Annotated in this window: 43 protein-coding genes, 1 tRNA gene and 2 pseudogenes; 37 read left to right on the forward strand and 9 right to left on the reverse strand. The window is 68.5% G+C overall.

Features of this window, described 5'->3' with window-relative positions; translation table 11 throughout:
* Positions 1–426: 426 nt before the first annotated feature.
* The 6 genes and pseudogenes from ftsZ to ACRDPN_RS03965 form a co-directional block, all read left to right on the forward strand.
* Positions 427–1402: pseudogene (gene ftsZ / locus ACRDPN_RS03940) on the forward strand (cell division protein FtsZ); the annotation flags it as partial.
* A gap of 177 nt (positions 1403–1579) precedes the next feature.
* Positions 1580–2257 (forward strand): polyphenol oxidase family protein, encoded by a 678-nt coding sequence (locus ACRDPN_RS03945; protein WP_431446035.1) that lies wholly within the window; start codon positions 1580–1582, stop codon positions 2255–2257.
* Positions 2250–2957, forward strand: coding sequence for a YggS family pyridoxal phosphate-dependent enzyme (locus tag ACRDPN_RS03950; protein ID WP_431446036.1), 708 nt, complete (start codon positions 2250–2252; stop codon positions 2955–2957). The genes ACRDPN_RS03945 and ACRDPN_RS03950 overlap by 8 nt, the downstream gene beginning before the upstream one ends.
* Before the next feature lie 57 nt (positions 2958–3014).
* Positions 3015–3539: a cell division protein SepF gene (locus ACRDPN_RS03955; protein ID WP_431446037.1), complete on the forward strand. Its 525-nt coding sequence runs from the start codon at positions 3015–3017 to the stop codon at positions 3537–3539.
* A gap of 3 nt (positions 3540–3542) precedes the next feature.
* Positions 3543–3833 (forward strand): YggT family protein, encoded by a 291-nt coding sequence (locus ACRDPN_RS03960; protein ID WP_431446038.1) that lies wholly within the window; start codon positions 3543–3545, stop codon positions 3831–3833.
* A gap of 128 nt (positions 3834–3961) precedes the next feature.
* Positions 3962–4744: a DivIVA domain-containing protein gene (locus ACRDPN_RS03965; protein ID WP_431446040.1), complete on the forward strand. Its 783-nt coding sequence runs from the start codon at positions 3962–3964 to the stop codon at positions 4742–4744.
* 54 nt (positions 4745–4798) lie between these two features.
* Here the strand turns inward: ACRDPN_RS03965 and ileS are convergent, their stop codons facing one another.
* Positions 4799–7957 carry an isoleucine--tRNA ligase gene (gene ileS, locus ACRDPN_RS03970; protein WP_431446041.1) on the reverse strand — a complete coding sequence of 1053 codons (3159 nt, stop codon included), beginning with the start codon at positions 7955–7957 and terminating at the stop codon, positions 4799–4801.
* Between the two features lie 84 nt (positions 7958–8041).
* Here ileS and ACRDPN_RS03975 point away from each other — a divergent pair, with 84 nt between their 5' ends.
* The 11 genes from ACRDPN_RS03975 (at position 8042) to hisH (ending at position 19419) form a co-directional block, all read left to right on the forward strand.
* Complete coding sequence (locus ACRDPN_RS03975) at positions 8042–8443, forward strand: TraR/DksA family transcriptional regulator (RefSeq protein WP_431446042.1); 402 nt, start codon at positions 8042–8044, stop codon at positions 8441–8443.
* A gap of 38 nt (positions 8444–8481) precedes the next feature.
* Entirely contained in the window at positions 8482–8946 is a 465-nt protein-coding gene (gene lspA / locus ACRDPN_RS03980; protein ID WP_431446079.1) for a signal peptidase II, read from the forward strand.
* Entirely contained in the window at positions 8943–9875 is a 933-nt protein-coding gene (locus tag ACRDPN_RS03985) for an RluA family pseudouridine synthase (RefSeq protein ID WP_431446043.1), read from the forward strand. The genes lspA and ACRDPN_RS03985 overlap by 4 nt, the downstream gene beginning before the upstream one ends.
* Positions 9875–10417 (forward strand): YbaK/EbsC family protein, encoded by a 543-nt coding sequence (locus ACRDPN_RS03990; RefSeq protein ID WP_431446044.1) that lies wholly within the window; start codon positions 9875–9877, stop codon positions 10415–10417. Before ACRDPN_RS03985 ends, ACRDPN_RS03990 begins: the two co-directional genes overlap by 1 nt.
* 23 nt (positions 10418–10440) lie before the next feature.
* Positions 10441–11676 carry a pyridoxal phosphate-dependent aminotransferase gene (locus ACRDPN_RS03995; RefSeq protein WP_431446045.1) on the forward strand — a complete coding sequence of 412 codons (1236 nt, stop codon included), beginning with the start codon at positions 10441–10443 and terminating at the stop codon, positions 11674–11676.
* Between the two features lie 96 nt (positions 11677–11772).
* Positions 11773–15300 carry a DNA polymerase III subunit alpha gene (gene dnaE / locus ACRDPN_RS04000; RefSeq protein ID WP_431446047.1) on the forward strand — a complete coding sequence of 1176 codons (3528 nt, stop codon included), beginning with the start codon at positions 11773–11775 and terminating at the stop codon, positions 15298–15300.
* Positions 15301–15313: 13 nt separating this feature from the next.
* On the forward strand, positions 15314–15796 hold the full coding sequence (locus ACRDPN_RS04005; RefSeq protein WP_431446048.1) for a hypothetical protein: 483 nt from the start codon (positions 15314–15316) through the stop codon (positions 15794–15796).
* Positions 15797–15805: 9 nt separating this feature from the next.
* Entirely contained in the window at positions 15806–17107 is a 1302-nt protein-coding gene (hisD, locus tag ACRDPN_RS04010) for a histidinol dehydrogenase (protein WP_431446049.1), read from the forward strand.
* A gap of 1 nt (position 17108) precedes the next feature.
* Complete coding sequence (locus tag ACRDPN_RS04015) at positions 17109–18188, forward strand: histidinol-phosphate transaminase (protein WP_431446050.1); 1080 nt, start codon at positions 17109–17111, stop codon at positions 18186–18188.
* Positions 18185–18784, forward strand: coding sequence for an imidazoleglycerol-phosphate dehydratase HisB (hisB, locus tag ACRDPN_RS04020; protein WP_431446051.1), 600 nt, complete (start codon positions 18185–18187; stop codon positions 18782–18784). The genes ACRDPN_RS04015 and hisB overlap by 4 nt, the downstream gene beginning before the upstream one ends.
* Positions 18784–19419: an imidazole glycerol phosphate synthase subunit HisH gene (gene hisH / locus ACRDPN_RS04025; RefSeq protein WP_431446052.1), complete on the forward strand. Its 636-nt coding sequence runs from the start codon at positions 18784–18786 to the stop codon at positions 19417–19419. The genes hisB and hisH overlap by 1 nt, the downstream gene beginning before the upstream one ends.
* Before the next feature lie 3 nt (positions 19420–19422).
* On the opposite strand, the gene ACRDPN_RS04030 is transcribed toward hisH, so the two are convergent.
* The 3 genes from ACRDPN_RS04030 to ACRDPN_RS04040 all read right to left on the reverse strand — a co-directional run bounded on the left by ACRDPN_RS04030 (position 19423) and on the right by ACRDPN_RS04040 (position 21574).
* Entirely contained in the window at positions 19423–20820 is a 1398-nt protein-coding gene (locus ACRDPN_RS04030) for a M1 family metallopeptidase (RefSeq protein WP_431446053.1), read from the reverse strand.
* Between the two features lie 67 nt (positions 20821–20887).
* Positions 20888–21076 carry a hypothetical protein gene (locus ACRDPN_RS04035; protein ID WP_431446054.1) on the reverse strand — a complete coding sequence of 63 codons (189 nt, stop codon included), beginning with the start codon at positions 21074–21076 and terminating at the stop codon, positions 20888–20890.
* Positions 21077–21103: 27 nt separating this feature from the next.
* Complete coding sequence (locus ACRDPN_RS04040) at positions 21104–21574, reverse strand: alpha/beta fold hydrolase (protein WP_431446055.1); 471 nt, start codon at positions 21572–21574, stop codon at positions 21104–21106.
* Positions 21575–21757: 183 nt separating this feature from the next.
* Between ACRDPN_RS04040 and priA the strand changes: the two genes are divergently transcribed.
* Positions 21758–22483, forward strand: a complete 726-nt coding sequence (priA, locus tag ACRDPN_RS04045; protein ID WP_431446056.1) for a bifunctional 1-(5-phosphoribosyl)-5-((5-phosphoribosylamino)methylideneamino)imidazole-4-carboxamide isomerase/phosphoribosylanthranilate isomerase PriA — start codon at positions 21758–21760, stop codon at positions 22481–22483.
* Here priA and ACRDPN_RS04050 read toward each other — a convergent pair whose 3' ends face one another.
* Positions 22484–23095, reverse strand: a complete 612-nt coding sequence (locus tag ACRDPN_RS04050; RefSeq protein WP_431446057.1) for a hypothetical protein — start codon at positions 23093–23095, stop codon at positions 22484–22486. It lies immediately after the preceding gene.
* An 89-nt stretch (positions 23096–23184) separates the two neighbouring features.
* Here ACRDPN_RS04050 and ACRDPN_RS04055 point away from each other — a divergent pair, with 89 nt between their 5' ends.
* The 10 genes and pseudogenes from ACRDPN_RS04055 to ACRDPN_RS04100 all read left to right on the forward strand — a co-directional run bounded on the left by ACRDPN_RS04055 (position 23185) and on the right by ACRDPN_RS04100 (position 30217).
* Positions 23185–23697: an OsmC family protein gene (locus ACRDPN_RS04055; RefSeq protein WP_431446058.1), complete on the forward strand. Its 513-nt coding sequence runs from the start codon at positions 23185–23187 to the stop codon at positions 23695–23697.
* A 36-nt stretch (positions 23698–23733) separates the two neighbouring features.
* A complete protein-coding gene (gene hisF / locus ACRDPN_RS04060) occupies positions 23734–24495 on the forward strand; it encodes an imidazole glycerol phosphate synthase subunit HisF (protein ID WP_431446059.1) in 762 nt (253 codons plus the stop codon).
* Positions 24496–24541: 46 nt separating this feature from the next.
* Positions 24542–25363, forward strand: a pseudogene (locus ACRDPN_RS04065) (ABC transporter transmembrane domain-containing protein); the annotation flags it as partial.
* A 150-nt stretch (positions 25364–25513) separates the two neighbouring features.
* The gene (locus tag ACRDPN_RS04070) at positions 25514–26302 is read left to right on the forward strand and encodes an ABC transporter ATP-binding protein (protein ID WP_431446080.1); all 789 of its coding nucleotides are present in this window, start codon (positions 25514–25516) and stop codon (positions 26300–26302) included.
* Positions 26299–28140, forward strand: a complete 1842-nt coding sequence (locus tag ACRDPN_RS04075; RefSeq protein WP_431446060.1) for an ABC transporter ATP-binding protein — start codon at positions 26299–26301, stop codon at positions 28138–28140. Before ACRDPN_RS04070 ends, ACRDPN_RS04075 begins: the two co-directional genes overlap by 4 nt.
* A 4-nt stretch (positions 28141–28144) precedes the next feature.
* The gene (hisI, locus tag ACRDPN_RS04080) at positions 28145–28492 is read left to right on the forward strand and encodes a phosphoribosyl-AMP cyclohydrolase (RefSeq protein WP_431446061.1); all 348 of its coding nucleotides are present in this window, start codon (positions 28145–28147) and stop codon (positions 28490–28492) included.
* A 26-nt stretch (positions 28493–28518) separates the two neighbouring features.
* On the forward strand, positions 28519–29055 hold the full coding sequence (locus ACRDPN_RS04085) for a Trp biosynthesis-associated membrane protein (RefSeq protein WP_431446063.1): 537 nt from the start codon (positions 28519–28521) through the stop codon (positions 29053–29055).
* Positions 29056–29098: 43 nt separating this feature from the next.
* Positions 29099–29296, forward strand: coding sequence for an HGxxPAAW family protein (locus ACRDPN_RS04090; protein ID WP_431446064.1), 198 nt, complete (start codon positions 29099–29101; stop codon positions 29294–29296).
* 7 nt (positions 29297–29303) lie between these two features.
* On the forward strand, positions 29304–29798 hold the full coding sequence (locus ACRDPN_RS04095) for a DUF4190 domain-containing protein (RefSeq protein WP_431446065.1): 495 nt from the start codon (positions 29304–29306) through the stop codon (positions 29796–29798).
* A complete protein-coding gene (locus ACRDPN_RS04100) occupies positions 29795–30217 on the forward strand; it encodes a DUF2752 domain-containing protein (protein WP_431446066.1) in 423 nt (140 codons plus the stop codon). Before ACRDPN_RS04095 ends, ACRDPN_RS04100 begins: the two co-directional genes overlap by 4 nt.
* Positions 30218–30226: 9 nt before the next feature.
* On the opposite strand, the gene ACRDPN_RS04105 is transcribed toward ACRDPN_RS04100, so the two are convergent.
* Positions 30227–30694: a DUF4190 domain-containing protein gene (locus ACRDPN_RS04105; RefSeq protein WP_431446067.1), complete on the reverse strand. Its 468-nt coding sequence runs from the start codon at positions 30692–30694 to the stop codon at positions 30227–30229.
* 49 nt (positions 30695–30743) lie between these two features.
* Positions 30744–31517 (reverse strand): hypothetical protein, encoded by a 774-nt coding sequence (locus ACRDPN_RS04110; protein ID WP_431446068.1) that lies wholly within the window; start codon positions 31515–31517, stop codon positions 30744–30746.
* Positions 31518–31713: 196 nt separating this feature from the next.
* On the opposite strand from ACRDPN_RS04110, the gene trpC reads away from it, so the two are divergent.
* The 8 genes from trpC to pyk all read left to right on the forward strand — a co-directional run bounded on the left by trpC (position 31714) and on the right by pyk (position 44002).
* On the forward strand, positions 31714–32520 hold the full coding sequence (gene trpC, locus ACRDPN_RS04115; RefSeq protein ID WP_431446069.1) for an indole-3-glycerol phosphate synthase TrpC: 807 nt from the start codon (positions 31714–31716) through the stop codon (positions 32518–32520).
* A gap of 54 nt (positions 32521–32574) precedes the next feature.
* The gene (trpB, locus tag ACRDPN_RS04120) at positions 32575–33798 is read left to right on the forward strand and encodes a tryptophan synthase subunit beta (protein WP_431446070.1); all 1224 of its coding nucleotides are present in this window, start codon (positions 32575–32577) and stop codon (positions 33796–33798) included.
* On the forward strand, positions 33795–34589 hold the full coding sequence (trpA, locus tag ACRDPN_RS04125) for a tryptophan synthase subunit alpha (RefSeq protein ID WP_431446071.1): 795 nt from the start codon (positions 33795–33797) through the stop codon (positions 34587–34589). Before trpB ends, trpA begins: the two co-directional genes overlap by 4 nt.
* The gene (gene lgt / locus ACRDPN_RS04130) at positions 34586–35437 is read left to right on the forward strand and encodes a prolipoprotein diacylglyceryl transferase (RefSeq protein WP_431446072.1); all 852 of its coding nucleotides are present in this window, start codon (positions 34586–34588) and stop codon (positions 35435–35437) included. The genes trpA and lgt overlap by 4 nt, the downstream gene beginning before the upstream one ends.
* A 10-nt stretch (positions 35438–35447) precedes the next feature.
* Positions 35448–36182, forward strand: a complete 735-nt coding sequence (locus ACRDPN_RS04135) for a VIT1/CCC1 transporter family protein (protein ID WP_431446073.1) — start codon at positions 35448–35450, stop codon at positions 36180–36182.
* A 129-nt stretch (positions 36183–36311) separates the two neighbouring features.
* Positions 36312–40859, forward strand: a complete 4548-nt coding sequence (gene gltB / locus ACRDPN_RS04140; RefSeq protein ID WP_431446074.1) for a glutamate synthase large subunit — start codon at positions 36312–36314, stop codon at positions 40857–40859.
* Positions 40852–42315, forward strand: coding sequence for a glutamate synthase subunit beta (locus ACRDPN_RS04145; protein WP_431446075.1), 1464 nt, complete (start codon positions 40852–40854; stop codon positions 42313–42315). The genes gltB and ACRDPN_RS04145 overlap by 8 nt, the downstream gene beginning before the upstream one ends.
* A gap of 196 nt (positions 42316–42511) precedes the next feature.
* On the forward strand, positions 42512–44002 hold the full coding sequence (pyk, locus tag ACRDPN_RS04150) for a pyruvate kinase (protein WP_431446076.1): 1491 nt from the start codon (positions 42512–42514) through the stop codon (positions 44000–44002).
* A gap of 168 nt (positions 44003–44170) precedes the next feature.
* On the opposite strand, the gene ACRDPN_RS04155 is transcribed toward pyk, so the two are convergent.
* Together ACRDPN_RS04155 and ACRDPN_RS04160 are read right to left on the reverse strand one after the other, a co-directional pair.
* Entirely contained in the window at positions 44171–44950 is a 780-nt protein-coding gene (locus tag ACRDPN_RS04155) for a thioesterase family protein (RefSeq protein ID WP_431446077.1), read from the reverse strand.
* A 156-nt stretch (positions 44951–45106) separates the two neighbouring features.
* Positions 45107–45191, reverse strand: a tRNA-Leu gene (locus ACRDPN_RS04160).
* Between the two features lie 28 nt (positions 45192–45219).
* On the opposite strand from ACRDPN_RS04160, the gene ACRDPN_RS04165 reads away from it, so the two are divergent.
* The gene (locus tag ACRDPN_RS04165) at positions 45220–45840 is read left to right on the forward strand and encodes an ANTAR domain-containing response regulator (protein WP_431446078.1); all 621 of its coding nucleotides are present in this window, start codon (positions 45220–45222) and stop codon (positions 45838–45840) included.
* Positions 45841–46014: the final 174 nt, after the last annotated feature.

Below are 46014 nucleotides of genomic sequence, written 5' to 3' on the forward strand. Positions count from 1 at the left end.
ACCACGACCGAGGACACCGGAGAACCGGCGAACACAGCGCCGGGAGACACCCACGTCCAGCACACCCAGTCACACAACGGCCGACCGAGGTCACCGCTCAGCACGGCTCACGAAACATCGAGGCTAGGGGGTGTCTCTCTACTCCGGTTCGAGGGGCGCGTGGTGTCGCGCTCGGCTGGCAAGGCAGAGGAGGGAGGCGCACTGGGTTTGTGCGGCGACCGACGATAACGCTGCCAGGCGAGATGCGACGCCGCGCGAACCCGGATCGGAACAGGGAGACGCCCCCTGAGTCCGGCGTGTCGCCGCCGGAGCCGGGACGCGCGACCGTAACGTCATCTCCAACAACTACTTGACATAACTATAACCCTCCACCTCAGGGTTAGAGTTCGGGCCCAATCAGGATGCAACACAGCGAAGGGACGCACCATGGCGGTTCAGAACTACCTCGCCGTGATCAAGGTCGTCGGCATCGGCGGGGGCGGCGTCAACGCCGTCAACCGGATGATCGAGGTCGGGCTGAAGGGCGTCGAGTTCATCGCGATCAACACCGACGCGCAGGCACTCCTCATGAGCGACGCCGACGTCAAGCTCGACGTCGGTCGCGACTCCACCCGCGGCCTCGGAGCCGGGGCCAATCCCGAGATCGGCAAGCGCGCGGCCGAGGACCACGCCGAGGAGATCGAAGCGGCCATCAAGGGCGCCGACATGGTCTTCGTCACCGCTGGCGAGGGTGGCGGCACCGGAACCGGCGGCGCCCCCGTCGTGGCCCGTATCGCCCGCTCGCTGGGCGCCCTCACCATCGGCGTCGTCACCCGCCCGTTCACGTTCGAGGGGCGCAACCGCTCGAACCAGGCCGACACCGGCATCCAGGGACTGCGTGAGGAGGTCGACACACTCATCGTCATCCCCAACGACCGGCTGCTCTCGATCAGCGATCCGAACGTCAGCCTCCTCGACTCGTTCCGCCAGGCCGACCAGGTGCTGCACCAGGGCGTGTCGGGCATCACCGACCTCATCACCACCCCCGGCCTGATCAACCTCGACTTCGCGGACGTCAAGTCGGTCATGTCCGACGCCGGCTCGGCCCTCATGGGCATCGGGTCCGCACGCGGCGAGCAACGTGCCGCGGTGGCTGCCGAGATGGCGGTCTCCAGCCCGCTGCTCGAAGCCTCCATCGAGGGCGCCCGCGGGGTGCTGCTGTCGATCGCCGGCGGCTCCGACCTCGGCCTGTTCGAGATCAACGAGGCTGCCGGGCTGGTCGCGGACGCCGTGCACGAGGAAGCCAACATCATCTTCGGCGCCGTCATCGACGACGCCCTGGGCGATGAGGTGCGGGTCACCGTCATCGCCGCCGGTTTCGACGGCGGCGAACCCAAGGTGCGTGACGCCTCGCAGCCGGCCCTGCTCAAGGACACCCCGGTTGCGACACCGCCCACCGCCGAGTCGTTCCTCTCGCCCGACCCGCTGATCGACGGACCGCAACCGGTCACCGTCCCAGCCGATCCGCCGACCACCGAGTACGGCGACGACCTCGACATCCCCGACTTCCTGCGCTGAGCGGGTGGGCTAGCGTCGCGGTGTGTTCCTCCTGCGTGACGCGTGCGGCTCGATCGAGCTGGCCTTCACCGATCGCTCGATCGACCTGAGCACGGCCGCGGTCGACGACACACTCGGCGAGGTGGCTCGCGCAGCCGGGGTCGACGCCTTGGCCACCATGCACCAGGTGCATGGCAACGACGTCGTCTGGGTCGACATCGCCGGCACCCAGCCGAAGGCCGACGCCTTGCTCACCGACGTCGTCGGGCTCGGCCTGCTGGTGCGGGTCGCCGACTGCGTCCCGGTTGTCCTGGCGGTCCCTGACGAGCAGCTCGTCGGCGTCGTCCACAGCGGTCGTCAGGGACTCGTGTCCGGTGTCGTCCCGGGCGCGGTCGACGCGTTGCGCGAGCGTGGTGCCACCCGTATCGAGGCATGGGTGGGTCCGCGTGTCTGCGGCCATTGCTACGAGCTTCCCGCCGCCATGGCAGCGGCGGTGGCGGACGCGGTGCCCGAAGCCAGGTCGACCACGTCCTGGGGCACCCCGGCCGCTGACATCGGTGCCGGCGTGGTGGCCCAGCTGTCCGCTCGCGAGGTCGTGGTGCACGACGTGGGTGCCGACCTCTGCACCGTGGAGGACGAGCGCCTCTTCTCCTATCGCCGAGAGGGCGACGCCAGTGGACGCTTCGCTGCCTTCGCCGTGCTGCGGGTCGCCGATGAATGACACCGCGAGCCGTCGCCGCGACGAGCTGGCCGCCAACCTTGAGGCGATCGAGGAACGCATCGGCGCCGCGTGCGCGGACGCCGGACGCTCCCGCGCCGAGATCACCCTCATCGTCGTCGCCAAGACGTACCCCGCGTCGGATGTCGACCTGCTGGCCGAGCTCGGCATCGCAGACTTCGGCGAGAACCGCCATCCCGAGGCCCAGGACAAGTGGGCCGAGGTGACGCACCAGATCCGCCGCCACTTCGTCGGCGGGTTGCAGACGAACAAAGCCGGCGCGGTGGCGCGCTACGCCGACGTCGTGCAGAGCGTCGACCGGCTCAAGCTCGCTCGGTCCCTCTCCCGCGGGGCAGAGGCGGCCGGGCGTGAGCTCGGGTGTCTCGTGCAGGTCGGCTACGAGCAGGACGCATCACATCGATCCGGTGCCGATCCGTCAGCCGTCGTCGAGCTCTCGGACATGCTCGCTGATGATTCCCACCTGCGTCTCGACGGGGTCATGACTGTGGCGCCGCTCGGCGTCGATCCGCGTCCGGTGTTCGACGACCTCGTCGCCCTCGCCGGCCGGCTTCAGTCGGACCATCCGGGCGCCCGGGTCATCTCGGCGGGCATGAGTGAGGACTTCGAGGATGCCGTGCGGGCCGGCGCGACACACCTGCGCGTCGGCCGTTCGATCCTCGGGGAGCGGCCTGCGCTCCGGTAATGTCACAGGTGTCATTTCTGGCACGGATCGACGACGGAGACCCTCATGGCTGGCGCAATGCGAAAAGTAGGCGAGTACCTCGGCCTGGTCGAGCAGGCCGACTTCGACGACGACTACGACGACGAGCCCTCGAAGCCCGTGCCGGTCAAGCGCGAGCCCGAACGGCGCCCTGCGGTCGTCCGGCCCACAACCGTGTCGAACATCGAGGAGCACCGTCGCGGCGAGCGCCCAGACGAGCGTCGCGACTCGCGAGGCGATCCGTACAGCCGGTCGCCGCGAGCCACTGACACACCGCGCTCCGACCTCTCCCGCATCGAGAAGGTCACCCCTCGCACCTACAACGACGCGCGCACGATCGGTGAGCACTACCGCGCCGGTGTGCCGGTCATCATGAACCTCTCCGAGATCGATGACAACGACGCCAAGCGCCTGGTCGACTTCGCCGCCGGCCTAGTCTTCGCCGTGCACGGTTCGATCAACCGTGTCACCGCCAAGGTGTTCCTCCTCTCGCCGGCCGACGTGGAGGTTTCCGACGAAGATCGGCAGCGAATTGCCGCGGGCGGCTTCTACGACCAGAGTTGACGCATGCAGGTAGTCGGCAGTGTCATCCTCTTCGTCCTGTGGGTGGCCATCGTCCTCCTGCTCGCGCGCTTCGTTCTCGACTGGGTTCAGCTGCTCGCGCGCTCGTGGCGGCCCCAGGGGGCGGTAGCCGCACTGTGCGAGGCCATCTACTCGATCACGGACCCGCCGCTGCGCGCGGTCCGCGGCGTCATCCCGCCGATCCGCCTCGGTGGGGCGGCCCTCGATCTTTCCCCGATGATCTTGCTGATCGGCATCTATGTGATCCAGATCATCGTCGAACGGACGATGTTCTAGCCGTGCCGGAACGAGGGAGTGCGCCTCATCACATCAGGGACGGGGGCTAGCGTGGGCGATATGAAGAGCCACGGAGTACCGTGGGCCACTACAGAGTTTTCGACCAACCGAAATCACGAGGTGTACTCATGCCGCTGACGCCCGAGGACGTGCGCAACAAGCGCTTCACTCCGGTTCGTCTCCGCGAGGGTTACGACATGGGCGAGGTCGACCAGTTCCTCGACGAGGTCGAGGCCGAGCTCGAACGACTGACCGTCGAGAACGACGAGCTTCGCGCCAAGGTCGCCGCCGCATCGTCAGGTGAGCCGACCGGTCTGATCCCCACGCCCGTTCAAGAGCCAGCCCCACAGCCCGCCATCCAGGCGAAGCCCGAGCCGGAGCCGGAGCCCGAGCCGACGCCGGTCCCGACACCTGCGCTGTCGTCCGTGCCCCCGGCTGTCGCCACGTCGCCGACCATGGGCGACGCGTCCGTAGCCGCGGCCCGTCTGCTCGAGATCGCCTCCTCCAACGCCGACCAGCTCATGGAGCAGGCGAAGGACGAAGCCGACCGCATCGTCGGCGAGGCCCGCGCGAAGGCCGAGCGCATCTCCAACGAGTCGCGTGGCAAGGCCGATCGTCTCGAGACCGATGCCCGCATCCGCGCGCAGAAGCTCGACGACGAGACCAACGAGCGTCGTCAGCAGGCGGTGGCCACGATCGAGCGCGAGCGTTACGAGCTCCAGCGCGAGGTCGAGCACCTGCGTGCCTACGAGCGTGAGTACCGGGCGCGGCTCAAGAACTACTTCCAGAGCCAGCTCGACCAGCTCGCGGCCAACGAGAAGACGAGCTCCGAGCCGGTGCACACGCCGGCCGACGCCTCACCGCGTCGTCTCCGGTCGCTGCTCGGCGACGACGACGCCAGCTCCATCTGAGCCACGCTCTCCGGGAGAGCCGTCACCGATGGGTGGCGGCTCTTTCGTGTGCTCTCACGCCTTGGTGAGCGAGAATCGCAGCCCGAGGTCGTCGTCGCCGTGGTCGGCTGCGGACTCATCCTCAGTGAGGTCGACCGCGAGCACCTCGTCGGCGATCTCGTCGGCATGCTCGCGCAGCGCCGCGGCCACGTTCTCGACTCCGGTCCAGCGCAGGCTGATGCGGTCGGTGATCTCCAGGCCGGACGCCTTGCGCGCCTCCTGCACGGCGCGGACGATCTCGCGGGCGAGGCCGGCGCGACGCAGCTCGTCGTCGAGCTCGAGATCGAGCGCGACCGTCTCGCCCTGGTCGTTGACGACCGACCAGCCTTCACGCGGTCGTTCCGCGACGATGACGTCGTCGGGACCGAGCTCGACGGATTGACCGTCGACCTGCACGACCGCCGAGCCGGTCGAGCCCAGGGACTCGGCGAGTGCGTGGGCGTCCGCGCTGGCGATGGCGGCAGCGACCTTCGGGGTGTCCTGGGCGAACCGCTTGCCGAGGGCGCGGAAGTTTCCCTTGGCAGAGTGGTCGACGAGGTCGCCACCGGCGTTCGCCAGCGACTCCAACGATCCGATGTTGAGCTCCTCGCAGACCTGGGCGCGCAGCTCGTCACCGAGTCGTGACCAGGCCGAGGAGCCGACGAGCGCCCGGCGCAGCGGCTGGCGGGTGCGGACCTTGGCCTCGGCGCGGGCCGCCCTGCCGAGCTCGGTGACGCGACGGGCAAGGTCGACCTGCTCGGCGAGTCCGTCGACCACCAGATCGGCATCGACGTCGGGCCAGCTCGCGAGGTGCACCGATGACGGGGCGCCTGGGGTGACGGGCGCGATGACGTCCTGCCAGACGCGCTCGGCGATGAACGGCGTGAGCGGCGCCAGCAGCCGGGTCAGGACGTCGATCGTCTCGTGCAGCGTGGCGAACGCCGCGACGTCGCCGCGCCAGAACCGGCGTCGGCTTCGCCGGACATACCAGTTGGAGAGGTCGTCGACGAACCGGGCGATGCGGGCGCCGGCGTCCTGGGTGTCGAACCGCTCGAGCGCCGCCGTGACGCCGCCGACGAGCGTGTTCAGCTCCGAGAGGAGCCAGCGGTCGAGCACCTCGCGCTCGGCGACCGGGGGCACGCTTGCCTCGTCGATCGGCGACCACCCCTCCGAGCGGGCATAGAGGACGTGGAACGCGACGGTGTTCCAGTACGTGAGGAGCACCTTGCGGACGATCTCCGAGAGCGCGTTGTGGCCGATGCGGCGGGCCGACAACGGTGATCCGGAGCAGGCCATGAACCAGCGCAGAGCATCGGCGCCGTGCTCGTCCATGAGGGGCATCGGCAGCAGGATGTTGCCGAGGTGCTTGCTCATCTTGCGGCCGTCCTCGGCCAGGATGTGGCCGAGGCACACCACCGACTCGTACGAGCTGCGGTCGAACACCAGGGTTCCGACCGCCATGAGCGAGTAGAACCACCCGCGGGTCTGGTCGATGGCCTCGCAGATGTACTGCGCCGGGTAGGCGCGCTCGAACTTTTCGACCGAGCCGGGTGCGTGCGGGTAGCCCCACTGCGCGAATGGCATGGCGCCGGAGTCGAACCAGGCGTCGATGACCTCCGGCACCCGACGGTAGGTGCCGGGCTCACCGTCGACCTCGAACGTGACCTCGTCGATGAACGGGCGGTGCGGATCGAGGTCTGAGAGGTCGCGACCGGTGAGCTCGGCGAGCCTCGCGAGGGAGTCGACGCAGATCATCCGTGACGGATCTTCGTCGTTGCGCCAGATGGGGAGCGGCGTTCCCCAGTAACGGTTGCGCGACAGCGCCCAGTCGATGTTGTTGTTCAGCCAGTCGCCGTAGCGTCCGTGCTTGATGGTGCCGGGATACCAGTCGGTCGCCTCGTTCTGCGCCAGCAGCTCGTCCTTGACGAGGGTCGTTCGGATGTACCAGGCCGGCAACGCGTAGTACATGAGTGGCGTGTGGCATCGCCAGCAGTGCGGGTAGGAGTGCTCGAATGGCTCCTGGTGGAACAGCAGTTCGCGCTGGGTGAGGTCGGTGAGCAGTGCGTCGTTGGCATCGCGGAAGAACGCGCCGCCGACGAGATCGAGTCCCTCCTCGAAATGACCCGCCTCGTCGATCGGGTTGACCATCGCGATGCCGTTGCGCCGCACCGACGCGAAGTCGTCCTCACCGAATGCAGGCGACTGGTGCACGAGGCCGGTGCCATCGGTCGTGGTGACGTAGTCCTCGGTGACCACGAAGTGCGCCTCCGGTGCCGGCCACTCGACGATCTCGAAGGGCCGCTCGTACGTCCAGCCGACCATGTCGGCCCCGGTGAAGGTGTCCCCGATCGTCCAGCCGTCTCCGAGTGCGGACTCGACGAGTGCCTCGGCGACCACGAGCGTCTCGGTGCCGTTGGTGGCGGTGACGTAGCTGACGTCCTCCTTGGCGGCCACGAGGGCGTTGGAGACCAGCGTCCAGGGTGTGGTGGTCCAGATGAGCAATGACACACCCCCCGCGTACGGGCCGGAGGTGAGGGGGAGCCGGACGTAGATGGACGGGTCGGTGATGGTCTCGTAGCCCTGCGCGAGCTCGTGGTCGGACAGCGTGGTGCCGCAGCGCGGGCAGTAGGGGGCGACCCGGAAGTCCTCGACCAGCAGGCCCTTGTCGAAGATCTGCGACAGCCCCCACCAGACGCTCTCGACGTAGGCCGGGTCCATCGTGCGATAGGGATCGGACATGTCGGTCCAATAGCCCATGCGGTCGGTCATGCCCTCCCAGGCATCGACGTGGCGCATGACCGACTCGCGGCACTTGTCGTTGAACTCGGCGATGCCGAAGACCTCGATGTCGGGCTTGCCGTTGAAACCGAGCTCCTTCTCGACCGCGATCTCGACCGGGAGCCCGTGGCAGTCCCACCCGGCCTTTCGCTCGACGTGGAATCCCTGCATCGTCTTGAAGCGCGGGAAGACGTCCTTGAAGGTCCGCGCCTCGACGTGGTGGGTCCCGGGCATGCCGTTGGCGGTCGGTGGACCCTCGTAGAACGTCCAGCGTGGTGCGTCCTCGGTGGCCTTCAGCGTCGCCTCGAACGTGCCTTGCTCGGCCCACATCTGCATGACCTCCCGCTCGAGCTGGGGGAGGTCCACATGAGCCGGGACGGGTCGGTATTCAGGCCGCGAGGCATCGGTCGAGGTCACACGCGGAAGTCTACGGCGGTACCAGTTTGTGCCTTCGGCGCGGGAGAGTTGCCAATCGTCTATCCGCGGGTCTACTGTCCCGGCATGCCAAAGACCACCCTGGCCGTGCGCGCGGACGAGAAACCCTGGACCGCCGCAGAGAAGAAGGCCGTTCGTGCGGAGCTGGAGGAGGACCTCGTCCGGCTGCGCAAAGAACTCGATCTATCCGCGAAGGAGCTGCAGGATCTCCTGCGTGACGGCGTCGACGGAGCGGGTAACGACCAGGCCGACGTCGGCTCCACCAGCCTCGAGCGCGACGCTGAGATGTCGCTCGCCGCGAACCAGCGCGAGCTCCTGCTGCAGACCGAGAAGGCGCTCGCACGCCTCGACAACGGCACCTACGGGCACTGCGAGTCGTGCGGCGAACCCATCGGCAAGGGACGCCTCATGGCCTTCCCCCGCGCGACGCTGTGCATGACGTGCAAGCAGCGCGAGGAGCGTCGCTGAGTTCCGAATCCGGCCAGGTCCGCGCCTCCGGCGCAGCGGTGGGTCTGTTCGGGTTGGTCGCCGTGTCGGTCTGGGCCCTCGACCAGGTCACCAAGGTCGCGGCCGTCGCCTGGCTCGATCCCGGCGAGTCGGTCGTCCTCGTCCCGAACGTCCTCTGGCTGACGCTCACCCGCAACGCCGGCGCCGCGTTCAGCACCGGAACCGGCTTCACGTTGCTGCTCAGCCTCGTGGCCCTCGTCGTCTGTGTCGTCGTCGTCAGGCTCGCCTCGAAGCTGCGCGACCGCGTCTGGGCACTCGGCCTCGGCCTGCTGCTCGGTGGGGCCCTCGGCAACCTCACCGACCGCATTCTGCGTGAACCCGGGCCGTTGCGTGGCCACGTCGTCGACTTCCTGCACCTGACCCACTGGCCGGTCTTCAACGTGGCCGACATCGCCCTGACGTTCGCTGCGATCACCATCATCCTGCGAACCTGGCGCGGGGTCGCCCTGGACGGTTCGCGATGAGCGGGCTCGACCACAAGGTGTTGTCCGTCCCGGAGGGGCTGGCCGGGGAGCGGGTCGACATCGCCCTGGCCCGGCTGCTCGGCCTGTCGCGCACGCGGGCGAGCGAGCTCGTGGCCGACGGACTGGTCATGCTCGACGGCCACCCGCCGCAGAAGTCGGAACGAGTCCACCCCGGCTCGATCATCGAGGCGTCCATTCCCGCGCCACGCGCCGTCGCGGTCGTGGCCGAGCGGGTCGAGGGAATGGACATCGTGTTCCAGGACGACGACATCGTGGTCGTCGACAAGCCGGTCGGGATCGCCGCTCATCCGAGCGTGGGGTGGACCGGCCCGACGGTCCTGGGTGGCCTGGCGGCCAGCGGGATCCGGATCTCGACGTCGGGAGCGGGCGAACGCCAGGGTGTCGTCCAACGACTCGACGTCGGCACCAGCGGCCTGATGACCATCGCGAAGTCCGAGCACGCATACACGGTTCTCAAGCAGGCGTTCCGCACCCGGTCGGTCGACAAGACGTACCACGCGCTCGTGCAGGGCCATCCCGATCCGCACACCGGAACCATTGATGCGCCGATCGCCCGTCACCCCAAGCACGACTTCAAGTTCACAGTGCGCGCCGACGGTCGGTCGAGCATCACCCACTACGACACGCTCGAGGCGCACCACTACGCGAGCCTGCTCGTCATCAAGCTCGAGACCGGCCGCACCCACCAGATCCGCGTGCACATGAGCGCGCTCAAGCACCCGTGCGTCGGCGACCTGCAGTACGGCGCCGACCCCACGTTGGCCGACCGGCTCGGCCTGGAGCGTCAGTGGCTGCACGCGGTCCACCTGGGCTTCGAGCACCCGAGAACGGGGGAGTGGGTGGAGTTCGAGTCGCCATACCCCGACGACCTCCAGCACGCGCTCGACGCGGTGCGCGGCCTCGACTGATGGGGACCTTCACCGTCGGACGGCTCACCTCGGTGCCGGTCGGCTCGGCTCCCGAGCTTGTCGGTGCGCCCACGCTGGCCGCGCTCGAGCGGCTGAGCCTGCTCGACGCAGTCGGCGTGGTGGAGATCGATCCCGAGCTCTCCGACACCGCGCTCAACCAGGAGGCCTACGGGCTGCCGCCGGAGACTCTCGCCAACTGCGTGGTCGTCGCCGGGAAGCGGGAGGGCGTCGAACGGGTCGCGGCCTGCATGGTGCTCGCCACGACGCGCGCCGACGTCAACAACGTCGTGCGTCGCCGGCTCGACGTCCGCAAGGCGACGTTCCTCGCGCGTGATGACGCGGTCGAGCGCACCGGCATGGAGTACGGCGGCATCACCCCGATCGGGCTCCCGGACGACTGGCGCGTCCTCGTCGACGCCGCCGTCGCGGGCGCGTCGGTGCTGGTCATCGGCTCGGGCGTCCGCCGCTCCAAGCTCCTGCTCCCGGGCTCCGTGCTCGCCGCCCTCCCGATCGCCGAGACCGTGGAGTCGCTCGGCCGCTGAGGACGGTCTGGGAGAATGCGGGCATGTCCTCGACCGAGCGCCAGGCAGTTCGACAGTCTGGGAAGCTGCGCGATGTCCTGTACGACATCCGCGGACCAGTCAGCGCGCGAGCCGCCGCCCTGGAGGCCGAAGGCCACCGGATCCTCAAGCTGAACATCGGCAACCCCGCGCCGTTCGGGTTCGACGCACCTGCCGAGATCCTGCAGGACGTCATCGCCGGACTGCCCACCGCGCAGGGCTACTCCGACTCGCGCGGCATCCAGTCCGCGCGTCGTGCCATCGTGCACCACTACCAGCTGCAGGACGGCTTCCCGTCGATCGAGATCGACGACGTCTGGCTGGGCAACGGTGTCTCCGAGCTCATCTCGCTCGCGCTGCAGGCGCTGCTCGACAACGGCGACGAGGTGCTCATCCCGATCCCCGACTACCCGCTGTGGACCGCCGTCACCAACCTCGCCGGCGGCGTCCCCGTGCACTACCGCTGCGACGAGTCCAGCGACTGGAATCCGGACCTCGACGACCTCGAGTCCAAGATCACCGACCGCACCAAGGTGATCGTCGTCATCAACCCGAACAACCCCACCGGCGCGGTCTACTCGCGGGAGACACTCGTCGGCATCGCCGATCTCGCCCGCCGGCACGGCCTCGTGCTGATGGCCGACGAGATCTACGACAAGGTCCTGTACGACGACGCCGAGCATGTGCCGCTGGCGAGCGTGGCCGAGGACGTCTTGACGCTGACGTTCAACGGACTGTCGAAGGCCTACCGAGTCTGCGGCTATCGGGCCGGGTGGGTGGTCGTCACCGGGCCGCTGGAGAATGCGCGCGACTACCTCGAGGGCATCACGCTGCTGGCGTCGATGCGGCTGTGCCCGAACGTGCCCGCGCAGAACGCCATCCAGGTGGCGCTCGGCGGCTACCAGAGCATCAAGGAGCTGATCCTCCCCGGCGGACGCCTGCTGGAGCAGCGCGACACCGCGGTGGCCGAGCTGCGCAAGATCCCGGGCATCAGCGTCGTCGAGCCCAAGGGCGCGCTGTACGTGTTCCCGCGGCTCGACCCGGAGGTCTACCCGATCAGGGACGACCAGCAGCTCGTGCTCGATCTGTTGCTGAGCGAGAAGATCCTGCTCACCCAGGGCACGGGCTTCAACTGGCCCGATCCGGACCACCTGCGCATCGTCACGCTGCCGTGGGCGCGCGACCTCGCCGAGGCCATCCAGCGCCTCGGCACGTTCCTCAGCACCTACCGGCAGGCGTGAGATACAGCGCGTCTCCGCCATCACGTCAGGGCCCTCGATTAGGCTGAAAGTCCCCAGTCACTCCTTCCCCCCGATCGCCTGAGGAGGCCCCGCGTCGTGTCGAGCGATTCGTCCTTCGTGCACCTGCACGTGCACACCGAATACTCGATGCTCGACGGCGCCGCGCTGCTCGACCCGCTATTCGATCGCACCGCCGAGCTGGGCATGCCGGCCATCGCGATGACCGACCACGGCAACGTCCACGGCGCCTACGGCTTCTACGCGAAAGCGCGCGAGGTGGGGGTCAAGCCGATCATCGGCATGGAGGCCTATCTCACGCCCGACACCCACCGCAGTGAGAAGAAGCGGGTGCAGTGGAACAAGGGCGGCGACGACGACGTCTCCGGTGGTGGCGCCTTCACCCACATGACGCTGCTCGCCGAGACCACCGAGGGCATGCACAACCTGTTCCGGCTGTCGTCGCGCTCCAGCCTCGAGGGCTACTACTACAAGCCGCGTGCCGACCGTGAGCTGCTGCACGAGTACTCCCGGGGCCTGATCGGCACCACCGGCTGCCCGTCCGGTGAGATCCAGACCTGGCTGCGCATCGGCAGCTACGAGAAGGCGCGGGCGTCCGCGGCTGAGTTCCAGGACATCTTCGGCAAGGAGAACTTCTACCTCGAGCTGATGGACCATGGTCTCGACATCGAGACCCGCGTCCGCGACGGCCTGCTGCGGCTCCGCACAGACCTCGACCTCCCGGTCATCGCCACCAACGACTCGCACTACGTGCACGCCAACGACCGCGAGGCCCACGACGCCCTGCTGTGCGTCGGCCTCGGCACCACCATCTCCGACCCGAAGCGGATGAAGTTCGAGGGCGACGGCTACTACATCAAGTCCGCCGAGGAAATGCGCTCGCTCTGGGAGGACAAGCACGACCTCAAGGAGGCGTGCGACAATACGCTACTCATCGCCGAGCGGTGCCAGGTCGAGTTCGCCGAGTCCAACGGTGGCTACATGGCACGCGCCGATGTGCCGGCCGGCCACACCGAGGAGTCCTGGTTCGTCGAGGAGGTCTGGCGTGGCGTCGAGGCCCGATACGGCCCCCCGCTCTCCGACGAGGTGCGTGACCGTACCGAGATGGAGCTGCAGGTTATCCGCGACAAGGGCTACTGCGGCTACTACCTGGTCGTGGCCGACTTCATCAACTGGGCCAAGGACCGCGACATCCGCGTCGGGCCCGGCCGAGGCTCCGGTGCCGGTTCCATCGCTGCGTATGCGCTCCGCATCACCGACCTCTGCCCGCTGCAGCACGGCCTGATCTTCGAGCGGTTCCTCAACCCCGAGCGCCCGTCCATGCCCGACTTCGACATCGACTTCGACGAGCGTCGGCGGGCCGAGGTCATCCAGTACGTCAGCAACAAGTACGGCTCGGAGCGAGTCGCGATGATCGCCACGTTCGGACGTCTCAAGTCCAAGGCCGCCATCAAGGACGCCAACCGCGTCCTCGACTACCCGTTCTCGACCGGCGAGCGCATCACCAAGGCCCTGCCGGCCGACGTCATGGGCAAGGGTGTCGCGTTGAAGGATCTCTTCGACTCCGCCCACAAGCGCTACAGCGACGGCAAGGACTTCCGCGAGCTGCACGAGAACGACGTCGAGGTCCGCAAGATCTACGATACCGCCGTGGGTCTCGAGGGCCAGATCCGCCAATGGGGCGTGCACGCCGCCGGCGTGATCATGAGCAGCGAGCCGCTGCTCGACATCGTGCCGATCATGAAGCGCGAGCAGGACGGCGCGATCATCACGCAGTTCGACTACCCGATGTGCGAGGCGCTCGGGCTGGTCAAGATGGACTTCCTCGGGCTGCGCAACCTCACGGTGCTCGACGACGCCGTCGACAACATCAAGGCCAACCGCGACCTCGACCTGGTGCTCGAAGAGCTCCCGTACGACGACGCCGATACGTACGCGCTGCTCGGACGTGGGGACACTCTCGGCGTCTTCCAGCTCGACGGTGGGCCGATGCGGCAGCTGCTGCGCGCCATGCAGCCCGACAACTTCGAGGACATCTCCGCCGTCATCGCCCTGTACCGTCCCGGGCCGATGGGCGCCGACAGCCACACCAACTACGCCAAGCGCAAGACCGGCAAGCAGGAGATCAAGCCAATCCATCCCGAGCTCGCCGAGCCGCTGGAGAAGATCCTGGGCACCACGTACGGCCTGATCGTCTACCAGGAGCAGGTCATGCAGATCGCGCAGGACCTCGCCGGGTTCACGCTCGGACAGGCCGACAACCTGCGTCGGGCGATGGGCAAGAAGAAGGCCGAGGTCCTGCAGAAGGAGTACGTGCCGTTCTCCGAGGGCATGGCGGCGCACGGCTACTCCGACCCGGCCACCAAGGCGTTGTGGGACACCTTGGTCCCGTTCGCCGACTACGCGTTCAACAAGGCGCACTCGGCTTCGTACGGTGTGCTGTCGTACTGGACGGCCTACCTCAAGGCGCACTACCCGGCCGAGTTCATGGCGGCGCTGCTCACGAGCGTCAAGGGCGACAAGGACAAGTCGGCCATCTACCTCAACGAGTGTCGTCGCCTGGGCATCCAGGTCCTGCCGCCCGACGTCAACGAGTCGTCGGCCAACTTCACCTCCGTCGGCGACGACATCAGATTCGGGCTGTCGGCCATCCGCAACGTCGGCGACAACGTCGTGGCCGGCGTCGTGGCCGGACGCGAGGAGGGCGGCGCGTACACCGACTTCACCGACTTCCTCGACAAGGTGCCCACCCACGTGTGCAACAAGCGGGTCCTCGACTCGCTCATCAAGGCCGGTGCCTTCGACTCACTCGGCCATCAGCGCCGTGCCCTCACGACCATCGCCGAGGACGCCGTCGACCAGTACATCGACCTCAAGCGCAACGCCGCCATCGGCCAGGACTCGCTGTTCGGCGGCCTCGACGACGCGTTCACCGGGGTCTCCGTCACGGTCCCGACGATGCCGGAGTGGGAGAAGACCCAGCTGCTCGCGTTCGAGCGCGACATGCTGGGGCTGTACGTCTCCGACCACCCGCTGCTCGGACTCGAGCACGTCCTCCGCGCCAGCAGCGACTGCACGATCGGCCAGCTGCTGTCCGACGCCGAGAGGTCCGACGGCAGCACGGTGCGGCTCTGCGGGCTCATCACCGGCGTCCAGCGCAAGCTCAGCCGCAAGGGCGACACCTGGGCCACGGTCACGGTCGAGGATCTCGAAGGTGCGCTCGACGTGCTGGTGTTCCCGGCGGCCTACCAGCTCGCCGCACCAGCCCTCGCGCCCGACACCGTCGTGGTCATCAAGGGTCGGCTTCGCCGTGGCGACGACGGCCTCGACGTCACCGCGCTCGAGGTCACCATGCCCGCGATGAGCGCTGGAGCGGCCGATGCCCCGATCGTCGTCAGCCTGCCGGTCGCCCGCTGCACGAGCGACACCGTCGGCAAGTTCAAGCAGGTGCTTGCTGCCCATCCGGGCGTCACCGAGGTTCATCTCCGTCTGGTCGGCAACGACGGCACGAAGGCGATGCGACTCGACGACTCGCTGCGGGTCAAGCCTTCGTCGGCTCTCATCGCCGACCTCAAGGAGCTGCTGGGGCCCCATTGTCTGTCGTGAACCGGTGCTCGCCATGATGCGCGTCGTCTGGTGGTCCGCGGTCATGCTCGGGCTGGGTGTCGTGGGGGGCCTGATCTGGTTCTGGCTGGCTGAGCCGGGGGAGTGGGAGTTCACCGAGCTGGGTCTGGTCCGCTCCGAGGGCGAGGTCCGTGCTCAGTTCGCGGTGATCGTGGTGTTCGTCCTGATCGGTGTCGTGCTGTGCTTCGGTTGGGGCTCGATCGCCGGGCATGTGCTGCGCGACATCGGTTGGCGGCTTGTCCCAGTCTTCGCTGTCGTTGCGGGTGTCGCTGGTCTCATCGCGTGGCGGGTGGGCGTCGCGCTCGGTCCCTCCGATCCTCGGGACGCCGCGGACAACCTGTCGATCGGTGATCGACTACCCGCCCAGCTCGCGATCGACGCGGTGGCACCTTTCCTGGTGTGGCCGATGTTCGCGCTGGCCGGCCTTCTGCTCGCGGCCTGGCTCGACCGGAGCGAGGACGTCTCGAGGCCTCCGTAGACTACGCCCGTGATCCGACGACTCGACCTGCGTCATGAAGACGGGGTGCTGCCACGGGCTCAGCGCGACGTGAAGCACGCCCTGGAGGTCGTCGCGCCCCTGTGTGAGGACGTTCGCGTGCGCGGGGAGGAAGCCGTGCTCGAGTACGGCGAACGGTTCGACCACGTCCGCCCGACCGCGCTGCGCGTCGACCCTGCCGAGCTGAACCGCGCGGCCGAAGCGCTCGACACCGACGTCCGGGCCGGTCTCGAGATGTCGATCGCGCGGCTGCGTCGCACCTGCGAGGCCGAGCTCGAGCAGACGGTTGTCACCGAGGTGGCCGACGGCGCCACCGTGGAGCGTCGCATCGTGCCCATGTCGCGGGCCGGTCTGTACGTTCCCGGCGGACTTGCGCCGCTGGTCAGCACTGTGGTGATGAACGCGGTTCCCGCTCAGGTCGCCGGGGTGGGCTCGATCGCCCTGGCGTCACCGCCACAGCCCGAGGCGAACGGGTTGCCGCATCCAACGATCCTTGCCGCCTGCTCGATCCTCGGCATCGACGAGGTCTACGCCGCCGGCGGCGCGCAGGCGCTCGCGATGCTGGCCTACGGCACGACGGCCACCGGCGGATCGGTCGAGCCCGTTGACCTCGTCACCGGGCCCGGGAACATCTACGTCGCGGCGGCGAAGCGGTACCTGCAGGGCACGGTGGCGATCGACAGCGAAGCCGGACCCACTGAGATCGCGATCATCGCCGACGACACCGCCGACGCCGTGTTCGTCGCCGCCGACCTGATCAGCCAGGCCGAGCACGACCCGATGGCCGCCAGTGTCCTCGTCACCGACAGTGAGGCGCTCGCGGACGCCGTGGAGGCCGAGCTCGAACGACAGGTGCCGGCCGCGAAGCACACCGAACGCATCCGCACGGCACTCGGCGGCCGGCAGTCGGCCATCGTTCTCGTCCGCGACATCGACCACGCCGTCGACGTCGCCAACGAGTACGCGGCCGAGCACCTCGAGATCCACACCGACGACGCCTACGACGTGGCGGGTCGCATCGACAATGCCGGCGCGATCTTCGTCGGCCCGCACACGCCGGTCTCCCTGGGCGACTACGTTGCGGGCTCCAACCACGTGCTGCCCACGGCGAGCAGTGCGCGTCACTCCTCCGGCCTCTCGGTTCGTGCGTTCTGCAAGAACGTGCAGGTCGTCACGTACACCGAACAGGCGCTGCGCGACGTCGGCGATCACGTCAATTCGCTGTCCGCCGCAGAAGATCTTCCGTCGCACGCCGCGGCCGTGAGGGCGCGCACCGAACGAGAAGGGGAGTGACGTGTTCCCCCTCCCCGACTGGGTGCCGTTGCGCGACGAGCTCCGCGAGCTCGAGCCGTACGGCGCCCCGCAGATCCGTGACGTCATCAACCTCAACGTCAACGAGAACCCTTATCCGCCCGGCCCCGAGACCGTTGCGGCCATCACCAGAGCGGTCACTGACGCGACTTCGACACTCAACCGATACCCCGATCGGGAGGCGAGCGAACTGCGTGACGCCCTGGCCGGCTACCTCGGGCACGGACTCACGGCCGAGCGCATCTGGGCGGCCAACGGCTCGAACGAGGTCATGCTCCACGTTCTCCAGGCGTTCGGGGGGCCGGGTCGTACGGCGGTGTCGTTCGCTCCGACGTACTCGATGTACCCCGAGTACGCGCGCGACACCCACACACAGTGGGTCACCGGGCAGCGCGAGGACGACTTCACCGTCGGCGTCGATCGTGCGGTGACGCTCATCGGTGACGAGCAGCCGGACGTGGTGCTGCTCGCCTCGCCGAACAACCCCACCGGCACCGCGCTTCCGCTCGACACCGTCAAGGCCGTGCTCGACGTGGCACCGGGGGTGGTCGTGATCGACGAGGCCTATTCCGAGTTCCGCCGCGCCGGAACCCCGACCGCGCTGGAGCTGCTCGACGACCATCCCCGTCTGCTGGTCTCCCGGACGATGAGCAAGGCGTTCGCGCTGGCCGGCGGCCGTCTCGGCTACCTCGCCGCGGACGCCTCGATCATCGACGCGCTGCGCATCGTCCGACTCCCGTACCACCTGTCCGCGGTGTCGCAGGCCACGGCGCTGGCGGCACTGCGTAACTCGGCCGAGCTGCTCGCTCGCGTCGACGAGCTGCGGGTGGCTCGCGACGACCTGGCCGCCTGGTTGCGCGCCCGCGGACACGAGGTCGCGGACTCCGACGCCAACTTCGTGCTGTTCGGCCGGTTTCCCGATCGCCACGCCGTCTGGCAGGGGCTGGTCGACCGTGGGGTGCTGATACGGGAGACTGGACCCGAAGGATGGCTGCGCGTGTCCGTGGGCACACCGGCCGAGATGGCGCAGTTCTACCAGGCACTCGAGGAGGTCACAGCATGACGAGAACGTCTCGCATCGAGCGGAAGACGTCCGAGTCGCACGTCGTCGTCGAGCTGGATCTCGACGGCTCAGGCACGCACGACATCTCCACGGGCGTGGGCTTCTACGACCACATGCTCACGGCGCTGTCGCGGCACTCGCTCATCGACCTCACGGTGAGAGCCGAGGGCGATCTGCACATCGACGCCCACCACACCGTCGAGGACACCGCCATCTGCATTGGCGAGGCACTGCGCGAGGCCCTCGGCGACAAGGTCGGCATCCGCCGCTACGGCGACGCGGTGGTACCGCTCGACGAGGCCATCGCCCAGGCCGTCGTCGACGTCTCGGGCCGTCCGTACTTCGCGCACACTGGCGAGCCGGAGCGTCAGGTCACCGCCATCATCGGCGGCCAGTACTCGGGTTCGTTGACCGGTCACGTGCTGGAGTCGATCGCGCAGCACGCCGCCATCACCCTGCACGTGCGGCTCATCGATGGTCGCGACCCGCACCACATCGCCGAGGCGCAGTTCAAGGCCGTGGCCCGCGCCCTGCGTGACGCCGTCGCCATCGACCCGCGCGAGTCCGGCATCCCGTCGACCAAGGGTGCGCTGTAGTGGCTCGACCGCGCGTCGCGGTCCTCGACTACGGGTCAGGCAACCTCCGTTCGGCCGTGCGTGCGGTCGAGCGTGCCGGCGCCGAGGTGACCCTGACGTCGGAGCCGTCCGTGGCCGAGAACGCCGACGGCCTCGTGGTCCCGGGCGTGGGTGCCTTCGAGGCGTGCATGAGAGGCCTGCTGTCGGTGGGCGGCGACCGCATCATCGAGCGTCGTCTCATCGCGTCCCGGCCGGTGCTCGGCATCTGCGTGGGCATGCAGGTACTGTTCGCCGAGGGCATCGAGCACGGCGTCCGCACGGAGGGGTGCGGCGAGTGGCCCGGCACGGTGGAGCGGCTGCGGGCGCCGATCGTGCCGCACATGGGCTGGAACACCGTCGACCCGGACGAGGGGTCTCGGATGTTCGCCGACATCACCGACGAGCGGTTCTACTTCGTGCACTCCTACGGCGTGCGCGACTGGGTCCTGCAGGCCACCCCGCCGTTCCCGACCCCCTTGGTCACCTGGACCGACTACGAGGCAGATCGTTTCGTGTCTGCCGTGGAGCACGGACCGCTGTGGGCCACGCAGTTCCACCCGGAGAAGTCCGGCGACGCCGGCGCCGCGCTCCTGCGCAACTGGCTCGCGACGCTGTAGGGCTCAAGGTTCGAGGACGGGCCGCTCCGGTGTGTAGAGCCAGGCTTCGAAGAAGGCGTCCAGGTCGTCGCCCGAGATCTTCTCGGCCAGCGCAATGAAGTCCTTGGTCGTGGCGTTGTCGGCTCGGTGTCGCTCCGTCCAGGTGGTGACCAGAGTGGCGAAGTCGTCGGTCCCGATGTCCTGTCGCAGCGCTTCGAGGGTCATGGCGCCGCGCAGGTAGACCGGCCAGCTGAACAGGTTGGTGGCCACACCGAGATCGGCCGGCGGCAGGCTCCAGAAGGGGTCCTGCTCGTCCATGCCCTCGTAGTTCGACCTGAGCTGCTCGGCCGTGGAGTCGCCGTCGTGGTCGGCCTCCCACGACCACTCCGCATGCGTGGCGAAACCCTCGTTGAGCCAGATGTCGCCCCAGTCGTCGAGTCCGACGGAGTTGCCGAACCACTGGTGCGCCGTCTCGTGCATGATGATCTCCGCGGGCGGGACACCGTCGTAGACCGCGCGATCTTGCGTCTCGAGCGCGCCGCCGCTGCCGCTGATGTCCTCCACGACGAGCCCGCCGCCGGCGCTGGGATACGGACCGTACAGCCGCTCTCCGAGCCGGATCGCTTCCTTGAGCTGCCGGCGTTCCTTCTTGAGCGGTCCGAACGACCGGTCGATGAACGACCAGATCGGCAGGGTGCGGCCGTCCGCCAGCTTCATCGAGGACTTGAACACCTGGTACTCGCCGATGGAGACCATCGCGAGGTAGGTCGCCATCGGCACGGGCTGCTCCCACACCCAGGTCGTGCCGTCCTTGCCGGAGCGTTTCGAGGCGAGCACGCCGTTCGAGGCGGCGGCGAGCTCGTCGGGCACCGTGAGCTCGATGTCGAAGGTGGCCTTGTCGGTGGGCGTGTTGTTGTTCGGGAACCACGACATCGCCCCGATCGGCTCGGACATCACCGTCGCTCCGCCTTCGGTGGGCAGCCAGCCTTCACCCTCGAAGGCCTTCGGCGTGCCGTGGTAGTCGACGACGGTGGTGAACGTGCCCTCGACAGGTGCCTCCGGAGTGATCGTGACCTTCTCCCTCGTGTGGTCGACGTCCGCCGGCGATCCGTCGACGGTGATCTCGTCGACCTCCAGGCCGACGAAGTCCAGCTCGAACGACGAGAGCGGGGTGGTGGTGTTCGCCCTGATCGTGGTGCGGGCCTTGACCTCGCCACCGTCTGCGTAGGTGAGATCAATGGCGTAGTGATCGACGTCGTAGGCCGACGTCCCGATGTCCGGGTACAGCGAGTCGCCGGTGCCGGCGGCATCGACGGGACCGCCGGAGCGTCCGACCACGATGCCCAACCCGATCGTCGCCGCGACGGCTGCCACGGCGCCCAGAACGGTGAGGACGCGCCTGGGTGTCGGTGAGAGTGGCATGCGAGCTCCGGTCCGGGACGGGTGAGGTCAGCGTAGGCGTCGCGCTCCGGCCCCGGGCCGGAACCGTTCACACGGCGTCGAGGATGGCCCGGGCCAGCTCGTTCGGCTTGGTGAGGTGCAGCCAGTGGCTGGTGGGCAGCTCGAAGATCGTGAGGTCGTCATAGCGGTCGAGCTCATCGGCCACGTCGGGGTAGTCACGCCGCCACTCGTCGAGGACGGTGCGCGAGAAGCCGGAGGCGACGACCAGGCTGCGCACCCGGTAGCGCCGGTTGTCGTGCAGGGTTCAGCCGTCACGGACGGCCTTCGCCGGGAACGGGACGGCGTCACCCTCGATGCTGCGGCGCACGTCTGCGGTGAGGTCGCGCTGCTCGTCCGGGGTGAACTCGTCCCAGTCGAAGTTGAGGTCGGCTCCTGCTGGTTCGTCACCGGGCTCCGCACTCATCGGCTTCGGAAGGGCGTCGACGTAGACGGCCAGCTCGACGTCGTCCGGGCGTTCGTCCGTGACGATCTGTAGGAGCTTGCCGGCGAAGCTGCTGCCCACCAGCACGACCCGACCGTCGGACGAGTCGACCGCCTCGAGGACCGCGGCCACATGGTCGCTCAGGCCGATCGACGACTGATCGGCTCCGCGTGACTCCGTGCCGGGCAGGATGACGGCCCGCACGTCGTGGCCGGCCGCACGCAGCGCGGGTGTCACCGCGTCCCAGGAGGACGCGTGGAGCCAGAAACCGTGGACCAGGATGAGTGTCGACATGCGTCGACGCCAACGCCGTCGACCGACAGTTCAGGGCCCGGCCGGGGTTGCCCTCCTGTGGGTCACGAGGACCGCGGCATGATGGTCAGTTCGTGGTCGTGAAGCCGGGCGAGAAAGCCGGCAGGACGAAGGACATGGAGCACCACCACTGAGCCGCAGGCTCCGGCAGATACGATCGCTCGCGTGACTCTCGAGCTGCTCCCCGCTGTCGACGTCGCCGACGGGCAGGCCGTGCGGCTCGTCCAGGGTGAGCTTGGCAGTGAGACGGCCTACGGATCGCCCCTCGACGCGGCTCTGCAGTGGCAGTCCGACGGCGCCGAGTGGATCCATCTCGTCGATCTCGACGCCGCGTTCGGCACGGGTTCGAACCGTGAGCTGCTGGCCGACGTCGTGGGCCGCCTCGACGCCAAGGTCGAGCTCTCCGGCGGCATCCGCGACGACGCCTCGCTGGCGGCGGCTCTCGCCACCGGCTGCACACGGGTCAACCTCGGCACTGCTGCCCTGGAGAACCCGGACTGGTGCGCGAAGGTCGTGGCCGAGCACGGCGACCAGATCGCGGTCGGCCTCGACGTCCGGGGACGAACCCTCGCCGCGCGCGGGTGGACGCAGGAGGGCGGCGACCTCTTCGAAGTGCTCGAACGGCTCGAACGCGACGGCTGCGCCCGTTACGTCGTCACCGACGTCACCAAGGACGGCACGCTGCAAGGCCCGAACCTCGACCTGCTGAGGCATGTGTGCGGGGCCACGGACAAGCCGGTCGTCGCGTCGGGCGGCGTGTCGAGCCTCGACGACCTCCGCGCGATCGCCGGCCTCACCGACGACGGCGTCGAGGGAGCGATCGTCGGCAAGGCGCTCTACGCGGGTGCTTTCACCCTTCCCGATGCGCTCGCCGCCGTCGCCAGGGGCTGATCAGCAGCCGTCGCGGATGAGGTCCGGTTTGTTGCCCGTAGTGACCTCGATGAACGTGACCTTCGACGACCCCTTGATGCTCGACACGGTGGCGTCGCCGAAGAGGAAGCCGATGAACTCGTCGTCGGTGAACTCGTAGGCACCGGCCTGGTTGAAGCCGGCGTCGACGACGGGGGAGAGGTTCGGGTACGCCTTCGTGAGGTCGTCGAGCGTGCTGCCGTAGCCGATGCCGTTGCTCGTCTTCGGGCCGTCCTTGAAGACACCGAGCGATGAGATCGTTCCGTCGGTGGCGATGACGTCGACGCCCTTGTACTGCTTCTTCCACTGCAGCGGGAACGGTGGGCAGCCCTCGACCGGCGGCGGGACGTCGGCATCGAACAGGCCGGTCTGCAACGCCTCGGCCTTCGACATGCCTGCTCGGGCGGGGCCGACCGCGCCCGGTTCGACGACCAGGTCGGCCGGAGCGACGACGGTGGGGATTTCAGTGGGGGTCGGGCTGGGCTCGCTGGTCGGTTCTGCCGCCGTGGGATCGGGCTCGTTCGGCTGGTCTCCGCCGCTGCATCCGGTGACGAGGAGCAGCGCCGCAGTGAGCGCGATGGCGAGGAGTCTCATGTTCAGATGTTGCCGCAGCGACGAGGAGCGGTGCAGCCCAATTCACCAATCGGCATCGATGCGGGCCTGATCGGGGCGACGATGGACGGATGGATGCCAACGCGCTGCGCGACCTGCAACGGCCGCTGAAACAGATGTACCGCGAGGCCCCGATGAGCGCGCGCGTTCCGCTGCGGGCCGAGAGCAGGGTGGTGGGCGACGGCATCACCTGCACCGTCGAGACCTGGCCCGGTCCGACGAGGGCCGGCCTCCACATGGCGACGGGCGGGGACGGAAGCGACGCCTGCTCGGCCGACATGCTGGTCGAGGCGTTGGCCGCCTGCGCGGGCGTGACGCTGCGCAGCGTCGCGACGGCGATCGGCGTGAAGCTCCTCGATGCGCGGGTTGTCGTCGACGGTCACTTCGACGCGCGCGGAACGCTCGGGGTCGACCCCGAGATACCGGTCGGGCTGACCGACGTGACCATCACCTTCTCCTTCGAGACGGACGCCGGTGAAGAGAAGGTCAACCGCCTGGTCGAGCTCGCCGAACGCTACTGCGTGGTCGCGCAGACCCTCCGGAATCCGCCCACGGTGACCGTGCGGCACGAGGTGAGCCACTGACACACCCTCATCGGAGCGCGCGGATAGGCTCGACGGGTGAGTCTGGCTGTGCGCGTGATCCCGTGCCTCGACGTCGACGACGGCAGGGTCGTCAAGGGCGTCAACTTCGTCGACCTGCGCGATGCCGGCGACCCGGTCGAGATGGCCCGGGTCTACGACGCCGAGGGCGCCGACGAGCTCACGTTCCTCGACATCACCGCGTCCAGCGTCGGCCGTGACACCACGTACGAGATCGTCGGGCAGACGGCCGACCAGGTGTTCATCCCGCTCACCGTCGGCGGCGGCGTCCGCACGGTCGACGACGTCGACCGGTTGCTGCGGGCGGGTGCCGACAAGGTGGGCATCAACACCGCGGCCATCGAGCGACCCGAGGTGCTCGGCGACATCGCGGGACGCTTCGGCAACCAGGTGCTCGTGCTGAGCGTCGACGCCCGCCGTAGCAGTGAGCAGCCGAGCGGCTTCGAAGTCACCACGCACGGCGGCCGTCAGTCGGCCGGTATCGATGCCGTGGCGTGGGTCCGGCGAGCCTGTGAGCTCGGGGTCGGGGAGATCCTGCTCAACTCGATGGACGCCGACGGTACGAAAAATGGTTTCGACCTGGAAATGATTCGGGCGGTCCGTGACGTTACCCAAGTACCGCTCATCGCGAGCGGAGGTGCCGGTCGGCTCGAGCACTTCGTCGAGGCCGTCGAGTCAGGCGCCGACGCCGTGCTCGCCGCGAGTGTGTTCCACTTCGGCGAGCTGACCATCGGGGACGTGAAGAGCACCTTGCGAGCAGCCGGACACCATGTCAGATAGAGCCACACCAGAGACCGATCTACTGCGCACGGACACCGACCGTGTGATGCGTCGGGGTTTCCGCCTGCTCGGCCGCGGCATCTCCGAGCAGCGGTGGCTGTTCTCGATCTCCGTCATCGGGAGCATCGTGTACGGCGCCACCACGGTGGCCGATGCCTGGGTCCTCGGCTGGGCCACCGACAACGTCATCAGGCCGTCCTTCGAACAAGGCGAGGTCCTCAAGGGGTCGTTGGCCGTCGCGGTGCTGCTGTTCATGACGGTCGCCATCCTTCGTGCTCTTGGCGTGATCGCCCGCCGGCTGGTGGGCGGGGTGGTCTACTACCGTCTCGTCGCCGACTATCGCCGCCGGGTCACGCGTCGCTACCTCGCGCTGCCGATGTCGTGGCACCACCGCCACCCGACCGGTCAGCTGCTCTCCAACGCCAACGCCGACGTCGAGGCCGCGTGGTCGGTGTTCATGCCGCTGCCGATGGCGATCGGTGTCATCGCGATGCTCGTCGCCGCCATCGTCGCGATGCTGCTGGCCGACGTCGTTCTCACCATCGTCGGGCTCGTGGTTTTCCCGGCCCTCTTCGGCATCAACGTGTTCTACCAGCGCTGGCTGTCGCCGAAGGTCGCTCATGCGCAGTCGCTCCGCGGCGACGTGAGCGCCGTTGCACACGAGTCGTTCGACGGTGCGCTGGTCGTCAAGTCCCTCGGCCGAGAGGCCGACGAGACCGCCCGGTTCGCCCGTCACGCCGAGGACCTGCGCGACGCCAACGTCGCGGTCGGACGCATCCGCAGCATCTTCGACCCACTGCTCGAGGCGCTGCCCAACCTCGGGGTGCTCGCCGTCGTCCTGCTCGGCATCGAGCGGGTGGCGTCCGGAGCCGCGGCTCCGGGCGACGTCGTTCAGGTCGCCTACCTGTTCACGGTCGTGGCGTTCCCCGTGCGCGCCATCGGCTGGGTCCTGGGCGAGCTGCCGCGCAGCGTCGTGGGGTGGGAGCGCGTGCGCCGCGTCTTGAACGCCACGGGGGAGATGGGCTACGGATCTCGCGATCTCGCGAGCACGGGAGCCGCCCAGCTGACTCTGCATGACGTCCGTTTCTCCTATGAGCCGGGCATCGAGGTGCTTCGTGGCGTCGACCTCGACCTGACGCCCGGACGCGTGGTCGCCGTCGTCGGTGCCACCGGCGCCGGCAAGAGCACCCTCACCACGTTGCTCACCCGCCTCGTCGACCCGGACTCCGGCTCGGTTCGCATCGACGGTGTCGACGTCCGCGAGCTCACCCACGCCGCCCTCACCGACGCCGTCGCGGTCGCGCCGCAGACCACCTTCCTCTTCGACGACTCCGTCCGCGAGAACGTCACGCTGGGCGAGGACGTGTCCGATGACGCGATCTGGGCCGCGCTGCGCACCGTGCAGGCCGACGGGTTCGTCTCCGCCCTGCCACGAGGGCTGGACACCCAGCTCGGCGAGCGCGGCACCTCGCTCTCCGGCGGTCAACGCCAGCGGCTCGCCCTCGCGCGGGCGCTCGTCAGGCGTCCTCGGCTGCTCGTCATGGACGACGCCACCAGCGCCGTCGACCCCGAGGTCGAGCAACGCATCCTGGCGGCACTCGCCGCCCACACGTCCGTCGCCGATGGCCCGTCGGTGCTCGTCGTCGCGTACCGCAAGGCCACCATCGCCCTGGCCGACGAGGTCATCTTCCTCGACGAGGGCAGGATCGCCGAGCGGGGCACCCACGCCGAGCTGATCGCGCGGTCCGACGACTACCGACTGCTCGTCGACGCCTACGACCAGGCGAGGGAGGTGATCACCGAATGAGCACCGACGTGGACACCGAGATCGTCGACACCGTCGACCCACTCGACGCGCAGGAGGCCCGCTCGGCCAGACTCACCGGCTTCGAGATCATCCGCCGCGGTCTGGCCCTGTCCCCGGCCATCAAGGACGGCCTCGGCATCACCATGCTGCTCGCCGTGCTCAGCACCGTGGGTGGCGCCGTCGTGCCGGTCGTCATCCAGGTCGCCGTCGACTCCGGCCTGGGCAAAGGCGGTGACATCGACAGCAGCGCGGTGGAGAGCTGGATCGTGGTCGCTCTCGTCCTCATCGCGGCCACGGCCGCGTGCGCCTACGTCATGCGGGTGCGCCTGTTCGTGGCCAGCGAGCGAGGACTCACCCAGATGCGGGTCCGGGCGTTCCGGCACGTCCACGACCTCTCGATGCTCACCCAGAACGCCGAGCGTCGCGGTGTGCTCGTCTCACGGGTCACGTCCGACATCGACCAGGTGTCGCTGTTCCTGCAGTTCACCGGCATCTTCATGGTGATCAGCGTCGGGCAGATGGTGGTAGCGACAGCGGTAATGGCCTGGTACTCGTGGCAGCTCACGCTCGTGGTGCTCGCCTGCTTCCTGCCGCTCGTCATCAGCCTGCGGTGGTTCGCCGGCCGGATGAGCCGCGCCTACGACACCGTGCGTCGCACCGTCGGCGAGATGCTGGCCGTCATCGCCGAGCCCGTCGTCGGTGCATCGGTCGTGCGGTCACACGCCATCGAGGACCGCACCCAACGCCGCGTCGACCACGGCATCGACACCAACCTGCGCGCGAACGTCAGCGCCCAGAAGCTCGTCGCCGTCACGTTCGCGTCGGCCGGAGTGGCCGGCGGCCTGGCCAACGCCGGAGCCATCGTGGCCGGTGTCGCCCTCGGCGTCGCCGGTGATCTCTCGATGGGCACGGTCATCGCCTTCGCCTTCCTGGTCGGGCTGCTCGTCGGCCCCGTCCAGATGGCCACGCAGGTGCTCACCGAGGCGCAGAACGCGATCGCTTCGTGGCGGCGCGTCATCGACCTTCTCGACACGCCGGCCGACGTCGTCGACCCAGGGCCAGTCGGTCGCAGGCTTCCCGACGGCGTGCTCGGCGCCCGGTTCGACCACGTCACGTTCGCCTACCCGGGCGGACCCGACGTGCTGCATGACATCGACATCGTCATCGAGCCGCGCCAGCGCGTCGCCGTCGTCGGCGAGACCGGATCGGGCAAGACCACGTTCGCCAAGCTGCTCACGCGCCTGATGGATCCATCCGCGGGCTCGGTGAGTCTCGGCGGGACCGACGTCTCGGAGGTGTCGTTCGACGAGCTGCGACGCCACGTGCTGATGGTCCCGCAGGAAGGATTCCTGTTCGACGCGACGCTGCGCGAGAACCTCCGCTACGGACGCGCCGTCGCCGACGACTCCGCGCTGCTCGCCACCGTCGACGGACTGGGTCTCGACGACTGGTTCGGCACGCTCCCGGCCGGCCTCGACACGCAGGTGGGGCAGCGGGGCGAGTCGCTGTCGGCAGGGGAGCGACAACTGGTCGCCCTCCTGCGCTCGGCGCTGGCCGACCCCGACTTCCTCGTCCTCGACGAAGCCACCAGCGCCGTCGATCCGCAGACCGAGCTGCGCGCCACCCGTGCGCTCGGGCGTCTGCTCGACGGTCGCACGAGCGTCACCATCGCGCACCGCTTGTCGACGGCCGAGAACGCCGACCGCGTCCTGGTGTTCGACGCCGGCCGTCTCGCCGAGGACGGCACCCACGCCCAGCTCGTCGATGCCGGCGGTGTCTACTCGCGACTGCACGCGAGCTGGGTCGCCCAGTCGCGTCTGTCCACGCCAGAGGCCTGAGAGAATGGTCCGTGTGAGCTCCCTCGACCCTGCCGTCGCCGCGCGCCTCAAGCGGGACGCGGATGGCCTCGTCACCGCCGTCATCCAGGACGCCGACAGCCGCGACGTCCTCATGGTCGGATGGATGGATGACGAGGCGCTGCACCGCACCCTCACCACCGGTCGCAGCACGTTCTGGAGTCGCAGCCGTCAGGACTACTGGGTCAAGGGCGAGACGTCCGGTCACGTTCAAGACGTGCGTGAGGTCAGGCTCGACTGCGACGGCGACACCGTCCTCGTGGTCGTCGATCCGCACGGGCCGGCCTGCCACACCGGGGACCGCACCTGCTTCGACGCGGACCGCCTGCTGTGACTCCGCGTCGCCTGTACGTTCCCGTCGTGCTGGCGCTGCTGGCCGCGGGGGCACTCGCTCTCCTGGCCGCCACCCGTCCCTGGCTGCGTGCCACGGTCGAGTCGCCCGGTCTGCCGTCTGATGTCGTCACGGTCGGTGGGCGCGACGCGGCGCCTGCGGCCTTCGGCCTGGCGCTGGTCGTCATCGCCGCAGCGCTCGCGGTCATCGCCACCAAGGGATGGGTGCGTCGTGGGGTCGGCGCCCTGGTCGTGGTGACGTCGCTGGCCGGCGCAGCTCTGGCCCAACAGGCCGACCCGTCGATCGGGCCGTTCAGGAGGGTGCTGGCCGACTCGCCGGCGTTCACGGGGAGCAACTATCCCGTTGGCACCTTCACCGCCTGGCAGCTCGTCACGGTCGTGACGTTCCTGGCAGCCGCAGTGCTCGGCGCCGTCGTCGTGGCACTGGCCGGCAAGTGGCCGACCATGGGCAGCAGGTTCGACGCACCAGTCGCCCAGAAGGACGAACCGCGCACGGAGGGCGACCTCTGGGCGGCGATGGACGAAGGGCGCGACCCGACCGAGTAGGCTGACGCTCGATCAGTCTCACGACTCCCCGAGGAGAAGCCCGATGGCGCACGGATCGTCACCCGCAGCATGGACCGCCGTCATGGTCTGCCTCGTCGGATTCACGATCGGCGGCATCGCCTTGATCCCGGAGCCGAACTGGGTCCTGTTCTGGATCGGCGTCGCCCTCACGCTCCTGTCCGCCGTCGTCGGCCGAATCATGTCCGCCGCCGGGCTCGGTCTCGACCGCACCGAGCACTGACCCAGCCATGAGCAGCGACGGACCGGAGTACCCCGAGTACCCCGGGCAGGAGCCCGAGCATCAGCCCGACCAGGGGCCGAGCCGGGAGCCCGGCGCCCAGCCACCACCACCACCCGGAGGGCCGCCGCCACCCCCGCCGGCACCGCCCGGCCAGCCGTGGCAGCCATCGGCGTCGGCTTACGGCCAGCCGGGCGCGCCGGGCAGCGTCCCCACGAACCAGAAGGCCATCTGGGCCCTCGTCCTCGGAATCGTTGGCCTGGTGTGTTGTGGCATCGGCATCGTCACTGCCATCCCAGCCCTGATCGTCGGCATCCTGGCCCGTAAGGAGATCGGCGCCTCCGGCGGCACCCAGGCGGGCAGTGGGATGGCGATCGCCGGCATCATTCTCGGCATCGTCGGCATCATTCTCTCGCTGCTCCTGTTCGCCTTCTACGGGTATCTCTTCACGACACCGGAGTTCCAGGAAGGATTCCGCGAGGGCTACGAAGGATCGTCGCAGTGACCACGCACGTCGCCTCGCGTTCGACGACCGAGCTGATGCGCGGTCCGGCGCTCGTCGGTGCGGCCGGACTGGGGGCGGCAGCCCTGCTGAGACTCCATGATCCGCACGACCCAGGCTCCTACGGCTTCTGCCCGTTCCTCGTGATCACCGGGCACCCCTGCCCGGGTTGCGGAGGGCTGCGTGCGGTCAACGACCTCACCCACGGCGACGTCGTCGCGGCGATCAGCAGCAACCTGCTCGCCGTCGCCCTCGTCGCGATGCTGGCTCTCACCTGGACCGTGTGGGTCGTGCGTCGCATCCGAGGTGTCGACGGTCCGATGGTCGTGCCCACCAACCGCGTGCTCCTGCTGCTGCTCGGTGTGGCGCTGGTGTTCGGCGTCCTGCGCAACACCCCGTGGGGCGCCTGGCTCGCGCCCTGATCGACTGGGTCAGTACGCGCCGCCGGAGAACTCTCCACTCGAGATGGCCGCGCCGACGATCGCCACGTAGACGATGATGGCCACGACGCTGAGCACCGAGCCGATGATGCCCATGATGAAACCGGCCTGGGCCATCCCACGGCCCTCTTGAGTGCCCTGGGAGGCATCGATCTCGTTCTTCGCGATGTGCCCGAGGACGATCGCGGGGACTCCAGCGACCAGACCGCAGCACACCAGCGAGACGATGCCGAGGATCATCGACCAGAGTGCCTTGTCGTTCCGTCGGGCCCCCGGGGTCCCGTAGGCCCCGGGCGCCGGTGGCGGGACCTGGCCCGGAGGCGGAGCGCCGTACGCGGGAGGCGGTGGCGGCCCCGGCGGTTGGGCGCCGGGGGACGCCGACGTCGGTTCCTGGTTCGGGCTGGACGGTCCGTCCTCACCCTCTGGACGTGGGTACGGCGGCGGCTCGTTCGACGACATGCGTCAAACCCTAGGACCTCGGCCACTCGCCGCGGCGAGGGCTCGCGGCTCAGGCTGCGACAGGTTGACCTCGGAACTTCCGGTAGGCGTAGCCGGCGGCAAGCATGGTGATGGGAATCGCGACGAAGATGCCGACACAGAGCGCGATGACCCCGGCGATGATCACGAGGATCGACAGGATTGCCAGAAGGAGCGAGTCGCCGAGGTTGGCGGCAACGAGCCCGAAGCTTTCCTTGATGGCGTCGACCGGACTTGTGCCTTCGGCGACGAAGTAGGAGGTGAAGTAGGCGAAGAACGCCACGATCAGCCCAGGCAGGAAGAACAACGCGAACCCGATCGCGTAGAGAGCACCGAGGATCAGGCCGGCGATTGCGGCATTCGCGACGTTGATCCGTCCGAAGGCCGGTCCGATCTCGAACTTCTGGCCCTCGGTGACGTCGATGACTGCGCGGGCAATGGCGACACTGACGACGAACTCGACAGCGCCACCGATCGCGTTGACGATGAGTGAGCCGATGAGCGAACCGACGCTGAGCTCGAAGCCGCCCGTCCCGTACATCCCATTCGACGGAGCGATGATCGAAGACACGATGCCCACCACGATCGCGACCCCGATGATGATCAGCACCGCCAGCAGAAGCTGACCGACGTTCTCCTTGAACTTGGCCCAACCCCAGCTGATGGCATCGGGGGCACTGAACGCCCGGTCGGTTCCGTCGTACCTTCCGGGCGTGCTGGGCGGCGGTGGCGGGGGCGGCGGCGGCTGTCCGCCCTCGGGCGGTGGGGCCGAGCCGTAGCTGGGTGGTCCTGAGGGTTCGGACACACCAGATCCGTCCGGAGGACGGTTCGTGGAATCAGAGTCGCCGGGGTCGGCACCGGGGTACTGGGGCGGATCATTCGTCGTCATGAGGCGACCTTATTGACTGTCGAACGGTTCTGGATACCCCCCACGCCCACGTACCCCCGCGGGGCCTACTCTGGAACCGAGTCCTGAATCTGGAGCCGACGAGGGAGGAACGATGAGCGTCCTGGCCGAGATCCTCGCCGGAGTGGCCGCCGACCTCGAGGAGCGCATGGCGCAGACCTCGCTCGATGACCTCAAGGCCCAGGCGGACCGTCAGCACCCCGCACTCGACCCGATGCCCACGTTCCGCGCCGATGGGGTGTCCGTGATCGCCGAGGTGAAGCGAGCCAGTCCCAGTGTGGGCGAGCTGGCCGCGATCAAGGATCCGGCCGCGTTGGCGGCCGACTACGCGGCCGGTGGTGCTGCCGCCATCAGCGTCCTCACCGAGCAGCACCGGTTCGGCGGCACGCTCGACGACCTCCGCGCCGTGCGAAGCCAGGTCGACGTACCGGTCCTGCGCAAGGACTTCATCACCACGTCATACGAGCTGTGGGAGGCTCGCGCGGCAGGTGCCGACATGGCCTTGTTGATCGTGGCCGCGCTCGAGCAGAACGCCCTCGAGAGCCTCATTGAGCGAGCCCGTTCCATCGGTCTCACCCCGCTGGTCGAGGTCCACGACGAGGACGAGGTGGTGCGCGCGGCCGATGCCGGCGCCGACCTCGTCGGGGTCAACGCCCGCAACCTCCGCACGCTCGAGGTCGACCGCACCACCTTCGAGCGGTTGTCGCCGCTCATTCCAGACGGGATCGTCAAGATCGCCGAGTCGGGCGTGCGCGGTCCGCACGACGTCATCGAGTACGCCAAGGCCGGTGCGCACGTCGTGCTGGTGGGCGAGACGCTCGTGCGCGACAACGACCCCCGTGCCAGCGTCGCGGATCTCGTGGCCGCCGGTGCGCACCCGGCCCTGCAGCATCGATGGTGATCGGTCGCCCTTCGACCGTGACCCACCGTGAGACTTACCTGAAACGACACAGCCATGACCTACGCCCAGCCTGACGCGTCCGGCCACTTCGGCCGCTTCGGTGGCCGATTCATGCCCGAGGCCCTCGTCGCCCCACTCGACGAGCTCGACCGCGCGTGGACCGAGGCGAAGGCCGATCCGGTGTTCATGGCCGAGCTGGACCGGATGCTGCGCGAGTACGCCGGCGTCCCGAGCCTGCTCTACGAGGCGACCCGCTTCTCCGAGGCAGCAGGTGCGCGCATCCTGCTCAAGCGCGAGGACCTCAACCACACCGGCGCGCACAAGATCCGCAACGTCCTCGGTCAGGCGCTGTTGGCCAAGCGCATCGGCAAGCCCCGCGCCATCGCCGAGACGGGCGCCGGTCAGCATGGCGTCGCCTCGGCCACGGCCTGTGCCTACCTCGATCTCGAGTGCACCGTCTACATGGGCGAGGTCGACACCGAGCGTCAGGCGCTCAACGTCGCGCGCATGCAGATGCTCGGTGCCGAGGTCGTGCCGGTCACCACCGGCAGCCGCACGCTCAAGGACGCGATCAACGAAGCGTTGCGCGACTGGGTCGCGAGCGTCGACCACACGTCCTACCTGTTCGGCACCGCGGCAGGCCCGCATCCCTTCCCGTCGATGGTGCGTGACCTCACCCGGGGCATCGGCGACGAGGCACGCGCGCAGTGTCTCGAGCTCATTGGAGCCCTGCCCGACGTCGCGGTCGCCTGTGTGGGCGGCGGCTCCAACGCCATCGGGCTGTTCACGGCCTTCCTCGACGACGACGTCCGGCTGGTCGGCGTCGAGGCCGGCGGAGAGGGCTTCCCCGACGGGAAGCACGCGGCCACCATCTCGGCCGGCGAGGTCGGCGTCCTGCATGGCGCGCGGTCCTACCTGCTGCAGGACGACGACGGTCAGACCATCGAGTCGCACTCGATCTCAGCCGGTCTCGACTACCCCGGAGTCGGGCCCGAGCACGCACACCTCGCCGCCACCGGTCGCGCCGAGTACGTCCCGGCCGCCGACGCGGAGGCGATGGCTGCGTTCGACCTGTTGTGCAAGACCGAGGGGATCATCCCGGCCATCGAGTCGGCCCACGCCCTCGCCGGCGCCCTCGATCTCGCCAAGGAGCTCGGCCCGGACGCCACGATCCTGGTGAATCTCTCCGGCCGCGGCGACAAGGACGTGCACACCGCCGCCGAGTGGTTCGGACTCCTCGACGGTCCAGTCGTGCTCGACGAAGGGGTCGAGAAGTGAGCAAGCTCGATGAGCTCTTCGAGCGGACGCGTGGCGAAGACCGTGCCGCGCTCGTCGGGTACCTTCCGGCCGGATTTCCGGACCTGAAGACGTCTATCGCCGCGATCGAGGCGATGGTCGACGGCGGCGTCGACCTCGTCGAGGTCGGCCTCCCGTACAGCGACCCGGTGATGGACGGGCCGGTCATTCAGGCGGCCGCCGACCGCGCGTTGGCCGGCGGGACCCGCACCACCGACGTGCTCGACGTCGTCCGCGCATCGGCCGCCACTGGTGCGCCCACGGTCGTCATGACGTACTGGAACCCGGTCGAGCGCTACGGCGTCGACCGCTTCTCGGGCGACCTGGTCGCAGCCGGGGGAGCAGGACTGATCACGCCGGACCTCATTCCCGACGAGGGTCAGGAGTGGATCGACGCGTCGAACAAGCACGGTCTCGACCGGATCTTCCTCGTCGCTCCCTCATCGACCGATGACCGGCTCGCCATGACGGCCGAGGCGTCGAGTGGTTTCGTCTACGCCACCTCCGTTATGGGCGTCACCGGTCAGCGGGAGCAGTCGAGCTCGCTCGCTCCGACCTTGGTCGAGCGTCTGCGCAACGTCACCGACAAACCCGTCGGCGTCGGGCTCGGCGTCAGCAACGGCTCGCAGGCGCACGAGGTCGCTCAGTACGCCGACGCCGTCATCGTGGGTTCGGCTCTCGTGCGCGAGCTGCAGGAGACGGACGATCTCGCGTCAGGAATCGAGGCAGTTCGTCGGCTGGCCGGCGAGCTGCGGCAGGGGGTCGAACGATGAACACCTTGGTCAGCTCCATCCCGAGCCCGTCGTCGGGGGTGTGGTACCTCGGTCCCGTACCGCTGCGTGCCTACGCCCTCGGCATCATCATCGGAGCTCTGCTGGCGATCTGGATCGGCGAGAAGCGGTTCACCGCCCGCGGAGGCAGGAGCGGGCTGATCGCCGACGTCGCCATCTGGGCGATCCCGTTCGGCATCGTGGGCGCCCGGATCTACCACGTGGCCACCGATCCGCAGCTCTACTTCGGCGAGGGGCGGCGGGCGATCGAGGCGCTATACATCTGGCAGGGCGGCTTGGGCATCTGGGGTGCGATCGCCGGCGGCGCCGTCGGCGCCTGGCTGGCGGCACGCCACTACGAGGTCTCGTTCTCGGCGGTCGCCGACGCGCTCGCCCCGGGACTGCTGGTCGCGCAGGCCGTCGGCCGGCTCGGCAACTATGCCAACCAGGAGCTGTTCGGCAAGCCCACGGACCTGCCATGGGCCCTGGAGATCGATCAGGCCAACCGCCCGCCCGGCTATGAGCAGTTCTCGACTTTCCACCCGACGTTCCTGTACGAGATGCTGTGGAACCTGGCCGCGGCCGGGCTGCTCGTGCTGATCGACCGGCGCTTCAGGCTGACCCACGGTAGGGCGTTCGCCCTCTACGTGATGCTCTACACGGCTGGTCGCGTCTGGATCGAGATGCTGCGCATCGACACGGTCAACGAGCTCGGGCCGTACCGCCTCAACGTCTGGACGTCGATCGTCGTGTTCGTGCTGGCCGCGGCCTACTTCATTGCCGCGAGGAGACGCGAGAAAGTCGCTGAGGCGAGCCAATCCTTCGATGACGGATCCGGCGGTCAGAGCTAGTTTTCAAGGCATGACCCACGAACCGCAGGACGAGAACGACCTCACCGACGATGGTGGGATCGGGCACGAGCATCCCGACGTCACCGGCGGGTGGCTACGCCCGTCGGTGTTCGGGGCCATGGACGGCCTGGTGTCCAACTTCGCGCTCATCATGGGCGTCACCGGAGGCAGCGACGACACGAAGCCGGTGATCCTGGCCGGCCTGGCCGGCCTGGCCGCCGGCGCGTTCTCGATGGCGGCGGGGGAGTACACGTCGGTGGCCAGCCAGTCGGAGTTCGCCCTCGCGCAGATCGAGGTCGAGCGCAGCGAGATCGAGCGGAACTCCGCAGCCGAGGAGGCCGAGCTGGCCGCCATGTACGTCGAGAAGGGTGTCGAGGAGGACACCGCCCGGGACGCGGCGGAACAGATCCACCGTGATGTCGACAACGCCGTCGAGGTGCATGCACGCGAGGAGTTCGGCGTCAACGCGAACGACCTGGCCTCGCCCCGTCTCGCGGCGGTCTCGTCGTTCCTCTCCTTCGGCCTGGGTGCGCTCATCCCGCTGCTGCCGCTCCTCGTGGGCATCGAGGCGGTCTGGCCGATCGTCGTGCTCTCGCTGATCGGGCTGTTCGCCTGCGGCGCGATCGTCACCAACGTGACCAGCCGCTCATGGTGGTACAGCGGTGTGCGTCAGCTCGTGCTCGGCGGCGCCGCAGCCGCGCTGACGTATCTCGTCGGCAACGTCGTCGGCACGACCCTCGGCTGACCGGCTCCCATTCCACTCGGCGCCCGAATTGCGCGGCTCCCGGAGCCGCCGTGTAATCTTGTGGGGCTGACTAGGGCCAACGTCGTCCCCGGTTTCGTTCACCGTTCGACGCCAGGTAAGGGGCCAGCAGTGCATTCACTCCCTCCCGCCCAAGGTTTTCCTCGTGCACAGGGTTTGTACGACCCGCAGCACGAGCACGACTCCTGCGGTGTCGCCTTCGTCGCCACTCTCACCGGTGTTGCGAGCAACGAGATCGTCGCCCACGGCCTCACCGCGCTGCGCAACCTCGACCACCGTGGAGCCGTCGGTGCCGAGCCCAACACCGGCGACGGTGCGGGCATGCTCATGCAAGTGCCGGACACATTCCTTCGCGCGGAGAGCGGGATCGAGCTCCCCGAAGCCGGCACGTACGCGGTGGGAATGGCATTCCTGCCGGTCGACGCCGACGAGGCCGCCGAGTCGAAGGCCACGATCGAACGGATCGCCGGTGAAGAGGGCATGACCGTCCTCGGATGGCGTGACGTGCCGGTCAACCCCGAGATCCTCGGTTCCATGTCCCGCGGGGCGATGCCGTCCTTCGAGCTGATGTTCGCCACCGCGAGCGGGGAACAGCGCTCCGGCATCGACCTCGACCGACTCGCCTTCTGCCTGCGCAAGCGTGCCGAACACGAGGCCGGCGTCTACTTCCCGTCGTTGTCGGCCCGCACCCTGGTCTACAAGGGCATGCTCACCACCGAGCAGCTCGACGGCTTCTTCCCCGACCTGCGCGACCAGCGCATGGAGTCGGCCCTGGTGATCGTGCACAGCCGCTTCTCCACGAACACCTTCCCGAGCTGGCCGCTGGCGCACCCGTTCCGCTTCATCGCGCACAACGGCGAGATCAACACCGCCCGAGGCAACCGCAACTGGATGCGGGCCCGCGAGGCGACGCTCGAGAGCGACCTCATCCCTGGCGACATCCGGCGCCTCTTCCCGATCTGCGATCCCGAGGGCAGCGACACGGCGTCCTTCGACGAGGTGCTCGAGCTGCTCCACCTCGGCGGCCGCGACCTCCCGCACGCCGTCATGATGATGATCCCCGAGGCCTGGGAGAACGACGAGGTCATGGACCCGGCCCGCCGGGCGTTCTATGAGTTCCACTCATCGCTCATGGAGCCGTGGGACGGACCGGCCTGCGTGTCCTTCACCGACGGCAACAAGGTCGGCGCGGTCCTCGACCGCAACGGACTGCGTCCGGGACGTTTCTGGATCACCGAGGACGGCTTGGTCGTCCTGGCCTCCGAGGCGGGAGTGCTCGACATCGACCAGAAGACCATCACCCGCAAGGGTCGCCTCGAGCCGGGCAAGATGTTCCTGCTCGACCTGTCCGAGCACCGGGTCATCGAGGACGAGGAGATCAAGGCCACCCTCGCCGCGGGGCACCCGTACGACGAGTGGCTCTACTCCGGCCTCGTGCGGTTCGAGGACCTCCCCGATCTCGAGCACATCGTGCACACGCACGCCTCGGTCACCCGACGCCAGCAGGTGTTCGGCTACACCGAGGAGGAGCTGCGCATCCTGATCGCCCCGATCGCCCGCACCGGCGCCGAGACCATCGGCTCGATGGGCACCGACACGCCGATCGCCGCGCTGTCGGACCGGCCGCGGCTGTTGTTCGACTACTTCAGCCAGCAGTTCGCCCAGGTCACCAACCCCCCGCTCGACGCCATCCGCGAGGAGGTCGTCACCTCGCTCGCCGGCACGATGGGTCCGGAGACGAACCTGCTCGCGCCGAGCCCGGCATCGTGCCGCGTGCTGCAGCTGCCGTTCCCGGTCATCGACAACGACGAGCTCGCCAAGATCCGTCACATGAACCGCGACGGCGACATGCCCGGTTTCGCGGTGCACGTCGTGCGGGGGCTCTACGACGTCCACGGCGGGGGAGAAGCGCTCAAGGCCAAGATCGACGAGATCTGTGCCGACGTGTCGCGGGCGGTCGCCGACGGCGCGCGCATCATCGTGCTCTCCGACCGGCACTCCGACGCCGACCTGGCGCCCATCCCGTCGCTGCTGCTCACGAGTGCGGTCCACCACCACATGGTGCGCGAGAAGCTGCGGTCGCAGGCCGGTCTGCTGGTCGAGACCGGTGACGTCCGCGAGGTGCACCACGTCGCACTCCTGATCGGCTACGGCGCCACCGCGGTCAACCCGTACCTCGCGATGGAGTCGGCCGAGGACCTCGCGCGCGAGGGCAACTTCGTCCAGGACATGGAGCCCCGTCAGGCGCTGCGCAACTTGGTCTACGGCTTGGGCAAGGGTGTGCTCAAGGTGATGAGCAAGATGGGTGTGTCGACGGTCGCGTCGTACACCGGTGCCCAGATCTTCGAGGCCGTCGGACTCTCCCAGGAGACGATCGACGCGTACTTCACCGGCACGTCGAGCAAGCTCGGCGGCGTGGGGCTCGACGTCATCGCCCAGGAGGTCGCGTCGCGGCACGCCAAGGCGTATCCCACCCACGGCATCGTCGGCTCGCGGCGTCACCTCGAGGTCGGCGGCGAGTACCAGTGGCGTCGCGATGGACCGGAACACCTCTTCGACCCCGAGACCGTCTTCCGTCTGCAGCACTCCACCCGCACCGGGCGGTACGACATCTTCAAGCAGTACACGTCCCGGGTGGACGACCAGTCGGAGCGCCTCATGACGTTGCGCGGCCTGTTCGGGTTCAAGGAGGGCGTGCGGCCACCGGTGCCAATCGACGAGGTGGAGCCCGTCTCCGAGATCGTCAAGCGCTTCAACACCGGCGCGATGTCGTACGGCTCCATCAGCCAGGAGGCGCACGAGACGCTGGCGATCGCCATGAACCGGATCGGCGGACGGTCGAACACCGGCGAGGGCGGCGAGGACGCGGATCGTCTCTACGACCCCGAGCGACGCTCGGCGATCAAGCAGGTGGCATCCGGACGCTTCGGCGTCACCAGCGAGTACCTCACCAACGCCGACGATCTGCAGATCAAGATGGCGCAGGGAGCCAAGCCCGGTGAGGGCGGCCAGCTGCCCGGGCCCAAGGTGTACCCGTGGATCGCCGAGACCCGTCACTCCACGCCGGGGGTCGGGCTCATCTCCCCGCCGCCGCACCACGACATCTACTCGATCGAGGACCTCAAGCAGCTCATCCACGACCTCAAGAACTCGAACCCGTCTGCGCGCATCCACGTCAAGCTCGTCGCCGAGTTCGGCGTGGGCACGGTCGCGGCGGGCGTCTCGAAGGCCAAGGCCGACGTCGTGCTCATCTCAGGGCACGACGGCGGAACCGGTGCGTCACCGCTCACGTCGCTCAAGCATGCCGGCGGTCCCTGGGAGCTCGGTCTCGCCGAGACCCAGCAGACCCTCCTGCTCAATGGGCTCCGCGACCGCATCGTGGTTCAAACTGACGGTCAGTTGAAAACCGGGCGTGACGTGATCATTGCGGCACTACTTGGGGCTGATGAATATGGATTCGCGACCGCTCCGCTGGTTGTTTCCGGCTGCATCATGATGCGTGTCTGTCACCTCGACACCTGCCCGGTCGGCGTCGCCACGCAGAACAAGACGCTGCGCGAGAACTACACCGGCAAGGCCGAGCACGTCGTCAACTTCTTCGAGTTCGTCGCCGAGGAGGTTCGTGAGTACCTCGCGGAGCTCGGCTTCCGTTCGATCGACGAGGCGATCGGCCACGCGGACCTGCTCGACACACGTTCGGCCGTGGAGCACTGGAAGGCCGACGGTCTCGATCTCTCGCCGATCTTCTACGTGCCCGAGCTCGCGGAGGATGTCGCGCTGCACCAGATCGTCGGCCAGGACCATGCGCTCGAGAAGGCTCTCGACATGGAGCTCATCGGGCTCTCGGAGGACGCCCTGGAGAAGGGCGAGCCGGTGCGCGCGCAGCTCGAGATCCGCAACGTCAACCGTACGGTCGGCACGATGCTCGGCCACGAGGTCACCAAGCGATACCGCGGTGAGGGCCTGCCCGAGAACACGATCGACCTCACGTTCCTCGGATCGGCCGGTCAGTCGTTCGGCGCGTTCCTGCCCCGCGGCATCACGCTGCGCCTCGAGGGTGACGGCAACGACTACGTCGGCAAGGGGCTGTCCGGAGGTCGCATCATCGTGCGTCCGCCACGCGAGGCTCAGTTCACGCCCGAGGCGCAGATCGTGGCCGGCAACGTCATCTGCTTCGGCGCCACCAGCGGCGAGATCTTCCTGCGCGGCAAGGTCGGTGAACGGTTCTGTGTGCGCAACTCCGGTGTCAGCGCTGTCGTCGAGGGCGTGGGCGACCACGCCTGCGAGTACATGACCGGCGGACGTGCCGTCATCCTCGGCCCCACCGGACGCAACGTCGCGGCGGGCATGAGCGGCGGTACCGCGTACGTGCTCGACCTGGACGACTCCCTCGTGAACTCCGAAATGGTGGAGCTGCGGCCGGTTCCGGAGGAGGCAGCTGAGGCGTTGCATGACCTGGTGCTGAAGCACCAGCAGGAGACCGGATCGGCGGTGGCGGAGCAGTTGCTCGGCGATTGGGAGCACTCGCTCGAGCGCTTCACCGAGATCATGCCCGTCAACTACCGCAAGGTCCTCGAGGCCGCCGAGCAGGCGGAGTCCGAAGGACTGTCCGCCGAGGACAAGACCGCGCGCATGATGGAGGTGGGCGCGAATGGCTGACCCACGCGGATTCATGACCACGCCGCGCGAGGAAGCACCCAAGCGTCCGGTCGAGGAGCGCATCCACGACTGGAAGGAGGTCTATCCCGGCGGACCGGGCAAGGCCCTCCTGCCGATCATCTCCGAGCAGGCCGGTCGCTGCATGGACTGCGGCATCCCGTTCTGTCACCAGGGCTGCCCGCTGGGCAACCTCATCCCCGAGTGGAACGACCTCGTCTGGCGCGACGACTGGGAAGAGGCCATCGACCGCCTGCACGCCACCAACAACTTCCCCGAGTTCACCGGACGTCTGTGCCCGGCGCCGTGCGAGACGGCTTGTGTCGTCGCCATCAACAAGGACGCGGTCACCATCAAGAACGTCGAGGTCTCGATCATCGACAAGGCCTGGGAGATGCACAACGTGCGCCCCGAGCCGCCGGAGTGGCTCACCGGCCGTACCGTCGCCGTCGTTGGCTCCGGCCCGGCGGGGCTCGCCGCCGCTCAGCAGCTCACCCGCGCGGGCCACACCGTCGCGGTGTACGAGCGCGACGACAAGCCGGGCGGGTTGCTGCGCTACGGCATCCCCGAGTTCAAGATGGAGAAGATCCAGGTCGACCGACGTATCGACCAGATGCGCCGCGAAGGCACCGTGTTCCGCAACGGCATCCAGGTCGGCGACACCTTGACCGGAACCCAGCTGCGCGATCGCTACGACGCGGTGGTGCTGGCCATCGGAGCCACCGTGCGCCGCGACCTGCCGGCACCTGGCCGTGAGCTGTCCGGGATCCACCAGGCGATGGACTTCCTGCCACAGGCCAACCGGGCCGCACTGAGCGAGGAGGTCGACGACCAGATCCTCGCCACTGACAAGGACGTCGTCATCATCGGTGGTGGCGACACCGGGGCCGACTGCCTCGGAACCGCGACCCGCCAGGGAGCGCGGTCGATCACCAGCCTGGAGATCATGCCGCAGCCGGGGGAGGACCGCCCGGAAAACCAGCCGTGGCCCACCTACCCGATGATCTACCGCACTGCTACGGCTCACGAGGAGGGCGGCGAGCGGACGTACGCGGTCTCCACGAAGGAGTTCGTGGGTGAGGACGGCAAGCTGACCGGCTTGCGGATCGTCGAGGTGGAGTCGAAGGATGGTTCCTTCATCGACGTGCCCGGCAGCGAGCGCACCATCCCAGCTCAGCTGGTTCTCTTCGCGATGGGCTTCACCGGCCCGGAGACCAATGGGTTGGTTGAACAATTGGGTGTCGAATTGAATGCTCAGGGCACCATCGTCCGCGACGAGAACTTCATGTCCAGCGCCGACGGCGTCTTCGTCGCCGGTGACGCAGGGCGTGGTCAGTCGCTCATCGTGTGGGCGATCGCGGAGGGACGGGCCGCGGCCGCCGGTGTCGATGCCTTCCTGTCGGGCTCGACCAACCTGCCGTCCCCGATTCCGCCCACGGAGCGACCCCTCGTCGTCTAGACAGGTTCGCCAGACCACCAAAGGGCGCGTCTCCCTTTCCGGGTCCGGGCTCGCGTCACGCCGAATCCCGACCGGCGGCGTTCTCGTCGGTCGCCGCACAACACCGGTGCGCCTCCCTCCTCGGCCTTGCCGGACCGGGCCCGGCGCACCGCTCCCAGCCGAACCGGAAAGGGAGACACCCCCTAGGCTTGTCGGCGTGCGTAGAGCAAAGATCGTCTGCACCCTCGGACCCGCGACCGACTCGTTCGAGCGGGTGCGTGACCTCGCCCGGGCAGGCATGGACGTCGCCCGCCTGAACATGAGTCACGGCACGATCGACGACCACGAACGCATGTACGAGTTCGTACGCCGGGCCAGCGACGACGTCGGCAAGGCCATCGCCATCCTGGCCGACCTCCAAGGTCCCAAGATCCGTCTCGGCACGTTCGCGAACGGGCCGGTCACCTTGGTCGACGGCGACATGTTCACCATCACCACCGAGCCGGTCGACGGCGACGCCACTCGCTGCTCCACCACCTACGCCGGCCTCCCCGGCGACATCGAGGTCGGCGACGAGATCCTCATCGACGACGGCCGGGTGCGGCTCCGCGCCAAGGACGTCACCGGCACCGATGTCACCTCGGTCGTCGAGGTCGGCGGACAGGTCAGCAACAACAAGGGACTCAACCTGCCCGGCGTCCAGGTGAGCGTTCCGGCCATGAGCGACAAGGACGCCGACGACCTGCGCTGGGCCCTGCGTCAAGGCGTCGACTTCGTGGCGCTGTCGTTCGTGCGATCTGCCAAGGACGCCGAGGACGCCCGGGTGATCATGCGCGAGGAGGACGTCCTCCGTCCTCTCATCGCCAAGATCGAGAAGCCGCAGGCCGTCGACAACCTCGACGAGGTCATGGACGCCTTCAACGGCGTGATGGTCGCCCGCGGCGATCTCGGCGTCGAGCTGCCGTTGGAGGAGGTGCCGATCGTCCAGAAGCGCATCGTCGAGAAGGCCCGCCGCAACGCCAAGCCGGTCATCGTCGCCACGCAGATGCTCGAGTCGATGATCTCGGCGCCCCGCCCCACTCGCGCCGAGGCGTCCGACGTCGCGAACGCGGTGCTCGACGGCACCGATGCGGTGATGCTGTCGGGCGAGACGAGCGTCGGCGACTACCCGATCGAGACGGTGCGCACGATGGCCCGGATCGTCGAGTCCACCGAGACCCACGGCCAGCCGCGCATGGCGTCGCTCACCTGGAAGCCGAAGACCAGGAGCGGCGTCATCTGCCGGGCGGCCGCCGACGTCGCCGAGGCCATCGACGCGCGCTATTTGGTGGCGTTCACGACGTCGGGCGACTCCGCCCGTCGGGTGTCTCGCTACCGGTCGCAGATTCCGGTCATCGCCTTCACGCCTGACCCGGTCGTGCGGTCCCAGCTCTCCCTCAGCTGGGGCGTCGAGACCTTCCACGTGCCGTACGTCAGGCACACCGACGACATGGTCCTGCAGGTCGACAAGGCGCTGCTGGCGATCGGTCGCTGTGACGAGGGTCAGCAGGTCGTCATCGTGGCCGGCAGCCCGCCCGGTATCGCCGGCTCCACCAACGCCTTGCGCATCCACAACATGGGCGACGCGATCAACCGCGTCTCACCGGCCTACCACGACCCCGATCTCGACGAGGCCAGTCTGCTCGGCAACTCGCTGCCCAAGGCCTAAGGACGCGTCTCCCTATTCCGATCCGGGTCGCCCGGCGCCGCATCTCACCTGGCGGCGTTATCGTCGGTCGCCGCACAACCCCGGTGCGCCTCCCTCCTCTGACGCTCCTTGCCAGCCGAGAGCGGACGCCGCGCGTCCCTCGAACCGGAATAGGAAGACACGTCCTAGTCAGCCGGCGAGCAAGGTCTGTGTGGCGATCCCGATCGGGCCGTCGTGGTCGAGCATCGTGGTGGTCGTGAGTGCTCCGGACCCGGCGTTGATCGTGGTCACGGCGTCGAGGCCGATCCACTCGTTGCCCGGTTCACGGTGCAGGGCCACGGACAGGTCGCAGTTGATCGCCGGGTACCGGGTCGGATCTAGGGCCAGGCTGATCCCGCTGCCGGAGTCGGCCAGCACGAGGGCGCGCTGCCACGGTGTCGGCTCCTCGTCATCGACCAGTGCCACGGTCTGACGCGCCCACGCCACCGCCGGACCGGTTTCGTCGAACGAGCCCTGCTGGTACCGGAACTCGATCGCTGCCATGTAGCCGTCCTCATGGACCCAGTGGAGCCCGGTGGGTCGTGGATCCGGCAGGTCGTGCGGGATGACGTCGCCGGCGACACGTTCGGGCCGCGACGGGAAATCGGCCGGCGTGCAAGCTAGTCGCCATGCCCGTGCGACCAGCACGGTGCGGTCGTTCGTCTCGGCTCTGGCCTCGAACAGCTCCAGACGGCGTCCAGGTCGCAGTCTCTCCACCTCGATCTGCAGCGGCGCGATCGGCACGGGGCCCAGGATGTCGACACTCACCCGGCCCAGCCGGTGCCCTTCACGCGGCTCGAACCGCTCGATCGCGCGGGCCAGCAGCGCAGATGGGGGACCGGCGTGCTGCGAGTCCGGACCCCACGGCCCCGCCGTCAGCTCGCTGCTGGCAAAGGTCGTCTCGTCGAGCTGTTCGTAGAAGGGCTCCATGCAGACGAGTATTGCGGCCGGGTTCGGCTCGCATCCCGCCGGTGACCTTGACGCCCGGTATGAACCGGCGAGTGGCGCAGTCTGGTCATTCTGAGACGGCGTGTCGCGCAGATCTGCGCCACTCGCGGAGCCCTTTGTGCCACTCGATGTGTTGAGTGCCGGGAGCGGGAATCGAACCCGCACGCCCTTGCGGGCAATGGATTTTGAATCCATCGCGTCTGCCTAGTTCCGCCATCCCGGCCAGCGTGATCGCCGGATAACCTTCTCACGTGAGCGCGCCTTCGACCGAACCTGCCCCGGCCGCCCGCCCGCGGGTCGTGATCGCCGAGGACGAGGCCCTGATCAGACTCGATCTGGCCGAAATGCTCGCCGAGGCCGGGTACGACGTGGTGGCCCAGGCAGGTGACGGCGAGCAGGCCGTGGCCCTCACGACGGAGCACCGACCGGACCTCGTCGTCATGGACGTCAAGATGCCTCGGCTCGACGGCATCGCTGCAGCGGCACAGATCGCGAGCGACCGGCTCGCGCCCGTGGTGATGCTCACCGCGTTCAGCCAGCGCGACCTCGTCGAGAGGGCTCGCGACTCCGGAGCGATGGCCTACCTCGTCAAGCCGTTCACCATCACCGATCTGGTGCCGGCCATCGAGATGGCTATGAGCCGGTTCGCCGAGATCACTGGACTCGAGCGCGAGGTGGACGACCTGAGCGAAAGGCTCGCGGCGCGCAAAGCCGTCGAGCGGGCCAAGTCGACGTTGCAAGAAGCGCTCGGGCTGTCCGAGCCAGAGGCTTTCCGCTGGATTCAGCGCACCGCCATGGATCTGCGCCTCTCGATGCACGAAGTCGCCATCCAGGTCATCGAGAAGGGTCCGGAGCTGGGCCGCGGGTCCTAGATCCCGATTGGTTACAAAAGGACTACGTAGCGAGTCAATCGCCGTTGAGACCCCCATTTGACCCCTCGGGCGGCTACGTTCAGGCGTACCCAGTCCTCGGCCCGCCGGAGTTCGCCGGCGTCGACCTCGCCGTCAACGACATGAACGAAGCTGGCGGCGTGCTCGGCCAGGACG

Source organism: Aeromicrobium sp. (genome assembly GCF_050700635.1).
GTDB lineage: Bacteria > Actinomycetota > Actinomycetes > Propionibacteriales > Nocardioidaceae > Aeromicrobium.

Excerpts from the sequence above, each read along its gene's own strand:
- ACRDPN_RS04005 (WP_431446048.1), top strand. The coding sequence starts at position 15,314 with ATGATGCGCGTCGTCTGGTGGTCCGCGGTCATGCTCGGGCTGGGTGTC.
- ACRDPN_RS04135 (WP_431446073.1), top strand. The coding sequence starts at position 35,448 with ATGACCCACGAACCGCAGGACGAGAACGACCTCACCGACGATGGTGGG.
- ACRDPN_RS04075 (WP_431446060.1), top strand. The coding sequence starts at position 26,299 with ATGAGCACCGACGTGGACACCGAGATCGTCGACACCGTCGACCCACTC.
- ACRDPN_RS03985 (WP_431446043.1), top strand. The coding sequence starts at position 8,943 with ATGAGCGGGCTCGACCACAAGGTGTTGTCCGTCCCGGAGGGGCTGGCC.
- lgt (WP_431446072.1), top strand. The coding sequence starts at position 34,586 with ATGAACACCTTGGTCAGCTCCATCCCGAGCCCGTCGTCGGGGGTGTGG.
- ACRDPN_RS03975 (WP_431446042.1), top strand. The coding sequence starts at position 8,042 with ATGCCAAAGACCACCCTGGCCGTGCGCGCGGACGAGAAACCCTGGACC.
- ACRDPN_RS03955 (WP_431446037.1), top strand. The coding sequence starts at position 3,015 with ATGCGAAAAGTAGGCGAGTACCTCGGCCTGGTCGAGCAGGCCGACTTC.
- ACRDPN_RS03995 (WP_431446045.1), top strand. The coding sequence starts at position 10,441 with ATGTCCTCGACCGAGCGCCAGGCAGTTCGACAGTCTGGGAAGCTGCGC.
- ACRDPN_RS04155 (WP_431446077.1), bottom strand. The coding sequence starts at position 44,950 with ATGGAGCCCTTCTACGAACAGCTCGACGAGACGACCTTTGCCAGCAGC.
- hisB (WP_431446051.1), top strand. The coding sequence starts at position 18,185 with ATGACGAGAACGTCTCGCATCGAGCGGAAGACGTCCGAGTCGCACGTC.
- ACRDPN_RS04090 (WP_431446064.1), top strand. The coding sequence starts at position 29,099 with ATGGCGCACGGATCGTCACCCGCAGCATGGACCGCCGTCATGGTCTGC.
- ACRDPN_RS04070 (WP_431446080.1), top strand. The coding sequence starts at position 25,514 with ATGGGCTACGGATCTCGCGATCTCGCGAGCACGGGAGCCGCCCAGCTG.
- ACRDPN_RS04145 (WP_431446075.1), top strand. The coding sequence starts at position 40,852 with ATGGCTGACCCACGCGGATTCATGACCACGCCGCGCGAGGAAGCACCC.
- ACRDPN_RS04050 (WP_431446057.1), bottom strand. The coding sequence starts at position 23,095 with ATGAGACTCCTCGCCATCGCGCTCACTGCGGCGCTGCTCCTCGTCACC.
- trpC (WP_431446069.1), top strand. The coding sequence starts at position 31,714 with ATGAGCGTCCTGGCCGAGATCCTCGCCGGAGTGGCCGCCGACCTCGAG.
- ACRDPN_RS04105 (WP_431446067.1), bottom strand. The coding sequence starts at position 30,694 with ATGTCGTCGAACGAGCCGCCGCCGTACCCACGTCCAGAGGGTGAGGAC.
- ACRDPN_RS04040 (WP_431446055.1), bottom strand. The coding sequence starts at position 21,574 with ATGTCGACACTCATCCTGGTCCACGGTTTCTGGCTCCACGCGTCCTCC.
- hisI (WP_431446061.1), top strand. The coding sequence starts at position 28,145 with ATGGTCCGTGTGAGCTCCCTCGACCCTGCCGTCGCCGCGCGCCTCAAG.
- ACRDPN_RS03960 (WP_431446038.1), top strand. The coding sequence starts at position 3,543 with ATGCAGGTAGTCGGCAGTGTCATCCTCTTCGTCCTGTGGGTGGCCATC.
- ACRDPN_RS03990 (WP_431446044.1), top strand. The coding sequence starts at position 9,875 with ATGGGGACCTTCACCGTCGGACGGCTCACCTCGGTGCCGGTCGGCTCG.
- ACRDPN_RS03950 (WP_431446036.1), top strand. The coding sequence starts at position 2,250 with ATGAATGACACCGCGAGCCGTCGCCGCGACGAGCTGGCCGCCAACCTT.
- ACRDPN_RS03965 (WP_431446040.1), top strand. The coding sequence starts at position 3,962 with ATGCCGCTGACGCCCGAGGACGTGCGCAACAAGCGCTTCACTCCGGTT.
- ACRDPN_RS04055 (WP_431446058.1), top strand. The coding sequence starts at position 23,185 with ATGGATGCCAACGCGCTGCGCGACCTGCAACGGCCGCTGAAACAGATG.
- ACRDPN_RS04095 (WP_431446065.1), top strand. The coding sequence starts at position 29,304 with ATGAGCAGCGACGGACCGGAGTACCCCGAGTACCCCGGGCAGGAGCCC.
- trpB (WP_431446070.1), top strand. The coding sequence starts at position 32,575 with ATGACCTACGCCCAGCCTGACGCGTCCGGCCACTTCGGCCGCTTCGGT.
- ACRDPN_RS04030 (WP_431446053.1), bottom strand. The coding sequence starts at position 20,820 with ATGCCACTCTCACCGACACCCAGGCGCGTCCTCACCGTTCTGGGCGCC.